General features: G+C 42.0%; 58 protein-coding genes, 2 pseudogenes and 1 riboswitch (1 of these 61 cut by a window edge). Of the genes and pseudogenes, 50 read left to right on the top strand and 10 right to left on the bottom strand.

Features of this window, described 5'->3' with window-relative positions; all coding sequences use genetic code 11:
* From D8877_RS12465 to D8877_RS09550, 21 genes are all read left to right on the top strand, one after another.
* Positions 1-824: the 3' portion of a DEAD/DEAH box helicase gene (locus tag D8877_RS12465; RefSeq protein WP_260468726.1), read on the top strand. Its footprint begins 268 nt before the window's first position; only the last 824 of its 1,092 coding nucleotides appear in the window; its start codon lies off the left edge, out of view; the stop codon is at positions 822-824.
* On the top strand, positions 794-2,230 hold the full coding sequence (locus D8877_RS12460) for a helicase-related protein (RefSeq protein ID WP_260468725.1): 1,437 nt from the start codon (positions 794-796) through the stop codon (positions 2,228-2,230). The genes D8877_RS12465 and D8877_RS12460 overlap by 31 nt, the downstream gene beginning before the upstream one ends.
* A 445-nt stretch (positions 2,231-2,675) precedes the next feature.
* Positions 2,676-4,100: an NADP-dependent phosphogluconate dehydrogenase gene (gnd, locus tag D8877_RS09640; protein ID WP_002896998.1), complete on the top strand. Its 1,425-nt coding sequence runs from the start codon at positions 2,676-2,678 to the stop codon at positions 4,098-4,100.
* Positions 4,101-4,109: 9 nt separating this feature from the next.
* Positions 4,110-4,799, top strand: a complete 690-nt coding sequence (locus D8877_RS09635; RefSeq protein WP_002903255.1) for a response regulator transcription factor — start codon at positions 4,110-4,112, stop codon at positions 4,797-4,799.
* A 287-nt stretch (positions 4,800-5,086) separates the two neighbouring features.
* Complete coding sequence (locus tag D8877_RS09630) at positions 5,087-7,279, top strand: PTS transporter subunit IIBC (RefSeq protein WP_011837379.1); 2,193 nt, start codon at positions 5,087-5,089, stop codon at positions 7,277-7,279.
* A 17-nt stretch (positions 7,280-7,296) separates the two neighbouring features.
* On the top strand, positions 7,297-8,112 hold the full coding sequence (locus D8877_RS09625) for an endonuclease/exonuclease/phosphatase family protein (RefSeq protein ID WP_125353176.1): 816 nt from the start codon (positions 7,297-7,299) through the stop codon (positions 8,110-8,112).
* 170 nt (positions 8,113-8,282) lie between these two features.
* Positions 8,283-8,756 (top strand): transcriptional regulator NrdR, encoded by a 474-nt coding sequence (gene nrdR, locus D8877_RS09620; RefSeq protein WP_002894570.1) that lies wholly within the window; start codon positions 8,283-8,285, stop codon positions 8,754-8,756.
* Positions 8,757-9,911 (top strand): DnaD domain protein, encoded by a 1,155-nt coding sequence (locus D8877_RS09615; protein ID WP_125341044.1) that lies wholly within the window; start codon positions 8,757-8,759, stop codon positions 9,909-9,911.
* Positions 9,912-10,811, top strand: coding sequence for a primosomal protein DnaI (dnaI, locus tag D8877_RS09610; protein ID WP_048772927.1), 900 nt, complete (start codon positions 9,912-9,914; stop codon positions 10,809-10,811). It begins immediately after the preceding gene.
* Positions 10,808-11,524 (top strand): NADPH-dependent oxidoreductase, encoded by a 717-nt coding sequence (locus tag D8877_RS09605; protein ID WP_125341043.1) that lies wholly within the window; start codon positions 10,808-10,810, stop codon positions 11,522-11,524. The genes dnaI and D8877_RS09605 overlap by 4 nt, the downstream gene beginning before the upstream one ends.
* A 42-nt stretch (positions 11,525-11,566) precedes the next feature.
* The gene (der, locus tag D8877_RS09600; protein WP_048772932.1) at positions 11,567-12,877 is read left to right on the top strand and encodes a ribosome biogenesis GTPase Der; all 1,311 of its coding nucleotides are present in this window, start codon (positions 11,567-11,569) and stop codon (positions 12,875-12,877) included.
* 127 nt (positions 12,878-13,004) lie between these two features.
* On the top strand, positions 13,005-16,106 hold the full coding sequence (locus tag D8877_RS09595; RefSeq protein WP_125353173.1) for a pilus expression-regulating Snf2 family helicase: 3,102 nt from the start codon (positions 13,005-13,007) through the stop codon (positions 16,104-16,106).
* Between the two features lie 54 nt (positions 16,107-16,160).
* Complete coding sequence (zapJ, locus tag D8877_RS09590; RefSeq protein ID WP_125331114.1) at positions 16,161-16,820, top strand: divisome accessory protein ZapJ; 660 nt, start codon at positions 16,161-16,163, stop codon at positions 16,818-16,820.
* A gap of 282 nt (positions 16,821-17,102) precedes the next feature.
* Positions 17,103-18,437, top strand: coding sequence for a UDP-N-acetylmuramate--L-alanine ligase (murC, locus tag D8877_RS09585; protein WP_125331115.1), 1,335 nt, complete (start codon positions 17,103-17,105; stop codon positions 18,435-18,437).
* A gap of 11 nt (positions 18,438-18,448) precedes the next feature.
* Complete coding sequence (locus tag D8877_RS09580; protein ID WP_125331116.1) at positions 18,449-18,961, top strand: GNAT family N-acetyltransferase; 513 nt, start codon at positions 18,449-18,451, stop codon at positions 18,959-18,961.
* Complete coding sequence (locus D8877_RS09575; protein WP_125341041.1) at positions 18,961-19,476, top strand: GNAT family N-acetyltransferase; 516 nt, start codon at positions 18,961-18,963, stop codon at positions 19,474-19,476. Before D8877_RS09580 ends, D8877_RS09575 begins: the two co-directional genes overlap by 1 nt.
* 50 nt (positions 19,477-19,526) lie before the next feature.
* Positions 19,527-21,026, top strand: coding sequence for an endolytic transglycosylase MltG (gene mltG / locus D8877_RS09570; protein ID WP_002909073.1), 1,500 nt, complete (start codon positions 19,527-19,529; stop codon positions 21,024-21,026).
* Between the two features lie 145 nt (positions 21,027-21,171).
* Positions 21,172-21,654, top strand: a complete 483-nt coding sequence (greA, locus tag D8877_RS09565; RefSeq protein WP_002894584.1) for a transcription elongation factor GreA — start codon at positions 21,172-21,174, stop codon at positions 21,652-21,654.
* A gap of 153 nt (positions 21,655-21,807) precedes the next feature.
* A complete protein-coding gene (locus tag D8877_RS09560; RefSeq protein WP_002909074.1) occupies positions 21,808-22,428 on the top strand; it encodes a GTP pyrophosphokinase in 621 nt (206 codons plus the stop codon).
* Positions 22,429-22,432: 4 nt separating this feature from the next.
* The gene (locus D8877_RS09555; RefSeq protein ID WP_032905350.1) at positions 22,433-23,134 is read left to right on the top strand and encodes a response regulator transcription factor; all 702 of its coding nucleotides are present in this window, start codon (positions 22,433-22,435) and stop codon (positions 23,132-23,134) included.
* Positions 23,118-24,353: a sensor histidine kinase gene (locus D8877_RS09550; RefSeq protein ID WP_011837366.1), complete on the top strand. Its 1,236-nt coding sequence runs from the start codon at positions 23,118-23,120 to the stop codon at positions 24,351-24,353. The genes D8877_RS09555 and D8877_RS09550 overlap by 17 nt, the downstream gene beginning before the upstream one ends.
* Positions 24,354-24,469: 116 nt before the next feature.
* Here D8877_RS09550 and yidC read toward each other — a convergent pair whose 3' ends face one another.
* Entirely contained in the window at positions 24,470-25,393 is a 924-nt protein-coding gene (yidC, locus tag D8877_RS09545) for a membrane protein insertase YidC (protein WP_011837365.1), read from the bottom strand.
* An 81-nt stretch (positions 25,394-25,474) separates the two neighbouring features.
* Positions 25,475-25,753: an acylphosphatase gene (locus tag D8877_RS09540; protein WP_049553182.1), complete on the bottom strand. Its 279-nt coding sequence runs from the start codon at positions 25,751-25,753 to the stop codon at positions 25,475-25,477.
* 83 nt (positions 25,754-25,836) lie between these two features.
* Between D8877_RS09540 and D8877_RS09535 the strand changes: the two genes are divergently transcribed.
* From D8877_RS09535 to yidD, 14 genes are all read left to right on the top strand, one after another.
* Positions 25,837-26,577: a TrmH family RNA methyltransferase gene (locus D8877_RS09535; protein ID WP_125341040.1), complete on the top strand. Its 741-nt coding sequence runs from the start codon at positions 25,837-25,839 to the stop codon at positions 26,575-26,577.
* Positions 26,578-26,621: 44 nt separating this feature from the next.
* Positions 26,622-27,113, top strand: a complete 492-nt coding sequence (locus D8877_RS09530; protein ID WP_049553184.1) for an HD domain-containing protein — start codon at positions 26,622-26,624, stop codon at positions 27,111-27,113.
* A 25-nt stretch (positions 27,114-27,138) separates the two neighbouring features.
* Positions 27,139-27,822, top strand: coding sequence for a Bax inhibitor-1/YccA family protein (locus D8877_RS09525; protein ID WP_002913238.1), 684 nt, complete (start codon positions 27,139-27,141; stop codon positions 27,820-27,822).
* A gap of 103 nt (positions 27,823-27,925) precedes the next feature.
* Complete coding sequence (locus tag D8877_RS09520; protein WP_125341039.1) at positions 27,926-29,176, top strand: diaminopimelate decarboxylase; 1,251 nt, start codon at positions 27,926-27,928, stop codon at positions 29,174-29,176.
* Between the two features lie 56 nt (positions 29,177-29,232).
* Complete coding sequence (locus tag D8877_RS09515; RefSeq protein ID WP_002894600.1) at positions 29,233-29,481, top strand: YneF family protein; 249 nt, start codon at positions 29,233-29,235, stop codon at positions 29,479-29,481.
* Positions 29,482-29,579: 98 nt separating this feature from the next.
* The gene (gene racE, locus D8877_RS09510) at positions 29,580-30,374 is read left to right on the top strand and encodes a glutamate racemase (protein ID WP_002899734.1); all 795 of its coding nucleotides are present in this window, start codon (positions 29,580-29,582) and stop codon (positions 30,372-30,374) included.
* Positions 30,371-31,375, top strand: coding sequence for a nucleoside-triphosphate diphosphatase (locus tag D8877_RS09505; RefSeq protein WP_125353171.1), 1,005 nt, complete (start codon positions 30,371-30,373; stop codon positions 31,373-31,375). The genes racE and D8877_RS09505 overlap by 4 nt, the downstream gene beginning before the upstream one ends.
* Positions 31,354-31,875, top strand: coding sequence for a metallophosphoesterase (locus tag D8877_RS09500; protein WP_002923538.1), 522 nt, complete (start codon positions 31,354-31,356; stop codon positions 31,873-31,875). The genes D8877_RS09505 and D8877_RS09500 overlap by 22 nt, the downstream gene beginning before the upstream one ends.
* Positions 31,872-32,333, top strand: coding sequence for a cyclic-di-AMP-binding protein CbpB (cbpB, locus tag D8877_RS09495; protein ID WP_002897025.1), 462 nt, complete (start codon positions 31,872-31,874; stop codon positions 32,331-32,333). Before D8877_RS09500 ends, cbpB begins: the two co-directional genes overlap by 4 nt.
* Positions 32,330-33,061, top strand: a complete 732-nt coding sequence (gene xerD, locus D8877_RS09490; protein ID WP_125353169.1) for a site-specific tyrosine recombinase XerD — start codon at positions 32,330-32,332, stop codon at positions 33,059-33,061. Before cbpB ends, xerD begins: the two co-directional genes overlap by 4 nt.
* Positions 33,062-33,063: 2 nt before the next feature.
* The gene (locus D8877_RS09485; RefSeq protein ID WP_002905143.1) at positions 33,064-33,774 is read left to right on the top strand and encodes a segregation/condensation protein A; all 711 of its coding nucleotides are present in this window, start codon (positions 33,064-33,066) and stop codon (positions 33,772-33,774) included.
* On the top strand, positions 33,767-34,336 hold the full coding sequence (scpB, locus tag D8877_RS09480) for an SMC-Scp complex subunit ScpB (protein ID WP_002894610.1): 570 nt from the start codon (positions 33,767-33,769) through the stop codon (positions 34,334-34,336). The genes D8877_RS09485 and scpB overlap by 8 nt, the downstream gene beginning before the upstream one ends.
* The gene (locus D8877_RS09475; protein WP_125353167.1) at positions 34,323-35,051 is read left to right on the top strand and encodes a pseudouridine synthase; all 729 of its coding nucleotides are present in this window, start codon (positions 34,323-34,325) and stop codon (positions 35,049-35,051) included. The genes scpB and D8877_RS09475 overlap by 14 nt, the downstream gene beginning before the upstream one ends.
* The gene (yidD, locus tag D8877_RS09470; protein WP_072074428.1) at positions 35,048-35,302 is read left to right on the top strand and encodes a membrane protein insertion efficiency factor YidD; all 255 of its coding nucleotides are present in this window, start codon (positions 35,048-35,050) and stop codon (positions 35,300-35,302) included. The genes D8877_RS09475 and yidD overlap by 4 nt, the downstream gene beginning before the upstream one ends.
* A 50-nt stretch (positions 35,303-35,352) precedes the next feature.
* Here the strand turns inward: yidD and D8877_RS09465 are convergent, their stop codons facing one another.
* Complete coding sequence (locus D8877_RS09465) at positions 35,353-36,792, bottom strand: TrkH family potassium uptake protein (RefSeq protein WP_125353164.1); 1,440 nt, start codon at positions 36,790-36,792, stop codon at positions 35,353-35,355.
* 5 nt (positions 36,793-36,797) lie between these two features.
* Complete coding sequence (gene trkA / locus D8877_RS09460; protein WP_125353162.1) at positions 36,798-38,147, bottom strand: Trk system potassium transporter TrkA; 1,350 nt, start codon at positions 38,145-38,147, stop codon at positions 36,798-36,800.
* A 341-nt stretch (positions 38,148-38,488) separates the two neighbouring features.
* Here trkA and D8877_RS09455 point away from each other — a divergent pair, with 341 nt between their 5' ends.
* From D8877_RS09455 to D8877_RS09445, 3 genes are all read left to right on the top strand, one after another.
* Positions 38,489-38,992 (top strand): tRNA (cytidine(34)-2'-O)-methyltransferase, encoded by a 504-nt coding sequence (locus D8877_RS09455; RefSeq protein WP_185760213.1) that lies wholly within the window; start codon positions 38,489-38,491, stop codon positions 38,990-38,992.
* A 116-nt stretch (positions 38,993-39,108) separates the two neighbouring features.
* Positions 39,109-39,256: riboswitch (FMN riboswitch) on the top strand.
* A 131-nt stretch (positions 39,257-39,387) separates the two neighbouring features.
* Positions 39,388-39,945 (top strand): ECF transporter S component, encoded by a 558-nt coding sequence (locus D8877_RS09450; protein WP_125353193.1) that lies wholly within the window; start codon positions 39,388-39,390, stop codon positions 39,943-39,945.
* On the top strand, positions 39,935-40,585 hold the full coding sequence (locus D8877_RS09445) for a phosphatase PAP2 family protein (RefSeq protein WP_125353157.1): 651 nt from the start codon (positions 39,935-39,937) through the stop codon (positions 40,583-40,585). The genes D8877_RS09450 and D8877_RS09445 overlap by 11 nt, the downstream gene beginning before the upstream one ends.
* Positions 40,586-40,791: 206 nt before the next feature.
* On the opposite strand, the gene D8877_RS09440 is transcribed toward D8877_RS09445, so the two are convergent.
* Positions 40,792-41,364: a TetR/AcrR family transcriptional regulator gene (locus tag D8877_RS09440; protein WP_125353155.1), complete on the bottom strand. Its 573-nt coding sequence runs from the start codon at positions 41,362-41,364 to the stop codon at positions 40,792-40,794.
* Positions 41,365-41,705: 341 nt separating this feature from the next.
* Here D8877_RS09440 and D8877_RS09435 point away from each other — a divergent pair, with 341 nt between their 5' ends.
* The 7 genes from D8877_RS09435 to D8877_RS09400 all read left to right on the top strand — a co-directional run bounded on the left by D8877_RS09435 (position 41,706) and on the right by D8877_RS09400 (position 48,052).
* On the top strand, positions 41,706-43,049 hold the full coding sequence (locus D8877_RS09435; RefSeq protein WP_125353153.1) for an MATE family efflux transporter: 1,344 nt from the start codon (positions 41,706-41,708) through the stop codon (positions 43,047-43,049).
* A gap of 599 nt (positions 43,050-43,648) precedes the next feature.
* Entirely contained in the window at positions 43,649-43,948 is a 300-nt protein-coding gene (locus D8877_RS09425; protein WP_185760212.1) for an MGMT family protein, read from the top strand.
* 59 nt (positions 43,949-44,007) lie between these two features.
* On the top strand, positions 44,008-44,955 hold the full coding sequence (gene mnmL / locus D8877_RS09420) for a tRNA modification radical SAM protein MnmL/YtqA (RefSeq protein WP_125353151.1): 948 nt from the start codon (positions 44,008-44,010) through the stop codon (positions 44,953-44,955).
* Positions 44,949-45,500: a tRNA 5-(aminomethyl)-2-thiouridylate-methyltransferase MnmM gene (mnmM, locus tag D8877_RS09415; RefSeq protein WP_002905895.1), complete on the top strand. Its 552-nt coding sequence runs from the start codon at positions 44,949-44,951 to the stop codon at positions 45,498-45,500. The genes mnmL and mnmM overlap by 7 nt, the downstream gene beginning before the upstream one ends.
* A 239-nt stretch (positions 45,501-45,739) precedes the next feature.
* Complete coding sequence (locus tag D8877_RS09410; RefSeq protein WP_002909111.1) at positions 45,740-46,336, top strand: TetR/AcrR family transcriptional regulator; 597 nt, start codon at positions 45,740-45,742, stop codon at positions 46,334-46,336.
* Positions 46,336-47,289 carry an ABC transporter ATP-binding protein gene (locus D8877_RS09405; RefSeq protein ID WP_002909117.1) on the top strand — a complete coding sequence of 318 codons (954 nt, stop codon included), beginning with the start codon at positions 46,336-46,338 and terminating at the stop codon, positions 47,287-47,289. Before D8877_RS09410 ends, D8877_RS09405 begins: the two co-directional genes overlap by 1 nt.
* A complete protein-coding gene (locus tag D8877_RS09400; RefSeq protein WP_002909118.1) occupies positions 47,276-48,052 on the top strand; it encodes an ABC transporter permease in 777 nt (258 codons plus the stop codon). Before D8877_RS09405 ends, D8877_RS09400 begins: the two co-directional genes overlap by 14 nt.
* Positions 48,053-48,591: 539 nt before the next feature.
* Here D8877_RS09400 and D8877_RS09395 read toward each other — a convergent pair.
* The 5 genes from D8877_RS09395 to D8877_RS09375 all read right to left on the bottom strand — a co-directional run bounded on the left by D8877_RS09395 (position 48,592) and on the right by D8877_RS09375 (position 53,508).
* Positions 48,592-49,356 carry a class I SAM-dependent methyltransferase gene (locus D8877_RS09395; protein ID WP_002909119.1) on the bottom strand — a complete coding sequence of 255 codons (765 nt, stop codon included), beginning with the start codon at positions 49,354-49,356 and terminating at the stop codon, positions 48,592-48,594.
* Positions 49,357-49,536: 180 nt separating this feature from the next.
* Complete coding sequence (locus tag D8877_RS09390; protein WP_002909120.1) at positions 49,537-50,598, bottom strand: DMT family transporter; 1,062 nt, start codon at positions 50,596-50,598, stop codon at positions 49,537-49,539.
* A 70-nt stretch (positions 50,599-50,668) separates the two neighbouring features.
* Entirely contained in the window at positions 50,669-51,043 is a 375-nt protein-coding gene (locus D8877_RS09385; protein ID WP_125353149.1) for a hypothetical protein, read from the bottom strand.
* A gap of 111 nt (positions 51,044-51,154) precedes the next feature.
* On the bottom strand, positions 51,155-52,717 hold the full coding sequence (locus D8877_RS09380) for a glycosyltransferase family protein (RefSeq protein ID WP_125353146.1): 1,563 nt from the start codon (positions 52,715-52,717) through the stop codon (positions 51,155-51,157).
* Positions 52,714-53,508, bottom strand: coding sequence for an ABC transporter ATP-binding protein (locus D8877_RS09375; RefSeq protein WP_125353144.1), 795 nt, complete (start codon positions 53,506-53,508; stop codon positions 52,714-52,716). Before D8877_RS09375 ends, D8877_RS09380 begins: the two co-directional genes overlap by 4 nt.
* A gap of 74 nt (positions 53,509-53,582) precedes the next feature.
* Between D8877_RS09375 and D8877_RS09370 the strand changes: the two genes are divergently transcribed.
* The 5 genes and pseudogenes from D8877_RS09370 to D8877_RS09355 form a co-directional block, all read left to right on the top strand.
* A complete protein-coding gene (locus tag D8877_RS09370; protein WP_125353142.1) occupies positions 53,583-54,707 on the top strand; it encodes an AI-2E family transporter in 1,125 nt (374 codons plus the stop codon).
* 151 nt (positions 54,708-54,858) lie between these two features.
* Positions 54,859-56,199 carry a hemolysin family protein gene (locus D8877_RS09365; RefSeq protein ID WP_125353140.1) on the top strand — a complete coding sequence of 447 codons (1,341 nt, stop codon included), beginning with the start codon at positions 54,859-54,861 and terminating at the stop codon, positions 56,197-56,199.
* 382 nt (positions 56,200-56,581) lie between these two features.
* Positions 56,582-56,677: pseudogene (locus D8877_RS12340) on the top strand (transposase); the annotation flags it as partial.
* Positions 56,644-57,102 (top strand): annotated as a pseudogene (locus D8877_RS09360) (alpha-amylase family glycosyl hydrolase); the annotation flags it as partial. The pseudogenes D8877_RS12340 and D8877_RS09360, both read left to right, overlap by 34 nt.
* 230 nt (positions 57,103-57,332) lie before the next feature.
* A partial coding sequence (locus D8877_RS09355) for a helix-turn-helix domain-containing protein (RefSeq protein ID WP_142998690.1) occupies positions 57,333-57,487 on the top strand: 155 nt, incomplete at its 3' end.

Genomic DNA, 57,487 nt, shown 5'->3' with positions numbered 1-57,487 from the left:
ATTATCCAATTGCGCGAAAACTTTTAAAAAGTGGTTTGGTAGATGAAGGAATATTGAATTATTTTCTTTCGGATTTAAAACTTGCTCAATTCTCAAACGGTGATAAAATAAACACGTTTGAACAGGATAAAGTATCTAAGGAAATCATTGCTTCAGAACATAAAACTTTTGCTTTTGTTGCTCCAACATCATATGGAAAAAGCGAAATAATTTATCAACATATTTTAGAAAATAATGAATTGGACAATATTGGAATTATAGTACCTACTAAAGCGTTGATTGACCAAGTATTCCGAGAAGCAAAAAAGCTAAGAGAAGTAAATAGAAAAATTATAACTCATGAACAGAATTATAATGATTCGGATCGACGAGTACTTGCGATTGTTACACAGGAGAGAGCGTTGCGGTTAATTGAACAACACTTAATATTCGATTCTCTCTATATCGACGAAGCGCATGAACTGTTTAACTTTGATTTCGGTTTGAAACATGCAAATAGAAGCCTGTTGTTAGCAAGATTACTTAAACTCAACAAGAAACTAAATCCCGAACTAAATATATACTATTTTTCACCTCTAATTCAAAATGTTAATAATTTATTGTTAAAGAATGAAGAAGGGAATGTAGAGCAATNTAAAATTAGCAATAATTTAAAGGTTTTAGATATAAGATATGTTAGTAATGCCAATGAAGAGTTTGTCTTCGAGCAATATTTGGGTTCCTTTTTTAAATTATCTAATACGGAAAATAATTTAAAATATATTGTTAACTGTAGTAAAAATTATAAAAAAATTTGCATTATTTATACAGGCCTATTTATATAGAACATTATGCTGAAGAATTATGTGACCAATTACCTGAGTATGATGAATTACCAAAATCACTCGTTAATTTAATTGAAGAATTGAAGGATATAGTTCATCCTAAATTTAAGCTAATTGAATTTCTATCAAAAGGAATTCTATATCTACATGGTAGACTACCAAATAATATAAGGAATTATCTTCTGAAATGTTTTAGAGATGATACTTCAATTAAACATTTAATTGCCAATTCAGTTATTCTCGCTGGTATGAATATGCCCATTGACTCTTTATTCTTTATTTCAGGTTTTTCGGCTACTAATGAACTAATAAACTTAGTTGGTAGAGTCAATAGATTGAATGAGATTTTTTCAAATAATGGTGAACTAAAAAAAATCTTAGTTCCTGTACACTTTGTGGAACTTGATAGCTATCCTCAAAATAGGAATGGTCAATTAAAGAAAACAGTTGAATCTTTACGAAGTAATATTAAGGATTCTGTAAAAAATCCACTATTAGAGAATTCTGTAGTAAATAAATCTAATTTAGAAAATTCCGAGAAAATTTTAGCTTTAGAAAGTAATATAGTTAATGATTTTGATAATCCTAGTTTTATTTCTCGTCTCACGAGATCTGGAGCTCAGCAACTATTAAATTATACGGAGTTAGGTTTAATAAAATTAGAGAATATTATAAATGAGACAGAAATTATCCATAATGCTGATAATGTTTACAAAGAAATATTGCTTAAAGTTAAGGAAGTGTTTTTTGATAATTTTGTTAATGAAGGTGCCGATAGAGCTATAGACTATAGGTATTTTCATCCGAATAACAATGTCAAACGTTTACGATTTGAACCTACAATTAATTACTATGCAGGTTTTATTCCAAGTTCATACTCCCCTCTAAAGGCTAGAGTCAATAATTTAGTATCATATTGGAAAAAAATTTTAAGTTCTCCTTCGGATTATGCTGAAAATTTCATGCAATATGTTGGTAGCCAATTTGGGGAAAAAGCGTATCAGTCGGATGATTATAATGATTCCAGATCAAAAGTTTATATAGATTTAAATGACTATAGAACTAGAGAATATGATATGTATAATATTGCCATTATTAAACTCCAAACAGATGATGAATTTGTAGATTATGAAGTTGGTTTATTAGTAAACTCATTAAGAGAATTTAATATTATCTCAGATGATTTGTATAATTTGTTTATGTTTGGAACAAATGACATAAAAGAGTTACAAATTTCGCAATTAGGATTAAGTAAAAATTTATATAACACACTAAAAAATGATAACCAAATTCAAAACATAGAATTTGATGATTTTCATAATCCAAGAGCGAATCATCATTTAAGAGAGTACATACTCTCTAAGCAAGGAATTGAAAAATTTGAATTAGAACAATATTTTTTATAAACTATATAGGGCTATATATCTTTTATTTTAGAAAGCAGGTTACTACATGACAAATTTTGTAAGTTCGAACCGTCCTGAGAAGTACAACATTGCAGCTTTCTTCTTAGGTGTTGGGGAATTGAGTTGAAATTTGAATAGCCTAACTAGTTCCTAATGGTGTAAATCAATTAGCTTATTAGTATGCACGTCAGTCTTATAAGTTAAATCACCTATATACTCATCTGAATGATTGGGATATTCATGTTGTTCAGCCAGAGAACATTCCAACTATGCATTTGGAGATTATTATGAAAGTCTCTACTTTACTGTAAATTCCCTCAACCAAGTTCAGTTTCATCTGAGCTTGGTTTTTCTATCCCTTCCTCTTTCATCCCTCACCGACTTAATACTTTCTTTTAAGCCTTAAAAATGATAAAATAAGACAAACAAACTATAGGAGAACATAATGACTAAAGCAAATTTTGGTGTTGTTGGTATGGCTGTTATGGGTCGTAACCTTGCTCTAAATATCGAATCTCGTGGCTATACGGTTGCCATCTATAATCGCTCAGCAAATAAGACAGAGGACGTCGTTGCTTCTCATCCTGAGAAAAACTTTGTGCCAAGCTATGATGTGGAGTCTTTTGTAAACTCTATTGAAAAACCACGTCGGATTATGCTGATGGTTCAAGCTGGTCCTGGTACAGATGCGACTATTCAGGCGCTGCTTCCTCACTTGGATAAGGGTGATATCCTGATTGACGGTGGGAATACTTTCTACAAAGATACCATTCGCCGTAATGAAGAGTTGGCTAACTCTGGTATCAACTTCATCGGTACAGGTGTTTCTGGTGGCGAAAAGGGCGCATTGGAAGGGCCATCTATCATGCCGGGCGGTCAAAAAGAAGCTTATGAGCTGGTAGCGGATGTCTTGGAAGAAATCTCTGCCAAAGCTCCTGAAGACGGTGCACCATGTGTGACCTATATCGGTCCTGATGGCGCTGGACACTATGTAAAAATGGTCCATAACGGGATTGAATATGGAGATATGCAGCTTATCGCTGAAAGTTATGACCTTATGCAGCACTTGCTGGGGCTTTCAGCTAGTGAAATGGCTGACATCTTCACAGAGTGGAACAAAGGCGAGCTGGACAGCTATCTGATTGAGATTACAGCGGATATCTTGACACGCAAGGACGATGAAGGTCAAGATGGCCCAATCGTTGACTACATTCTGGATGCGGCTGGTAATAAAGGAACCGGTAAGTGGACCAGTCAATCTTCTTTGGATTTAGGTGTGCCGCTGCCATTGATTACTGAGTCAGTCTTTGCGCGTTACATTTCTACCTACAAAGATGAGCGTGTGGCTGCCAGCAAGGTATTGCCAAAACCAGCTGCATTCACCTTTGAGGGAGACAAGGCAGAGTTGATTGAAAAGATCCGTCAGGCTCTGTACTTCTCAAAAATTATGTCTTATGCTCAAGGTTTTGCTCAATTGCGTGTAGCGTCTAAGGAAAACAACTGGAATCTGCCGTTCGGTGAGATTGCTTCTATCTGGCGTGCTGGCTGTATCATCCGTGCCCGCTTCTTGCAAAAGATTACAGACGCATACGGCCGTGATGCTGACCTTGCAAACCTGCTCTTAGATGAATACTTCATGGATATTACGGCTAAATATCAGCAGGCAGTCCGTGATGTTGTCAGCTTGGCTGTGCAAGCAGGAGTACCAGTGCCAACCTTCTCTAGTGCCATTGCTTACTTTGATAGCTATCGTGCGGAAAATCTGCCAGCTAATCTGATTCAGGCGCAGCGTGATTACTTTGGTGCTCATACATATAACCGTAAAGACAAAGAAGGTACCTACCACTATTCTTGGTACGACGAAAAATAGGATAGGCCTATGGCAAAGCGAATTTTACTAGTAGAAAATGAAAAAAATCTTGCCCGATTTGTGAGTTTGGAACTGCAAAAGGAAAGCTTTCTTGTAGATTTAGCTGAGACTGGTCAAGAGGGGCTAGCTCTGGCTAAAGATGCCGATTATGACTTGCTTCTGCTCAACTATAATCTTCAGGATATGACTGCCAGCGACTTTGCTCAGCAGCTGAGTTTGATTAAGCCAGCGTCCGTCATTATCGTCCTGGCTAGTCGCGAAGAGATTGCAGAGCAGCAGGAAGCAATCCAGCATTTTGCCGTTTCATACGTAGTCAAGCCTTTCATTATCAGTGACTTAGTGGAGCGTGTCTCTGTCATTTTCCGCGGGCGTGACTTTATCGACCAGCACTGCAGCCTCTTGAAAATTCCGACCTCTTATAGGAATCTGCGAGTGGATATTAAAAATCACACGGTTTACCGTGGTGAGGAAGTTATCGCACTGACGCGGCGGGAGTACGATCTGTTGGTGACCCTTATGGGCAGCAATAAGGTCATGAGCCGTGAGCAGCTGCTGGAGCGTGTCTGGAAGTACGAGAGTGCAACGGAGACCAACGTTGTAGATGTTTATATTCGTTATCTGCGCAGTAAAATTGATGTGGAAGGGCAGCCAAGCTATATCAGAACCGTTCGCGGTGTTGGTTATGCCATGCAAGAATAAAAATTCAAAACTCTGTTCTCCTTAGGGAGACGGAGTTTTTTGCGCTTGTTACAGTATTGATAGGAGAAATAATGCGGACTTTCTGATTATTCTATGCAATCGTTTTCGTTGAAATATAGCAAAAATATGTCTCGTAAAAAGGGATTTTAGCCTTTGGAATGCAAAAAAAGAGAAAATATTTTTATAAAAGCCTTTACAAAATAAAAAATCGTGCTATAATAGAAGTATCGACATGCAAACGATTTCACAAAAACGGACTTGTTTGCAAAAAATATAAGGAGGTCTGAATGATGAAAGATTCATTCAAGAACATTTTTAGCTTTGAATTTTGGCAAAAATTCGGTAAAGCTTTGATGGTGGTCGTTGCTGTTATGCCGGCAGCAGGACTGATGATTAGTATCGGTAAATCGATCCCGATGATTAATCCAAATCTAGGTGTTTTAGTCACTATCGGCGGTGTCTTAGAGCAGATTGGTTGGGGGGTTATCGGTAACCTGCATATCCTCTTTGCTTTGGCTATTGGTGGAAGCTGGGCAAAAGAACGCGCAGGCGGTGCCTTCGCAGCAGGTCTGTCCTTTATCCTGATTAACCGTATCACTGGTGTTATGTTTGGTGTTACCAGCGATATGCTCTCAGATAAGGCTGCTGTAGTTAAAACAATGTTTGGCGCATCTATTAAGGTTTCTGATTATTTCATCAGCGTTCTGGAGTCACCAGCTCTGAACATGGGTGTCTTTGTCGGAATTATCGCTGGTTTTGTTGGAGCGACAGCTTATAACAAATACTATAATTTCCGTAAATTACCGGATGCCTTGTCATTCTTCAATGGTAAGCGTTTTGTACCTTTCGTTGTTATCTTGCGCTCAGTAATCGTGGCAATTGTTTTGTCATTCGTATGGCCAGTTGTTCAATCAGGTATCAACAGCTTTGGTATTTGGATTGCTAACTCACAAGATACTGCACCAGTTTTAGCACCATTCATCTATGGTACTTTGGAACGTCTCTTGCTTCCATTTGGTTTGCACCACATGTTGACCATTCCGATGAACTACACAGAATTAGGTGGTGTTTATCACGTTATTACTGGTTCTGGTGCGGGAACAACTGTAGCTGGTCAAGATCCACTATGGTTGGCTTGGGTAACTGACTTGGTTGGTACGAAATCAGCTGATCCTTCTACTTACCAACACTTGCTTGATACAGTTCATCCAGCTCGATTCAAGGTTGGTCAGATGATTGGTTCATTCGGTATCCTTATGGGGGTAGCGGCAGCTATCTATCACAATGTAGATGCTGATAAGAAGCACAAATACAAAGGTATGATGATTGCGACTGCTTTGGCGACCTTCTTAACAGGGGTTACTGAACCAATCGAGTACATGTTCATGTTCGTTGCAACACCGCTGTATATCATCTATGCATTTGTACAAGGTGCTGCGTTTGCAATGGCTGACATCGTAAACCTTCGTGTGCACTCATTTGGTTCTATCGAATTCTTGACCCGTACTCCTATGGCCATCAATGCTGGCTTGGGAATGGATATCATCAACTTCATTTGGGTAACTATCCTCTTTGGTGTTGTGATGTACCTTATTTCTAACTTTATGATCAAGAAGTTCAACTATGCAACTCCAGGACGTAACGGTAACTATGAAACAGCAGATGGTTCAGACGAAGCATCTTCATCAGAGTCAACTGGTGGTAAAGTTGCTGAAGCATCTCAAGCAGTAAATGTTATCAACCTTCTGGGTGGTCGCGCTAATATCGTAGATGTAGATGCATGTATGACTCGTCTGCGTGTGACTGTCAAAGATGCTGAAAAAGTTGGAACAGAAGAACAGTGGAAAGCTGAAGGCGCTATGGGCTTGGTTATGAAAGGTCAAGGCGTTCAAGCTATCTACGGACCAAAAGCTGACGTTCTCAAATCTGATATTCAAGACTTGTTGGATTCTGGTGAAGTGATTCCTGAAACACTTCCTAGCCAAAAAGCAGAATCAGCAGCTGCCGAAGTTACTTACAAAGGTGTGACTGAGGAAGTTGAAACTGTTGCGGACGGTCAAGTCATTGACTTGGCAGATGTTAAAGATCCAGTCTTCTCACAAAAGATGATGGGTGATGGATTTGCAGTTGAGCCTGAAAATGGTAAGATTTATTCACCAGTTGCTGGTACAGTAACTAGCGTCTTCCCTAGCAAGCATGCTATCGGTCTTGTGACAGATAATGGCCTGGAAGTCTTGGTACACATTGGCTTGGAAACTGTTAGCCTTGAAGGTAAACCATTCGAAGTTCATGTTTCAGAAGGTCAAAAAGTTGCAGCTGGAGATCTTCTTGTAACGGCTGACTTGGAAGCAATCAAGGAAGCAGGACGTGAAACTTCAACAATCGTAGTCTTCACCAATGCAGCAGCCATCAAGTCTGTGACAGTAGAAAAACTTGGTCAAGCATCTGCTAAGACAGTTGTTGCTAAGGTTGAATTGTAATATAGAAAAGAGAAATCATGGCAAAATTCCTGACATTAAATACTCATAGTTGGATGGAAGAAGAGCAAGAAACCAAGCTTAATGAGCTTGCAGAACGCATTCTTCAAGAAAAATATGATGTCATTTGCCTGCAGGAAGTCAATCAATTAACGGAGTCTGAACAGGTTGTTCAGGCTCCTTTCTATCAGGCGGTTGAGGGCGCAATTGAGATCCATCAAGACCATTTTGCTCTATGTCTGGTAGAAAAATTGGCTGAAGCAGGACTGGACTATCATTGGTCCTGGGCCTATAATCATATTGGGTTTGATATTTATAACGAAGGAGTGGCAATTCTGTCCAGAAAGCCGCTGACTCCTAGAGAAGTTCTGGTATCAGAGGTTAATGATCCTAGGGATTACCATACCCGCAAGGTCTTGCTAGCCGAGACTGAGGTGGAAGGTCAATTGCTAACAATTGCCTCCTGCCATCTGTCTTGGTGGGACAAAGGCTTCCAGGGGGAATGGGCTAAGCTTGAAGCAGAGCTGCTAAAAGCAGAAACTCCTCTGGTCCTCATGGGCGATTTCAACAATCCAGTCGGTCAACAAGGCTACCAGACTATCTTAGCCAGTCCACTGAAGCTGCAGGATAGCCATACTGCTGCAAAAGAAGCTATCGGAGAGGCGACAGTAGAAGGGACTATTGCAGGCTGGGATGATAATAAACATGCTCTGAAGATAGACTATGTTTTCACTAGTCAAGGGATGAGCATTGAGCGCTCCGCTGTCGTTTTTGACGGGAAAGAAACCCCTGTTGTCAGTGACCACTTTGGTTTAGAAGTGCAAGTGACTTTATAATAGTAAAAAGATGAGGTAAGACTGAGAATGAGACAGGTTTGCCTCTCTTTTTCTTTTTGATAAAGATATATTTAGGGTAAAATCGCGAAATTTTACACCCCAAACGGCTGTCTTTTGTTATTCTTGAAAACGTGTTATAATGAAGTATTAGGATTCTAGGAGGAAATGGTATGCGTTGTCCGAAATGTGGTGGGAATAAATCAAGTGTGGTTGATAGCAGACAGGCAGAAGATGGGAATACAATCCGTCGCCGCCGTGAGTGTGAGGAATGTCAACACCGCTTTACGACCTACGAGCGCGTCGAAGAGAGAACCCTAGTGGTTGTCAAAAAGGACGGGACGCGTGAGCAATTTTCTCGGGATAAGATTTTTAACGGTATTATTCGCTCCGCTCAAAAGCGGCCAGTATCTAGTGACGAAATAGAGGAGATTGTCAACCGAATCGAGCAAAAGGTCCGCAGTCAGAGCGACAATGAAATCAATAGTGAGTATATTGGATCCTTAGTCATGGATGAACTGGCAGAGCTGGATGAAATCACCTACGTTCGTTTCGCCAGTGTTTACCGGAGTTTCAAGGATGTGGGCGAGCTGGAAAGCCTGCTCAAGCAGATTACCAAGGGGTCCAAGAAGAAAAAGGACAAATAAATGAAACCAAACCATCAGTTTTCTTTCTTGCGCAATAATGCAGTCAGCCCAGATATTGCTGTCTTGACCAAGCTCTATTTGCCGATTTTAGGGAGAGAAGCGATAGCACTTTATCTTTATCTGCTGTCTTTTGGGGATAATGAGCAAAAGCAGCATCTCTTCAGTCAGATTCTCAATCATTTAGATTTTGGACTTAATATTTTAGAAGAAAGTTTTGAGCGTTTGGCGGCGATTAAGCTAGTAGATCTTTATCAAACAGATGACCACTATCTGGTTCAACTCCACCCAACCTTAACGACGGAGGAATTTTTCAGCCATAATGTGTACAGTCGGCTCTTAGAAAAGAAAATCGGCGAGGCTGCTGCAGAAGCCCTGCGACCAGAAAATCCTAGCGGAGAGAAATTGGTCAAACCTTTTATGCAGGTGTTTGGTATGGAAGCTGAGCAAGCAAGGGCAGTGCGAAAGGCCAATGATTTTGACTTGGAGTATTTCAAGCAACGGATGGCTCAGGACAATCTTCGCTTTGCCAATGAAAAGGAAGATGTGCTAGAATTGTTTGCAATTGCTGAGCAGAAGAAGTGGACTTGGTATGAGACCTATGTCTTGGCTAGAGAAACAGCCGTTTCTCAGGTCATTTCTACCAAGCGGATGAAGCAAAAGCTAGTTCAGAAGCCAGCAGAAGGTCAGTTTTCTAAGCAGGAGCAGTCTATTATCCAAGAAGCGAAACGAACATCGCCAATGGTTTTCCTGGCAGAAATTAAAAAAACCCGTCAGGCTGCTATTACGAGGACGGAGAGAAAGCTTTTGCTAGATTTAGCTGAATTAGGCCTTTTGGACGAGGTTATCAACGTAGTCTTACTCTTGACCTTTAATAAGGTGGATTCAGCCAATCTCAATGAAAAGTACGCCCTCAAGGTAGCCAATGATTTTTCTTATCAAAAGGTGACGACAGCTGAGGAAGCTGTCTTGAAAATTCGTGAGCGCAACCAGCAGCCCCAGAACCGTCCAGCTAAATCTGGACAAGGCTCTACCAAGAGCAACGTACCTGACTGGAGTCAGCCGGATTATAAAAATAAAACGAGCGCAGAGAGGCAGGCCGAGCTAGAAGAGCAGAAACGTCGGCTCTTAGCCAAACTTGAAGGAGGAGGCGAATAAATGGAGAAAATAGGACAGAATATGCCTCATATGAATAGGGTGTGGCAGTTTGACTATCAGGAGCTGGTCAAGCAGATTATGGCGGATTCAGATGTGGCAGCCTTTATCCAGCAGGAAAAGCTGACCCAAGCTGAGATTCAGCGTAGTGTCTCCAAGTTTAACCAGTATATTACGGAGCGCAACCGCTTTTTGCTGGGGGATGAGACCTATATTGCCAAGGGCTATAAGCCAATCTTGGTGAAAAATGAAGGCTATGCGGATGTTGCCTATGAAGAGACGCCTGAGTTGATTGAGCAGGAGAGACAGGAGGCCATTAGAAACCGTCTCAATCTTATCAGCCTACCAGCCAGTCTCAAGGAGGCTAGTCTGGCTCAGGTGGATCTGGACGATGATGGCCGCTACAAAGCTTTTGAACTTTTGACCAACTTCGTTGCTGAGTTCCCGAATTATCAGAAGGCTGTTTATCTCTACGGCGATTTTGGGGTCGGTAAGAGTTATATGATGGCTGCTCTGGCGCATGATTTGTCAGAAAAACGCAGTGTTTCAACGACACTGCTCCATTATCCAAGCTTTGTTTTAGATGTTAAGAATGCGATTAGCTCTGGCTTGGTCAAGGAGAAGATTGATCAGGTCAAGACAGCTCAAGTGCTGATTTTGGATGATATCGGTGCAGAGCAGTCTAGCCCTTGGATGCGCGATGAGATTTTGCAGGTCATTCTCCAGCACCGTATGCAGGAAAATCTGCCAACTTTCTTTACTTCTAACTTTAAGTTTGCAGATTTGGAGCGTCACTTTGCCAGCTCTAAGAATGGCGATGAGACTTGGCAGGCCAAGCGGGTTATGGAGCGAATTAAGTTTCTGGCTCAGGAGGTGCGCCTAGAAGGAGAGAACCGCCGATGAATGAAACAATTAACTTGATGAATGCTCACACGTCTGTTCGCCGCTTTACGGAGGAGCAGATTTCGGATAAGGAATTACGTGCCATCATTGATGCTGGGCGGGCTGCGTCCAGCTGGAAGAATTTCCAGTCCTATTCGATCATTGTGGTGCGAAGCAAAGAGAAAAAAGAAGCCCTCTTTGACTTGGTGCCTCAAGAAGCCATTCGGCAGTCTTCGGCCTTCCTGCTTTTTGTCGGTGACCTCAATCGAGCTCAAAAGGGCGTTCACATGCATACGGAAGACTTTTATCCTGAGGGAACAGAAAATCTCCTGATTAGCTCAGTAGATGCTGCTTTAGCGGGGCAAAATACCCTGTTAGCAGCTGAAAGTTTAGGCTACGGCGGGGTAATCATTGGGCTGGTTCGATATGCTGCCAGTCAAATAGCAGAGCTTTTTAAGCTACCGGACTACACTTATCCAGTCTTTGGGATTGCTCTGGGAACTCCCAACCAGAATCATGCAGTCAAGCCACGCCTGCCTTATGAAGCAGTGGTCTTTGAGGCAGAATATCATGAACAGGATCGTTCAACTATCCAAGCTTATGACCGCGTACAGACTGAATATGCAGGTGAGCGAGCTAAGGGGACCTGGAGTCAGCGCCTAGCTGCTCAATTTGGTCAGGAGCCAAATCAGGCTATTGACCAATTGTTCAAAGAAAAGAAATTAGAAAAATAGGACGGAGTTTGGCTCTGTCCTAAAGAATGAAAGAGGAAAAACATGGCCTTACCAACTATTGCCATTGTCGGCCGGCCTAATGTCGGCAAATCAACGCTTTTCAATCGGATTGCCGGTGAGCGGATTTCCATTGTGGAAGATGTCGAAGGGGTGACCCGCGACCGAATCTATGCGACAGCAAGCTGGCTCAACCGTAAGTTTAGTATTATTGACACGGGCGGAATTGACGATGTTGACGCGCCTTTTATGGAGCAAATCAAACACCAGGCTGAGATCGCTATGGACGAAGCAGATGTTATCGTTTTTGTCGTGTCTGGCAAGGAAGGTATTACAGATGCGGACGAGTATGTAGCTCGCATGCTTTACAAGACCCATAAGCCGATTATTTTAGCGGTCAACAAGGTGGACAACCCCGAAATGCGCAATGAGATTTTTGATTTCTATGCGTTGGGCTTGGGCGATCCATTCCCAGTTTCTTCAGTCCACGGGATTGGTACAGGGGATGTTCTTGACGCCATCGTTGAAAATCTGCCAAATGAAGAAGTCGCTGAAAATCCTGATATGATTAAGTTTAGTCTGATTGGCCGTCCTAATGTCGGTAAGTCTAGCTTGATCAATGCTATCTTGGGTGAGGAGCGTGTTATTGCCAGTCCTGTTGCTGGTACGACGCGTGACGCTATTGATACGGTCTTTACAGACAGTGAAGGTCAGGAGTTTACCATGATCGATACGGCTGGTATGCGCAAGTCAGGCAAGGTCTATGAAAACACAGAGAAGTACTCTGTCATGCGGGCTATGCGGGCCATTGATCGCTCAGATGTCGTTCTGATGGTGCTGAATGCCGAAGAAGGAATTCGTGAGTACGACAAGCGAATCGCTGGCTTTGCCCATGAAGCTGGAAAAGGAATGATCATCGTCGTCAATAAGTGGGATACGCTAGAAAAAGATAACCATACCATGAAAGACTGGGAAGCAGATATTCGTGACCAGTTCCAGTATCTGTCTTATGCACCGATTATCTTTGTCTCTGCCCTAACCAAGCAGCGTCTCCATAAGCTGCCGGACATGATTAAGAAAATCAGTCAGAGTCAGAATACTCGTATTCCGTCAGCGGTGCTCAATGATGTTATCATGGATGCCATCGCCATTAATCCGACACCGACTGACAAGGGCAAGCGTCTCAAGATTTTTTATGCGACTCAGGTAGCGACCAAACCGCCAACCTTTGTCATCTTTGTCAACGAAGAAGAACTCATGCATTTCTCTTACCTGCGTTTCTTGGAAAATCAAATCCGCAAGGCCTTTATTTTTGAAGGAACCCCGATTCACTTGATTGCAAGGAAGCGGAAATAGAGTTGTAAAACAGCAATTTGACAAACATACGTTTATATGTAAAAATGAAAGTAAGCATAAGAGCTTGCTTTTCTTTTTTTATGTCGAAAGTATGGTATAATGGTGAGATAAATGTAAGGTGGTAATTATGGCAAAATTAATTCCTGGTAAGATTCGGACAGAAGGAATTGCCCTGGTTGAAAACAATAAGGTAGTAATCCTTGAGGTCAGTGATTCTCTTTTATATGCTCGTGTAGATGAGTGTAATTTGCGCTATAGCTTGGATGATGATGTCATCTTTTGTTATTGCGACTTTTTCCAGAAGAAAAAATACTGTGCCCATCTGGCAGCCTTGGAGTATTATCTGAAAAATGCTCCATCTGGAAAAGATGTGCTAAAGAGTATGGAAGAAGAGGAGTTGACCAGTCAGGAGACCCAAGAGCTGGTTTCTTTTGGAAGCTTGTTCTTGGATAAAGTCTTGCCGGATAAATCCAATCAACAGGTTCGTTATGAGCTTTCGGCTACTGGTCAGGAGGATTCTTATACAGGGCAGTTTCTCTGGAGTCTCCGAATCAGTCGCTTGCCGGACGAGCGCTCTTATGTTGTCCGAGACGTTCTTTCCTTCCTTCGGACCTTGGAAAAGGGCGGACATTATCAGATTGGTAAGAGTTACTATGAGGCTATTCATTTGGAGGATTTTGATGAAGCCAGTCAAGATTTGCTCGTTTTCCTGCAAGGACTAGTGCTCGACTATCAGGGGCAAGATTCCTCTTTGATTTTCCCAAATGCTGGGCGCAATCTTTTCTTCCCGGCTAGCATCTTTGAAGAGGGAGTTATCTTCTTGATGAATCTGTCTTCTTTCCGCTTAGAATACAGCCTTTATGACTACAGTGAAGTCTTTTTCCAAGATTTACATGAAGAGTCAGAAGTTTATACTTTCCAAGTGGAAGAGTATGAAGAGCATTTTGAGCTAGTCATTGCTGAGAAGAATTATAAGATGCTTTATGATGGTCAGTTTATTTTTTATGGAGATACCTTCTACCAGCTAAATCCTCAGCAGATAAGACTAATTAAGGCTTTACGGGAGTTGCCTATAGAGCATGATCGGTTGAAGCGCCTGCAATTCGACTTGTCAGAGAGAACGAAGCTGGCTTCCAGTTTGTCTGAGTTTAAAAAGGTTGGTCGGGTAGAAGCACCTGAAAGTATGATGATTCATGACTTTACAGCCAAGTTTGACTTTGACATCGGTCCTGACAAGCGTCTGATTTTGGACACTGTCTTTGACTATGGAGACAGGAAAGTGACGACTCGCAAAGATTTGGAACGTCTGCCTTTTGCAGGTAATTTTGAGCATGAGCAGCAGGTATTTAAGCAAATGCTGCAGGCAGGTTTTGTGGCAGACTTTTACAGTCAGAGACCGCCTCTGAAGCCGGAAGAAATTTATCATTTCTTCTCAGAAGTCATTCCCAATTTTGAGGCTTTGGGCCGTGTCAGCATGACAGAAGAGTTAGAGGCACTGGCACAGACAGAAAGTCCAAGGATCTCTGTCAAGATGAAGGGTGGCCTTTTAGATATTAGTTTTGATTTTGCCGGTATTGCGCAGTCAGAGGTCGATGCGGTGCTTGATTCGCTCTTCAAGGAGCAGGACTTCTTTATCAGTAAGTCTGGGCAAGTTTTGATTTTCGATGAAGAGACCAAGGAAATGAGTAGGACTTTGCAGCAGCTGCGGAGTAAGCAGACTAAAAATGGCTTCATTCAGACTAGCAGTCTAGCAGCTTACCAACTGGCAGAGTTTTTCAAGGGCAAGGATAGGGTACAGTTTTCAAAAGATGTGCAGCAACTGGCCTTTGACCTGACTCACCCTGAGGAATTTCCTCTTCCCAAGCTGCAAGTCAAGGCTGACCTTCGGGATTACCAAGAGACGGGTGTCAAGTGGTTATCTATGTTGGATAAGTATGGATTTGGTGGAATTCTGGCTGACGATATGGGACTAGGGAAGACCCTGCAGACGATTTCTTTTCTGAGTTCGCGTATAGATGACTCTAAGAAAGTCTTAATCTTGGCGCCATCCAGCCTGATTTACAACTGGAGCGATGAGTTTGCTAAATTTGCTCCGCATCTGGATGTAGCGGTGGTGTATGGTCTGAAAAATGTTCGTGATGAGCTGATTGCGGAGAAGCATCAGATTACGATTACTAGCTATGCTTCTTTCAGGCAGGATGTGGAAGAATACCGGGACAATCACTTCCAGTATTTGATTTTGGATGAGGCTCAGGTCATGAAAAATGACCAGACCAAGATTGCCCAGTATTTGCGGGATTTTGAAGTGGAGCATACCTATGCCCTTTCTGGGACGCCGATTGAGAATAATCTGGGAGAACTTTGGTCTATTTTCCAAATTGTCATGCCAGGACTTTTGCCAAGTAAAAAGGAATTTTTAAAACTACCGGCTGAGAAAGTCGCCCGTTATATCAAACCATTTGTCATGCGGCGCAAGAAAGAAGATGTGCTGCAGGAATTGCCTGATTTGATTGAAGTTGCCTATCGCAATGAATTGGCAGATAGCCAGAAGACCATTTATCTGGCTCTGCTCAAGCAGATGCAGGACAGAATCATCCATGCGACAGAAGATGAAATCAATCGCAGTAAGATAGAGATTTTGTCAGGTCTTATGCGCCTCCGCCAGATCTGTGACACTCCGAAGCTGTTTATGGAAGATTACGAGGGCGAGAGCGGTAAGCTGGAAAGTTTGCGGGAATTACTTGAACAGATACAAGATGGTAATCGTCGTGTCCTCATATTTTCACAATTTCGTGGTATGCTGGATATTATCGAGAGCGAGCTGGACAAGCTTGGAATGGAGTCCTTTAAGATTACAGGCTCTACTCCGGCCAAGGAGCGTCAGGACATGACAACAGCATTCAATGACGGCCAGCGTTCAGCCTTTCTGATCTCCCTCAAGGCCGGAGGTGTCGGTCTCAATCTGACCGGTGCTGACACAGTCATCTTGGTTGACCTCTGGTGGAATCCAGCGGTTGAGGCCCAGGCCATCGGCCGTGCCCACCGTATCGGTCAGGAGCGCAATGTCGAAGTCTATCGGATGATTACACGGGGTACGATTGAGGAGAAGATACAGGAGCTTCAGGAGAGCAAGCGCAATCTGGTTTCGACTATTCTGGACGGAGCAGAAGCTAAATCCAGTCTCTCTGTGGAGGAAATTCGAGAAATTCTGGGAATTTCGGCAGAATAGCTTGAAAAATAGCCTGAATAGTTTATAATAATGAAGGGTTGAAAGGAAAAAGATATGACTGATAAACAATTTCCTCTGGTGTCAGATGATGAAATCATGCTGACGGAAATGCCGCATATGAATCTTTATGACGAACTGGATCTCATTAGCAACATTACCGGAGACTATACTGACCGTAATTATTTGGAATGGATGCCGATTGTGGACTCCAGCAGGCATGCTCCCATCGCTGCCAGTCAGGCTATCAGAAGACCGCTGCAAAAGCAGTCTGCTTTCAAGGATTTTAAAAAGCCGATTGATAAGAAAGATCCGGCCATTCGTTATGCTGAGCAGGCACGCGAGGAAGCTCGGGCTGATTTGAAAAAGAAGCGTTCAGCGCCTTATCTGACCAGCGACCTTCCGACTAAGGTCCGCAGCAGAAAGCTTCCGACAGCTTCTAATGCGGAAAGACCGAAGCCAACTGCCCCTTTTCAGAAGAAAACATCAGGGGAATTTACGAAGTTTGGCGATAGGCTTCAGCAGGATAACTATATTTTGGCGGATATTCAGCCTGAGTATAGCCCTCAGCCACAGGAGCCGGAAGAAAAGCCTAAGAAGAACAATTATGATTTTTTAAAAACCAGTCAGATCTATAATCAGGATAGAGCTAAGGAGGAGCAGTTGAAGCATTCTAAGGCTCAAGAGCTGAACTTGACAGGCTTGGACAGTGATTAAAGCTGGCTTGCTCAAGTCTTTTCTGCCTGCAATTTTCTGATGTTTATAAGGAAAATTGCTAGTTGATTATGTAAATGTAAAATTTATCTGCATATAACATCCATCATCGGTTGAAGAAAATCGATGCTAGAAGCTGGGACTTACTGATTGGTCCGGCTTCTTTGGTGTTTTGGTGGTGCCTAAAAGCTTGTAAAGAAAGAAAATCCCTGCGGGCTAATTAGGGTCTGCGGAGATTTTCCTCTTTGGACTTGCTTTTATGGCCTTGTATCTTAAGGAGTAATCATGACGAAAACCTATCATTTTATCGGGATTAAGGGCTCTGGTATGAGCGCTTTGGCTTTGATGCTGCACCAGATGGGCCATAAGGTTCAGGGCAGTGACGTTGATAAATATTATTTCACTCAGCGAGGTCTGGAGCAAGCTGGCATTTCCATCCTGCCTTTTGATGAAAAGAACATCCAGCCAGACTATGAAATCATTGCCGGCAATGCCTTTCGTCCAGATAACAATGTAGAAATTGCCTATGCAGACGCAAACGGGATTGGCTATAAACGCTACCATGAGTTTTTAGGTAGCTTCATGCGTGACTTTGTTAGCTTGGGAGTGGCTGGTGCCCACGGGAAGACCTCTACAACTGGTATTCTTTCCCACGTTCTCTCCAATATCACGGATACTAGCTATTTAATTGGGGATGGTACTGGTCGAGGTTCTGCCAATGCCAAGTATTTTGTCTTTGAGTCAGACGAGTACGAGCGTCATTTCATGCCTTATCATCCGGAATATTCGATCATTACCAATATCGACTTTGACCATCCGGATTATTTCACGAGCTTGGAAGATGTCTTTAACGCTTTCAATGACTATGCCAAGCAGATTACCAAAGGACTCTTCATTTATGGAGAGGATGAGCAGCTGCGCCGGATTACGTCCAATGCCCCGATTTACTACTATGGCTTCAAGGAAGAGGGCAATGACTTTGTTGCTCACGACCTCTTGCGCTCTACCAGCGGTTCAGGCTTTAAAGTTTCTTTCCGCGGGCAAGAGCTGGGTGAGTTCCAAATTCCAAGCTTTGGCCGCCACAACATTATGAATGCGACAGCAGTAATTGGCCTCTTGTACACTGCAGGTCTTGATTTGAATCTAGTTCGGGAACACCTCAAGACTTTTGGCGGAGTTAAGCGCCGCTTTACAGAGAAAATTGTTAACGAAACAGTTATTATTGATGACTTTGCTCACCATCCAACGGAAATTATCGCAACTCTGGATGCAGCCCGTCAGAAATATCCAAGCAAGGAAATCGTCGCGATCTTTCAGCCGCATACCTTCACTCGGACCATTGCTCTATTGGACGAATTTGCGGAAGCCCTCAATCAGGCTGACTCAGTCTATCTAGCTCAGATTTACGGATCTGCGCGTGAGGTGGACAATGGCGATGTTAAGGTCGAAGATCTGGCTGAAAAGATTGTGAAGCGGGCTAAGGTTATTGATGTGGATAATGTTTCTCCGCTTCTTGACCACGATAATGCCGTTTATGTCTTTATGGGAGCTGGTGACATCCAGACCTATGAATATTCCTTTGAACGTCTCCTGTCCAATCTGACCAGCAATGTTCAGTAGAAGGAGACTTGATGGAAGCACCGATTCGAATTAGGCAGGCCGACTTGAGCGACTGGGAGGAAATTCTTGCAATTGAACAGCTGAATTTTCCAGCAGCAGAGGCAGCCAGTTCAGAAGTTCTCAAAGAGCGGATTGAGCAGATTCCAGATACTTTTTTGCTAGCAGAGCTGCATGGTCAGCTGGCGGGCTATATTGTTGGATCAGCTATTCAGACGCGATATCTGACAGATGATCTCTTTAGCAAGGTGGGTGCTAATCCTCCAGAAGGTGGCTTCATTGCCGTCCAAAGTCTGTCCGTCCATCCGGATTTTCAGAGGCAGGGGGTCGGAACCTTGTTGCTTGCAGCTCTCAAGGAGACAGCTGTTCAGCAAAATCGACAGGGCATTAGCCTAACCTGTCATGATGAGCTGATACCTTATTATGAGATGAATGGTTTCGTCCATGAAGGGATTTCTGACTCAACTCATGGTGGAGCTGTCTGGTCTGATATGGTGTGGGAAAATCCCAATTTTAAGGAGAAGTGATGATTGTCCGTCAAGCTCAAATGGCTGACTTAGATGCCATTTATGCTATCGAATTGGAAAATTTCAGTCCAGAAGAGGCTGTTAGCCGCGAAAGTCTAGCAGCACATATCCAAACCCTATCTTCAACTTTTTTGGTGGCAGAAAAGAACGGTAAGATTTTGGGCTATCTGGAGGGACCTGTCCGTCCAGAACGTTATTTAAAGGATATTTCCTTTACAGAGGAGATTGAAGATTATGGTCATCTGGACGGTGGCTTTATCTCTCTGACCAGCCTTTCTATCTCGAAAGATGCTCAGGGGATGGGGATCGGCCGCAAGCTATTGGAAGCCATGAAAGAAATTGCTATAGCAGATGAACGCCACGGCATCAATCTGACCTGCCACGACTATCTCACCGCTTACTACGAGAAGCATGCCTTTGTAAATGAAGGTTTGTCACAATCAACTTACGCAGGCGCTACTTGGTTTGATATGGTCTGGGAAAATCCTAGTCTCAAACTGCAAAAAAAACAATAATAAGCTAGAAAATCCTACTCTTATTGCATTTATCTGACTTTTAAGATATAATGTTAGGGATTATGATGAAGGAGGTCAAATTTTTGACTGAAAAATCACAAGACAAAGAGAAGAATCTGAGCTTTAAAGAGCAGATTTTGAAAGATTTAGCTGGAGAAAAGGAAGAACAAACTCCCTCTTCAACTAGCCAGTCAGAAGCGGACTCTGCTTCTGCAAAAGAAACAGCAGCTGCGGACGACTTTGAAGCTAGACCGGCTTCGGTAGATGTTTCCTACAAGGTTGCAGAGAATGAAAAGGCTCATCCTCAGGTCTATGGCCGATTGGATGAGGAAGATAAGAAGCCCAATGAGGTCCTATCTCGGGCTAATCGGGCCAACAACACGGTCAAGAAAAAACGTCAAAACACCTTAGCCCGCAGGATTATGACAACGGTTCTGCTGATTGTCCTACTGGGACTTGTGGTTACAGGAGTTGTCGGCTATACTTATGTATCTTCAGCTCTTAAACCTGTTGATGCAAACGCAACAGAATATGTGACGGTTGAAGTACCAGAAGGTTCAAGCTCTAAGCAGATTGGAGAAATCCTTGAGAAAAAGGGGCTGATTAAAAATGCCCAAGTTTTTAGTCTGTATTCCAAGATTAAAAGCTTTAACAATTACCAGTCTGGCTATTACAATCTCCAGAAGAGTATGGATCTAGATACCATTGCTCGGCAGCTTCAGGAAGGTGGAACGGATACGCCACAACCACCAGTTGTTGGTAAGGTTACTATTCCTGAAGGCTATACGCTGGAGCAGATTGCAGAGGCTGTGACGGTTAATGCAGCTGCAACTTCTAAGAAGACTAGTAAGACACCTTTTAGTAAGGACGATTTCCTAGCTAAGGCGCAGGATGAAGCTTTCATTTCCAAGATGGCGGCTAAATATCCACAGCTGCTGGGCACATTGCCAAGCAAGGACAGCGGAGTCAAGTATCGCTTAGAAGGTTACCTCTTCCCTGCCACTTATAACTATGGTGAGGATGCGGATCTGGAAAGCTTGATTGATCAAATGTTGGGCGCAATGAATACCAATCTGTCTTCTTATTACTCTACTATCGAAGCGAAGAACCTAACGGTTAATGAAGTTCTGACTCTTGCTTCTCTAGTGGAAAAAGAAGGTTCAACAGACCAGGACCGCAAAGATATTGCCAGCGTATTTTACAACCGTCTCAATCAAGCGATGCCGCTTCAGAGTAATATCGCTATCCTTTATGCTCAAGGCAAGCTAGGAAAGAAAACGACTCTGAAAGAGGACGCTGAAATTGATACCAATATCGATTCGCCTTTCAATGTCTATAAAAAAGAAGGGCTTATGCCTGGACCAGTTGATAGTCCGAGCCTATCTGCTCTGGATGCTACCATTAATCCAAGTAAGACGGACTACCTCTACTTTGTGGCAAATGTTGAAACAGGCGCTGTTTACTTCGCCAATACTTATGAGGAACACGCCAAAAATGTTGAGGAGCATGTCAACAGCAAGCTCACTCAATCCAGCAGCAGTTCTAATTAGACTGCTATCATTGCAGACGAGAGAAAGCTAGTGCATTTAGTTCTAGCTTTCTCGGTCCTGCTATATAAAAAAGGGACTGATACAGACTTGTCTCAGCCTCTTGTTTTAGTTTAAAAATAAAAGAAAATAAAAGAAAAGAGAAAAAATGGCTGAAAAAACTTATCCTATGACCCTAGAGGAAAAGGAAAAACTAGAAAAAGAATTAGAAGAATTGAAATTGGTGCGTCGTCCAGAAGTGGTAGAACGTATTAAGATTGCCCGCTCATACGGCGATTTGTCAGAAAACAGTGAATACGAAGCTGCTAAGGACGAGCAGGCTTTTGTGGAAGGACAGATTTCTAGTCTGGAAACCAAGATCCGCTACGCTGAGATTGTAAACAGTGACGCTGTAGCCAAGGACGAGGTAGCTATCGGCAAAACAGTTACCATCCAAGAAGTAGGCGAAAGCGAAGAGGAAGTTTACATTATCGTTGGTTCTGCTGGTGCAGATGCTTTCGCAGGCAAGGTATCCAATGAAAGCCCGATTGGACAAGCTTTGATTGGCAAGAAAACAGGTGATACTGCAACAGTCGAAACACCAGTTGGCAGCTACGACGTTAAAATTCTCAAGGTTGAAAAAACCGTTTAATCGATACCAAAAGGAACTGGCTAGAAGACTGGTTCTTTTTTCGTTTCTTTTAAGACAGAGAGTGTAGGCTAGATAAGAAGAGCAGGGGAAAAATAGAGAAAAGACAGATGGTTATGCTATAATGAGAATAAGCTAGAAAAGTAGGAGAACTGTATGCAAGAGCAAGATATTTATGGGAAATACGGCGTCTATCTGCCCAAGATTTTAGATGATCTTAGTCAGCGTATTCAAGAGGCTAATGATCGAGTCAAGCAGGAAACAGGGCAGAAGCTTTTTGAGCATTTTAATGCACGGGTCAAGCAGGCAGCCAGTATGGAAGAGAAATGTCAACGCAAGAATCTGCCTAGGACGCCAGAGTCAGCCCTAAAAGAAATTCGTGATGCGATTGGGATTCGGATTGTTTGCGGTTTTATCGAGGACATCTATCAGACTATTGAGGTGCTTCGTCAGCTGGAGGGCTGTGAGATTGTTCTGGAAAAGGACTATATCCGAGCTGCCAAGCCCAATGGGTATCGCTCCTACCACTTGATATTAGAGGTGGAGACTCCTTATGAGGATTGTCATGGTCAAAATCCCGGCCGCTATTTTGTAGAAATCCAACTTCGGACCATTGCCATGGACTCTTGGGCCAGCTTAGAGCATCAGATGAAGTACAAGCACGAGATAAAAGACAGCAAGCGGATTGTTCGTGAGCTGAAACGCTGTGCAGATGAGCTGGCGTCCTGTGATGTGACCATGCAGACCATCCGCAATTTGATTCGAGAAAGTGAGTGAGATGATGAAGATTTTATTAGCAGAAGATGAGCAGCAGCTGTCCCGTGTCTTGGAAACGGCGATGACCCATGAAGGCTATCAGGTTGATACAGCCTTTGATGGGCAAGAAGCTGTGGACTTAGCCAAGGAAAATGCTTATGATTTGATGATTCTGGATATCATGATGCCGGTTAAGACAGGCATTGAAGCATTGAAAGAAATCCGCCAAACCGGCAATACTACCCATGTCATCATGCTGACAGCTATGTCAGAGGTGGATGACAAGGTCACAGGGCTGGATGCCGGTGCAGATGATTATCTGACTAAGCCCTTCTCTCTGAAAGAGCTTCTAGCTCGCCTGCGGTCTATGTCCAGACGGGTAGCGACGTTCACTCCCAATTTGCTGCAGATTGGCCAAACCAGCCTCAATGTCGGAGAGCATGAACTCATTAGCTCCAACTCAATCCGCCTAGCCGGCAAGGAATCTAAAATGATGGAATTTCTTATGCTCAATGCCCAGAAGAGTCTTTCCACTCAGGAAATCTTCCGCCATGTTTGGTCTAAAGACGAGGATGAGGATTTGGACGAAGGCTTCGTCTGGATTTATATTTCTTATTTGCGTCAGAAGCTGAAGGCTATTCATGCTGATCTTGCTATCTTGGGTGAGGAAGGCGGCAGTTTCACTCTGGTGCCGTTGGAAGGAGATGGCCATGTTTCGGAAGCTTAAAATTCGGTTCATTCTGCTGGCTTCGGCGGCTATTGTCTGTATTTTGCTGACCATGATTGCTGTCTTAAACTCCGTTCGCTTTCTGCAGACCAACGGAGAAATCCAAGCCGTTCTCAATATTCTATCTGCCAATAATGGAGATTTTCCCAGCGTAGAAGAAACGGCAGAGAGCTTGCAAAACGACCGTATTACCATTGATACCATCTACCAATACCGCTATTTCAGTGTGGTTTATAAGGAAGACAAAACACTTTACTCCACCAACTTGGATCATCTTTCCAATCTATCTAAGGAGCAGGCGCTTAGCTATGCTAACAAAGTGATTAAGGACAGTCGCAGCAGTGGGGTTTTTAAGGTAGGCAGTCAATTTTATTCCTACCAGATAACGCAGGATTCCAAGACCAAGCGCTATTTACTGGTAGTCTTAGATTCGACTAATTATCTCGAAAGCCGCAATGACTTTTTCTGGCTATCTATCCAGTTGTGTTTCTATAGCTTTATTTTCTTTGTTTTAGTCGTGTCTGGATTTTCCAACTTTGCCATCCGTCCCTATATCAAAAACTATGAAAACCAAAAACGTTTCATCACTAATGCTGGACATGAACTGAAGACGCCATTGGCAATCATCTCAGCCAATACGGAGCTGCAAGAGCTGATGACTGGCGAAAATGAATGGACAGAAAGCACCAAGGACCAGGTCAAGCGCCTCAGCAATCTAATTAATCAAATGGTCGTTCTGGCCCGTCTGGAAGAGCAGCCAGATGTTACTTTGGTGGATGTGAATTTCTCAGAAGTTGTCAAAAAAGTAGCAGGAAACTTCAAGTCTGTTATTGAGAAGGTAGGCAAGAAGTACGAGATCAAGCTGCAGGAAGACATTCATGTCAAGGCAACTGAAGATGAACTTTATGAATTGGTTAGTATCCTGATTGACAATGCCTGCAAGTATTGTGACGAAGATGGACAAATTTTTGTCACCCTGACCAAGGCTAAGCGGGGGAAACGAGCTCGTCTGACGGTAGCCAATAGTTACGCTGATGGTAAGAATGTTGATTATAGCCGTTTCTTTGACCGTTTCTATCGCGAAGACGAATCGCATAATCAGAAGCAGCCTGGCTACGGGATTGGCCTATCCATGGCAGAAAGTCTGGTTCGGATTTTCAAGGGCAGGATTTGGGTTTCATATAAGAAAGGATTGATTGGCTTTACCGTTTTACTGTGATAGAGTCACCTCATTCATCAGTTATTGCTTTCTTTGCTGAGCTTTTTGTATCGGCGATGCTGATTTTTACTTGAGATTAAAAAAATTCTTCTAGCTAATACTAGAAGAATTTTTCTTTATCTTGACCGTTGCTTACCAGCATTGCGGTTCTTTTTCTTTTTGTTCTTTTGCTCAATAGCCGGCTGAGTTTTTGGAGTAACATCTTTAGCCCGACTCGCTTTTTTCAAGCCTTTAGGAGGATTTTTTTCAAATTCCTCTGCTACCTGTTTTCTCAAGCGAGGTCGAATGATGTAGTTGATGATAAATTGCTGGATGATTTGGATAAATCCACCGACTACCCAGTAGAGAGTGACTGCGGCAGGGGAGAAGAAAGAGAAACCAACAATCATGATAGGGCTCATATAAGAAGCCTGTTTCATGCTGTTTCTTTGAGTTTCATCTTCAATACCATGCAGAGAGAGCACCGACTGGATATAGTAGAGGATACCGACAATGGCAGTCAAAGCCAAGTCGCTTTTGGCCAGGTCTTTAATCCAGAGGAAGGAACTGCCTGCAACTCCTTGAGTATACTGAGCGGCAAAGAAGAGGGCTGAGAAGAAAGGCATTTGGATAAGCAGAGGCAGACAGCCTATACCGCCAAACATGCTGAGTCCATTCTCTTTTTGAGCAGCCATCAGTTCTTGCTGAGCCTGCATTTTCTCTTCCTGAGTTTCGGCATTTTTGATTCGCTCTTGGATTGGGGCAAAAATCGGCTTAAAGTAGTTCATCTTTTCAGACTGAAGCGTTGCCTTCCAAGACTGATAGATTCCTAGCGGCAGAATGATAATCCGCACGATGAGCGTAACGATAATAATCGCCAGACCATAACCCAAGCCTGAATTCTTGGCGAAAAATTGGATACCATCCGCCATAGGCTGACCAATCACATCCCAGATCAGACCAGAAGGATTACCGGCCTTGTCGCGGCCTACACAGCCAGACAGGAAAAGAAGCGCAGCCAGTCCCATACCGGAGAATAAAAAGCGTTTGAAATGTTTCACGAGTTCATATCCTTTGTTTCTAAAAAATAATACCTATCTATTCTACTGTTTTTTTGCAAAATATACAATAGTTCTGTAGACCTAATTTGAAATTTTAAAGTCAGGATAGGAGTCAAAATTAGCCATGGTCACATCCAAATAACTGACCTTAGAAAAAGGTGTCGGTCCTTTGCGGATTTCTTGGATAAATTTGGCCATCAGAGCTGGGTCATCAGCCTGAGCCAGAATGCCAACAGTACCGTCATCATTGTTCCAGACCCGGCCGGTAATACCTCCGATTTCCAGCGCTAGAGAATAAACTCCCCAGCGGAATCCGACCCCTTGTACTCGTCCTTGAGCTGTCATTTTAACTTTCTGCATGGCGTCCTCCTTTAGTGAGCAAACCGAGGGATTTAAGCCCTCAGTATGAGTGCAAGTCTGCTAAATTGTGGTATAATGTTCTTATGAATATTATAACCTCAAAAGCCAATAATGTGGTAAAAAAAGCTAAAAAACTTCATCACAAAAAATACCGCAAGGATTCTTATTTGATCGAGGGCTGGCATTTATTTGAGGAAGCTGTCAGCAACGGGGCAGAGCTGATTCGGATTTTTGCTTTAGCGGAATACGCAGAGCGATTAGCTGATTTTTCTCAGGTAATCTTTGTCAGTCCAGAGATTTTAGCAGATTTAGCTGATAGTAAGACGCCACAGGGGATTGTCGCGGAAGTGGCTTTTGAAAGGAAAGAAATACCATCGGAGTTAAGTGGACGCTATCTTTTCTTGGAGGACGTTCAGGATCCAGGTAATGTCGGTACCATCATTCGGACCGCGGATGCAGCTGGCTTTGACGGGGTTTTCATCTCTAGCTCGTCGGCAGACATCTATAACCTAAAAACGCTGCGCTCTATGCAGGGGAGCCATTTCCATTTGCCAGTTTATCGGATGGATACAGCTGATTTTATTAGGCTGACTCAGTCTTCCCGTTTGCCGATTCTAGCGTCGACCTTGTCGTCAATATCTATCGATTACAGAGAGGTAGACAGCAAAGAGAGCTTTGCCCTAGTTATGGGCAATGAAGGGCAGGGGATTAGTCCAGAAATGACGGCAGCAGCTGATATTCTGGTCCATATTTCCATGAAGGGGCAGGCAGAAAGTCTCAATGTTGCTGTCGCTGCTGGTATTTTAATCTTTCATTTAAGCTAAAAATCAGAAAAAGAGATATAATAGTTGGCAAGGGAGGTGATTCTATGCCTTACAAAAAGGACGAGGAATTTATGGCTTATGTTGGGCACCTGATTGAAAAGCCCAGTGTGCAGCGCCTGAAAGAAATTCCCCATCATATTCATTCCAATAGACTTGAACATTCCATCAATGTAAGTTATACTAGTTACAGAATTGCCAAAAAATTTGGTTGGAATGCTCGCAGTACGGCACGCGGTGCCCTGCTTCATGACTTATTCTACTATGACTGGCGTGTGACCAAGTTTAAGAAGAGTCATGCTTGGGTTCATCCGAGGCTGGCAGTTCGCAATGCTCGTAAGATTACCAAACTCAATAAGGTCGAAGAGGACATTATCGTCAAGCACATGTGGGGCCTGACTTTGGCACCGCCTCGTTACAAAGAATCATTCGTTGTGACAATGGTAGACAAGTATTGGGCCGTCAAAGAAGCGACGGCACCTTGGAGACGCAAGGGCGGTAATCGCAAGCTCTTTCATCGAAAGATGCTGAAACCGTAAATGTTTAATTATAAAAGGAGTAACTATGAATCATTCTATTATTCAAGATCAATCAGATATTAATTCTTTCTATGCCAAGATTTATTCTATCGTTGGTGTCGGTATCGGAATCTCAGCAATCGTATCCCTCTTGATGCTGAACTTCTTTCAGGACATTATTATCTCTGTTCTGACAGGCTCCACTTGGATTTTCTATGCGGCTATTGCAGTTGAGTTTATCCTTGTGTTGGTAGCATCTGGAACTGCTCGGAGCAATAGTCCGGCGGCGTTGCCTATGTTTTTAGCTTATTCAGCCATCAATGGTTTTACCTTAAGTATTATCATGGCGCTGTATCTTCAGTCAACTGTTCTCTTAGCCTTTCTGACAACGACTGTTATGTTCTTTGCTATGGGCTTCATCGGCAAGGTGACCAAGAAGGATCTTTCTGGAATGGGCAGAGCTTGTATGGCCGGTTTGATTGGTATTATCGCTGCTAGCTTCCTTAATATCTTCTTGAGAAGCAGTGGCTTGGACTTTATCATCAGTATCGTTGGTGTCCTTATTTTCTCAGGACTCATCGCTTGGGACAATCAGAAGATCCGCTATGTTTATGAGCAGACCAATGGCAATCCAGGGAATGGCTGGGCAATTTCGCTGGCTCTGCATCTGTACCTGGACTTCATTAATCTCTTCCTCAGCTTGCTGCGTATTTTTGGAAGAAACAAATAACTCAGCTAAATAAGACTAAAGCATTGGGCGCTTGCCCAGTGCTTTTTGTTTCTCCTATGGATTTATGGTATAATAAAGCCAGCAAATAGAAAGCGAGAATAGTATGAAAACTCCTTTTGTCAGTCGTGAAAAGCTAGCTGAGATTACGGATCAGTTTCCAACCCCTTTCCATCTTTATGATGAGAAGGGAATTCGGGAAAGAGCGCGTGCCCTGCATGAAGCATTTTCTTGGAATCCAGGCTTTAAAGAGTATTTTGCCGTCAAGGCTACTCCCAATCCTGCTATTTTAAAAATCCTCAAAGAAGAAGGCTGTGGAGTGGACTGTGCCAGCTATGTTGAGCTGCTCATGAGCCAAAAGCTAGGCTTTGCTGGACAGGATATCATGTTTTCGTCCAATAACACACCAGCTGAGGAATTTCAGTTTGCACGTGACCTTGGAGCGACTATCAATCTGGATGCCTATGAAGATGTGGCTTTTTTGAAGGATTCTGCGGGTATTCCAAAGATTATTTCCTGCCGTTACAACCCTGGTGGTGTCTTTGAGCTGGGAACCAGCATTATGGATAATCCAGAAGAAGCCAAGTTTGGTATGACCAAGGACCAGCTGATTCAAGCTTTCAAAGAGCTCAAGGAGTTTGGGGCTGAGAAGTTTGGCATTCATGCTCTCTTGGCCTCAAATACTGTCAGCAATGACTACTATCCTGAACTGGCCCGTCAGCTTTTTAAGCTGGCTGTGGAAGTAGTGGCTGAGACAGGAGTTGAGCTGGACTTTATCAACCTATCTGGCGGAGTCGGCATTAATTATCAGCCTGAAGGTGAGGAAAATGACATTGCGGTCATCGGTCAAGGAGTTCGTCAGGCCTATGAAGCTATTCTAACTCCAGCTGGCCTAGGACAGGTCAAGATTTATACGGAGCTGGGCCGCTTTATGCTGGCGCCTTATGGCCTGCTGGTCACCAAGGTTACCCATAAGAAGCAGACCTACCGAACCTATCTGGGGGTGGATGCCTCTGCGGTCAATCTGTTGCGTCCAGCTATGTATGGTTCTTATCACCACATTACAAATATGGATCGACCTAAGGGTGAGACAGAGATTGTGGATGTTGTCGGCAGCCTCTGCGAGAATAACGACAAATTTGCTATTAATCGCCCGCTGCCTGTCAGCCAAATTGGCGATACACTAGTGATTCACGATACGGGTGCTCATGGTTTTTCTATGGGTTATCAGTACAATGCCAAGCTCCGCTCCAGCGAAATTCTCTTGGAACAAGATGGCAATATTCGCATGATTCGTCGGGCTGAAAAACCAGAAGATTATTTTGCGACACTGTATGGCTTTGATTTTGAAAAATAGAGAAAATTTGATATAATGAAGAGCAATGTAAAAATGGAAATAGAGGAGTTCTCGATATGAATTTAGTTTTAGCAATTTTCTTGATTATGGCAGCATTTGCTGGAGGCGTGATCTTGGGTATGTATCTGCTTCGTCGTCAAGTGGAGAAGGAATTTGCAGAAAATCCGCGTCTGAATGTAGAAGCAGTTCGGACCTTGCTTAGCGCTAGCGGTCAACGGCCAAATGAAGCGAAAGTACAGCAAGTTTATCGTCAAATTATCAGCCAGCAGAAAGCTGCGCTTGCTAAGAGCAAAAAGAAAAAATAATTTTCTAGAGGCTGGCTTTTAATACCAGCAGAGAAAATCTATAAAAAAATGGGGATTTGGAATCGGCTTCCAGTCCCTTGTTTTAGAAAGAAGACCTTATGGATAATCGACCAATCGGTTTTTTAGACTCAGGAGTGGGCGGTTTGACTGTAGTCCGTGAGCTCATGCGGCAGCTCCCCCACGAAGAGGTCATTTATATCGGAGATTCAGCGCGGGCTCCTTACGGCCCTAGGCCTGCTGAGCAGATTCGCGCTTATACCTGGCAATTGGTCAACTTCCTCCTGACCAAGGATGTTAAGATGATAGTCATTGCCTGCAATACAGCGACTGCTGTTGTCTGGGAAGAAGTGAAGGAAAAACTGGATATTCCAGTACTGGGCGTGATTCTGCCGGGGGCTAGTGCGGCTATTAAGTCAACTGCCAGCGGCCGTATCGGTGTTATTGGAACACCAATGACTGTTTCCTCTGATATCTATCGTCAGAAGATTGAAGCGCTCTCGCCGGAGATGCAGGTGGAAAGTTTGGCCTGCCCTAAGTTTGTACCTTTGGTAGAGTCCAATGAACTTCATTCCAGTCTTACTAAAAAAGTTGTCTATGAAACCCTGCAGCCTTTAGCTGGTCGGGTAGATACCCTTGTCTTGGGCTGTACCCACTATCCCTTGCTCCGGCCTATTATTCAAAATAGGATGGGACCAAATGTGAAGCTGATTGACAGCGGGGCAGAGTGCGTGCGGGATATTTCTGTCCTACTCAATTACTTTGAAATCAACCGCAGTCGGGAAAAACAGGAGCTCAATCACCAATTTTACACAACTGCCAATGCCAAGAGCTTTTCGGAGATTGCAGAAAGCTGGCTGGGCCTGAAAGTGAATGTGGAGCATGTAAGCTTATGACAAATAAAATTTATGAATACATTGACGAGAACAATTGGTATATCGGAGAATGGACCCGCTTTCGCAAGGCCGGCTATCATTTCAACGACATCCCATACAGGCTCTTGGAGCATATAGATGCAGAGTTGAGTGAGCTGATTGAGCGGGATTTGGATGAAGAGTACAACGCTTTTACCACAGTTGTGGTCAAATACGGCTCTCCCATGTCCTATATCCAGTTTGTCCTCAATATGATTAACGACCGCCAGAAGCGGGATTTTAAGGCGACCAGTCATAAGGGGGCTATTCTGATTACAGAAAAGGACTTGCTGCGCAAGGTCTTCTTCCTGTCTAAGGATGGAGTTAAGATGACTGACTTTTTTGGTCAGGGGCAGGAGACCGCGATGGCTGTCGGAGATACCATCTTGATTGCGACTCGTAACGAAGGAAAGACAGCAGAGTTTCGCAAACTCTTTGATAAGCTGGGCTACAAGGTTGAAAATCTCAATGATTATCCTGATTTGCCAGAAGTCGAAGAGACAGGAACTACCTTTGAGGAAAATGCGCGGCTCAAGGCAGAGACCATCAGTAAACTGACCGGTAAAATGGTGCTAGCTGACGACTCAGGTCTGCAGGTCGATGTTTTAGGCGGCTTACCTGGAGTCTGGTCGGCTCGCTTCGCTGGAGTAGGCGCGACAGACGATGAAAACAACATCAAGCTCCTGCATGAGTTGGCTATGGTTTTTGATGTCAAGGACCGCTCGGCCCATTTTCATACGACCCTTGTGGTGGCTAGTCCTGATAGGGAGTCTCTGGTAGTCGAAGCGGATTGGCCGGGCTACATTGCCCATGAGCCAAAAGGGGAAAATGGCTTTGGCTATGATCCCTTGTTCTTAGTGGGAGAAACAGGAAAAACGTCTGCTGAGCTGACGATGGAAGAAAAAAATGCGCAATCCCATCGGGCTCAGGCAGTTAAGAAATTAGTGGAGGTATTTCCAGCATGGCAAAGCAAACCATTATAGTCATGAGTGATTCTCATGGCGACCGTGCTATTGTAGAAGAAATTAGGAATCATTATATTGGAAAGGTAGATGCGATTTTCCATAACGGAGACTCTGAGCTTCCTTCTGATGATGAGGTATGGCAAGGGATTCAGGTTGTGGCAGGCAATATGGACTTTTATGACGGCTATCCAGAACGCTTGGTGACGGATTTGGCGGGGACCATTATTGCCCAGACCCACGGACATCTCTTCCATATCAACTTTTCTTTTCAAAAGCTGGATTTGTGGGCACAAGAGGTTAATGCAGACATCTGCCTCTATGGTCACCTGCATATCCCAGATGCTCGAATGGAGGGCAAAACGCTCTTTCTGAATCCGGGCTCCATCAGCCAGCCACGCGGCCTGATTAACGAACGTCTCTACGCTAAGGTAGAGATTGATGATGACCGCTTTAAAGTTGATTTCTATACACGAAATCATGAACTTTATCCAAGCTTGTCTAAGGAGTTTAGCCGATGATTGCTAAGGAATTTGAAGACTATCTGCTGCAACATGAAGAAACTTTTTTGACGCCTGGGGAAAATCTGGCGGTTATGATTGACACCCACAATGTGGATCATGCAATCCTACTGCTGAGCCAGATGACTTACTCACGTGTACCAGTCGTGACAGCAGATAAAAAGTTTGTTGGCACGATTTCCCTGACAGACATCATGTCCTATCGCATGCGCCATGATTTACCAGAAGAGGAATTCATGATGACAGACATCGTCCATATGACTAAAATGGACGACTTGACAGTTGGGCCAGATTATACTGTATCAGATGTACTTCATAAGCTGGTCGACGAGTCATTCCTGCCGGTTGTGGGCGAGGATCAGCATTTTTACGGAATTATTACTAGAAAGTCCATTTTGAAAGCTGTCAATTCTTTGTTGCACGGCTTTAGCAAGAAGTACGAAATTCGCAAAAAATGAAAGAATACATTAGACCGTTTTTAAATCAAAAAGATATCTCAGAAAATTCTAAAATTGCCTATTCTTATGATTTGGAGCAGTTTATCGAGGAAGTACATGGCCGGATTAGCGAGACAAATCTGCGGATTTATCAGGCCTCTATCAAGGATTTTAAGGCAGCTGTTCAGAAGCGGAAGCTCTCAGCAGTCAATCAATTTCTCTACTTCCTTTATCAGCAGCAGCTTATTGAGGAGTTCCACCGTTTGGTCCTGCCCAAGGTTTCCGTATCGAAGGAGCAGGAAAATGAACTGCTGGATCTGTCTGCTTTTTGGCAGGAATCAAGAGTTCCCAGGGGGCGGCTGATGGCTCTTCTTATCTTGGAAATGGGCTTGCTGCCCAGTGAGATTCTGCAGGTCAGAGTGGCAGATGTCAATCTTGACTTTCAGGTTTTGAAGATTGAAAAGGCCGGTCAGAAGCGGGTCATCAAGATTCCTGAGAGCTTGACGGGTGAGCTGGAAGACTATCTGACAGGGACATATTTATTTGAGAAAAACGGCAAATCCTATTCTCGTCAATGGGGCTTCCGTCAGCTAGAGGCCTTCTTGATTGAGCAGGGACAAGCCAGTCTATCTGCCCAAAGCCTGCGTGAGCAGTTTATTTTGCGCCAGAGGGAGAAGGGGATTGGCCTTTATGATATTGCCCAAGATTTGGGCTTGAAAACCATGATTACACTAGAAAAATACAGATAAAAATGGATATCAAACTAAAAGATTTTGAAGGCCCGCTGGACCTGCTGCTCCACCTCGTATCTAAGTACCAGGTGGATATTTATGATGTGCCCATTACAGAGGTCATCGAGCAGTATCTGGCTTATGTGGCTACTTTGCAGGCCATGAAGCTGGAAGTGACGGGCGAGTATATGGTCATGGCCAGCCAGCTCATGCTGATTAAGAGCCGCAAGCTTCTGCCTAAGGTGGCGGATAATGCTGAGCTGGAAGATGATTTAGAGCAAGACCTCTTGAGCCAGATCGAGGAATACCGCAGGTTCAAGCTCTTGGGTGAGAAAATGTCGCTCCAGCATGATGACCGGGCTCTTTATTACTCTAAGCCTAAGCTGGAGCTGGTTTATGAAGATGCTGAGCTCCTGCATGACAAGTCAACGATAGATCTTTTCTTGGCTTTTTCCAAGGTTATCGCCAAGAAGCAAGAGGAGTTTTCTAAGAGCCACACAACCATTGTGCGAGACGAGTATAAGATTGAGGACATGATGGATGTGGTGCGCCAACGCTGTGCTGGTAAGAGCCGTCTGGCTCTGCAGGAGATTTTTGCAGAGACCAAGGACATGAATGAAGTTATTACTCTCTTTCTGGCGACTTTGGAATTGGTCAAGGTGCAGGAAGTGCAAGTCATTCAGGAAGAAAACTTTGGAAATATTTATTTAGTAGGAAGAGGAAATGAGTAAGTTAGCAGAGATTGAAGCCCTGCTTTTTGTGGCGGGAGAAGATGGACTCAAGGTTCATCAATTGGCAGAAATCCTATCTTTGCCGCCGACCGGGGTTATTCAGAGTTTGGAGAAGTTGGCTGAGCAATATGAAGCCAATCCAGACTCCAGTCTGACCCTGCTGGAGACCTCAAAGACATACAAGCTGGTCACAAAGCCTGAGTTTGCTGAGATTCTGCGGGCCTATTCACGGGCACCAATCAATCAAAGTCTGTCGCGGGCAGCGCTGGAGACCTTGTCTATCATTGCCTATAAGCAGCCGATTACAAGGGTGGAAATAGACGACATTCGCGGGGTTAATTCCAGCGGTGCTTTAGCCAAGCTCTTGGCTTTTGAACTGGTTCGAGAGGATGGCAAAAAAGAGGTCATTGGCCGGCCGAATCTCTATGTGACAACGGATTATTTCTTAGACTATATGGGGATCAATCACCTAGATGAACTGCCGATTGTCGAAGAAACAGAGCTAGTTGCTGAAGAAAGCCAGCTCTTTATTGAAAGGACAGATATCGATGAGAATCAATAAATACATCGCTCATGCTGGGATAGCCAGCCGCCGTAAGGCAGAAGAGCTAATCAGGCAGGGGAAGGTCAGTATAAACGGCCAAGTGGTACGAGAACTGGCGACGAACGTCAAGTCTGGCGACCGTGTGGAAGTAGAAGGCCAACCTATCTATAACGAAGAGAAGGTTTATTACCTCCTCAATAAGCCGCGCGGGGTCATTTCCTCTGTCAGTGATGACAAGGGACGTAAGACGGTCGTAGAGCTCTTGCCTCAGGTCAAGGAGCGGATTTATCCGGTTGGTCGTTTGGACTGGGATACTTCTGGCATTCTCATTCTGACCAATGACGGGGACTTTACCGACGAGATGATTCATCCCCGCAATGAGATTGACAAGGTCTATGTGGCGCGTGTCAAAGGATTGGCCAATAAAGAAGTTCTTCGTCCTCTAACTCGTGGTATTGAGATCGAGGGGCGCAAAACTAAGCCAGCGGTTTATGAGATTATCAAGGTTGATCCAGCGAAAAATCGCTCGGTCGTTCAGCTGACCATCCACGAAGGCCGTAACCATCAGGTCAAGAAGATGTTCCAGGCGGTCGGATTGCAAGTAGATAAGCTTTCACGGACTCGATTTGGTCATTTGGACTTAACTGGCCTCAAGCCTGGTGAGTATCGTAAGCTCAATAAAAAAGAAGTCAGCCAGCTGCATACACTGGCTGTAACCAAGACCAAGAAATGATAAAGAAACTGCTTATTGCTCCTGTCCGCTTTTATCAACGCTTCATATCGCCTGCTTTCCCTCCATCTTGCCGCTTTCGGCCCACCTGCTCTAACTATATGATAGAGGCTATCCAGAAGCATGGTGCTAAAGGAGTTTTGATGGGCTTGGCGCGCATTCTCCGCTGTCATCCCTGGTCTCAGCCGGGAGAGGATCCTGTACCAGACCATTTCAGTCTGAGAAGAAATAATTCAAGAAAAAAGTCACACTAGATAAGTATCTAGTGTGACTTTTATATATACCTATATTCTCTGAATATTTCCTATCTTCTAGACCAAGTCTTAGGCAGGAAGAGCAGGAGAATCGGGTATATTTCCAAGCGACCGCCAATCATAGCAAAGGCTAGTAGCAGTTTGGAAAAAGGACTAAAGATAGAAAAATTATCTGTCGTCCCAATCATGGGACCGATATTGTTGAAGCAAGAGAGAACTCCGCTGACAACCGTCATGAGATTGTTGTTATCCAGGCTGACAATGAAAATGAGAGCTAGAATAATCAAGATATAAACGGCTAAGTATTTCAGTACCTTATGTTGAGTATCCTTGTCGATGACCGAACCATTGATATGCAAGGTCAGGACGCGATTAGGTGACAGGGTAGATAGAATCTGATTTTTAGCAATGCGGGAAATGATAATCCCTCGAATGACCTTGAATCCTCCAGCTGTTGATCCAGCCGAGCCCCCGATACACATGAGCAGGAGCAGGATAACCTGAGAAAAGAGTGGCCATTTGACTGTATCGCCATAGCCAAATCCAGTTGTTGTGATGACATTGGCTACCTGGAAGAAGGAAATCTCCATGCTCTTGGCAAAGCCTTGATAGAGGTGGAAGACATTAAAGGCAATCAAGGCTGTGGAAAGAAAGACAATCCAAAGATAGCCTCTAAGCTCTTCATCACCAAAGCAGGCCTTAAACTTGCGAATCAGCAAGTAATAGTAGAGATTAAAGTTGACCCCGAAAGCCAAGACCCCAAAGCTGACCAGATAAGTAATCAGTGAGCTGTTGTAATGGGCAATACCGTCATTGTAAACGGTGAATCCTCCTGTACCAGCTGTTCCCATGGCAATCACAAGGCTGTCAAAGAGCGGCATACCCGCTAGGAAATAAAGCAGGGCAAAGATAGCAAAGAGAGCTAGATAAATGATATAAAGGATCTGGGCCGTACTCTTGAGCTTGGACACAACCTTGCCAAAGACTGGGCCCGGAACTTCTGCTTTCATGACCTCCAAGTGGCCATTTTTAGCATTGTCCATAATAGCTAGGGCAAAGACCAGCACTCCCATTCCTCCGATTAAGTGAGTAAAACTGCGCCAGAAGAGCAGCGAATGAGAGAGAACGCCGACATCGTTGAGAATAGTCGCTCCCGTGGTTGTAAAGCCGGAGCTGACCTCAAAGAAGGCATCGATGATGTCCGGTATCTGACCAGAGAAGACAAAGGGCAGGGCTCCGAAGAAGGACCAGAGAATCCAGCAAAGGGCTACAATCAGTACACCTTCCTTGGCGTAGATATGCAGGTCCTTGGGCTTTAAATAAGAGCCTATGCCACCTAAAACTAGCAGGATAGCCATGGTCGCCCCAATAGAGAGAAAGACCTTTAAAGGTTCACCGTAGATTAGAGCGACGATGATGGGCACGATTAGCAGTGCCGCCTCAATCAGCAGTAATTTTGCCAGCAGGTAGCGAATCATAGATCTATTCATGGGGCCTACCTCGCTAACAGATCGTAAATCTGCGTGATATTTTGCAGCAGAGTGGTTACGACAATTTTATCTCCAACTTGCAGATTGTCATCGCCTGTGGGGAAGATAGCTTTACCTTGGCGGATAATGGCCGCAATCAGGACATCTTTCTTCAGATGAAGCTGAGATAGAGGAATACCAGTCATCTTGTTTTCTTCCTTGATTTGGAACTGCAGGGTCTCGATTTGGCCGTTGGCTACATGGTGCAGAGCTTCTAGGTTAGAGAACTGAGCATTGTAGCGACCGCGGATAAAGTGCATAACCGTATCAACGGCGATACCTTTAGGAGTCACGATGCTGGCAAAGTCTTGGTTATCAATGATTTCCAACAAACTGGTCCGGTTAATCTTGGTGATGTTTTTCTGTACACCTAGATTATTAAGGAACATGGAAGTGATGATATTTTCTTCATCTACACCAGTCAGGGTAGCGATGGCATCAAAGTTATTGGCGCGTTCCTCCAGCAGGATATCCTTGGCAGTACCATCGCCATGGACGACATAGAGATCAGGAAATTCCTGACTGAAAAAGTTTGCCCGCTTGCGGTTGGATTCAATGATTTTGAGCTCAATTTTACTGTTCTTGAGAATATTGAGCAAGTAATAGGCGATCTTGCCAGCCCCGATAATCATCAGGCTCTTAACCACTCTAGGGCGTACCATATTGTGGAATTGAACAATGTCTAGGCGGTTACCTGTTACATAGATCTTGTCCCCAGCCTCCAGAGTGAAGTCGCCGTCAGGGATCTCCAAGTGCCCTTTTCTCTCAATCGCACAGACAATGATATTTCCAAATTTCTTACGGAATTGGGAAATATTCATCTGGCAGAGATTGCTGTCTTCCTTGAGTTTGAACTCCATCAGTGCCACCCGACCATTGGCAAAGTGCTCTACTGACAGGGCGTTAGGGAAGTCAATGATATTAGCGATGTAGCGAGCAGTTAGGAGCTCAGGATTGACCACCAGCGAGAAGCCTAGGATGTTCTTCTCCTTAAAGTAAGGGTTGGAATATTCAGGATTACGCACCCGAACGACGGTTTCCTTAGCCCCCATCCGTTTGGCCAGAACAGCTGAAACCATGTTGACCTCATCATGCTCGGTCATAGAGATGAAGATGTCACAGTGCCCAACATCCGCCTGTTCTAGGATTTTGAAGTTGGCTCCATTGCCAGAAATACCGATAATATCATAGCGTTTGGTAATCTGGTTGAGAACAGCCTCATCCTGCTCAATTAGGATAACATCATGTTTTTCAGCCACTAAGGAGCGACAGAGGGCCGTTCCGACCTTCCCGCCGCCAACAACGATAATTTTCATAAGTTTAGATTCCTCCAAAGTATGTATCTATCATACTCTTTTTTCATTTAAATTTCATCTATAAAATACAGAATAGCTTGCTTATTTATAGAATTCCGAATATTTTTTTACCAAAATGGTATCTTCCTGTGATATTTTTAAAAAAAGTACAACTTTTTGAGCATTTTTTATTGACTTGTAGGCTGAAAGTGTTATACTAAATGAGTACCTTCATTGGTTTACCTCAAACCTGTTGTGATGTAAGTTAATGAAGCCTTAACCACGCTGTTTGCTGAGCTTGACTCCGGGCAGTGTGGCTATTTTTTTATCTAAAGAAAAATACTAGGAAAAATATTCTTATTATGAAAAATCATATCGTTCTTTTTGAGCCTCAGATTCCGCAGAATACCGGCAATATTGCCCGTACTTGCGCCGCGACTAATTCGCCGCTTCACATCATCAAGCCCATGGGCTTTCCCATTGATGACCGCAAGATGAAGCGGGCGGGGCTGGACTATTGGGATAAGCTGGACATCACCTATTATGATAGTTTAGAAGATTTTATGGAGCAGACGGACGGCCGACTTTATCTGATTTCTAAGTTTGCGGAGAAGGTCTATTCTGAGGAAAATTTTGCTGCAGAAAGCTCGCACTATTTTATGTTTGGTCGTGAGGACAAGGGACTACCAGAGGAATTTATGCGCTCTCATCCAGAAAAGGCCCTGCGTATTCCCATGAACGACCAGCATGTCCGCAGCCTCAACGTTTCAAATACAGTCTGTATGATTGTCTATGAAGCCCTGCGCCAGCAGAATTTTGCTGGCTTAGATTTGGTATATGAGTATGAAGCGGATAAGCTGAAGTAGCGGAATGAATGTATCTAAGCAGTAAATTTTCCTGATAGATAGAATACTATTGTTGAAACATTTTTAATTACATCAATCAAATCGCTTGCTCTGGCAGGCTTTTTTTGTTATGATAATGATGTCTTCAGGGCAGGGTGAGATTCCCGACCGGCGGTAATTTTTGGATTGGAATTTTTTTCTCAATGCCAAATCAAGTCCGCGAGCGCAAGCTGATGTGGTGAGATTCCACAACCGACAGTATAGTCTGGAGGGGAGAAGACGAGAGGCAGTGAAGCATTCTTGCCGTTTAATCTTTATTTAAGGGCTGAGCCTTATACTAAATAATCATTAGCTGACAAGCTTTTTTCAGTGGCCTTTCCGGCTTCTCTAATTTTTATAAATTGGAGGAACCTGTGATGACAAATACTCGTAAGTTGGCGATTGTAGCAGTTTTATCTGCTCTATCATTTCTACTCATGCTTTATGAGATTCCCTTGATAACCGAGTTTCTAAAGTTGGATTTTTCAATTATTCCGATTTTACTGGCTTTGGTAGTCTTGGATTTAAAAAGCTCTCTGGCAGTGCTCATGATTCGCTCTGTCTTAAAGCTGGCTTTGAATAATAATGGCGTAGGCACTCTAATCGGTCTACCCATGAATATACTGGCTGTAGCAGTCTTTGTTTGTGCTTTTTCCCTCTTGTGGAAAAAAAGAAAGAGCTTGTTTGACTATGTAAAGGCTTCTTTGGTAGCAACACTTGGTCTAACGATTACTATGATCATTCTAAATGTCATTTATGCTGTGCCTCTCTTTGCAAGGTTTGCAGGTTTTGATATTTATAAAACATACGGTCTTTCCAAGTATCTGCTGACCATGATTGTCCCCTTTAACCTATTAGAAGGAGTGATCTGGGCTCTCGTCTTTTGGCTAATATACAAACTCTTGCAGCCCGTCCTAAAACGCTATGAAAAATAAACAATCTTATCTAACAAAGGGCTCTTTTGCCCTTTTACTTTTCGTCATGCTAGGCTACATGGTCAAGTTTTATCCTGAGCAGCTGACCAGCTTTGACACCCCGATTCAGATCTGGTTGAGGGGAGACTTGCCTGCAGCTTTGACGACTTTTTTCAAACTTGTAACCAGTGTGATTGATCCAGTGGGAATTATCATCTGGGTTTCGGCTCTTGTCCTTTTTTTCCTTTACAAAAAATGGAAGCTGGAAGCTGCCTTGCTGGCGGGAAATCTGGTCTTACATGGGATTTTGATTAAGCTGATTAAACTCGTTTACCAAAGAAGTCGGCCCAGTATTTCGCATTTGGTCAAAGAGGGCGGTTACTCTTTCCCTAGCGGACATTCCATGGCGACAGCTATTGTTGTTGGGACCTTGATTATCATTGTCCAGCAACGGATTCAAAACCAAAAAATCAAGCGCTTGGTGCAAGCTTTGCTCTTGCTCTTTATCTTCACGATTATGGCATCCAGAGTCTATCTGGGCGTGCACTACCCGACAGATGTAATAGGAGGAGCCTTGATGGGCTTTGCCATTCTCAATATCGAATTTCCCTTTTATGACAAGCTGCGCTTTCAGTGGCGTTTCAAGGGAAAGCAGAAATAGCGTTTACTTTGATAAGAATAATCAATAAGAACAGAGTTACAGAGTCGAAAAATCATCTATGGCATAATTCTTGAGTTTTAGAATTCAAACTTAGTTTTGGATTTACAGTTATCATACACTGGCCGTTAAAAAATGAGTTATAATTGAATTGTTGAAAAACACCAAATAAACATGGTAAGTAGTTCATTTGGTGTTTTTTTTTAGTTTTAAGCATTTTGCATAATATCTTGAATAGATAGATTGCAAAGTGATTTGAATTTTTTAGAAAAGACTTCAGGAGATTCTGGAATTGCTTGTGTAATCCATGACTTTATAATTGATAGAGTATAATTAACAAGTAATTCTTCAGTAAACTCTTTAGATAAACCCATTTTACTAGACAGTTGAATGTTTTGGCTGATCCAAGTCTTATATTGTTTCTTTAAAAAAAGTTCCCAATTAGGATCAGCTGCAGTTGAATAAAGATATTTTAGCCAGATTCTATTCTCATAAATTAATGGTATTATTTCAGAAGCAAGGAAATCAATAAAAAGAGCATTATCGGATCCATTTGAACCTGGTACAAAATCTAGCATTTTTGACATTATTCGTTCGTCAATGTCATGATGAATAGCTTCAATTATTTCGTTAGGAGAGTTGAAATGATTTTTATAGATTGTTTGTCTCGCTATACCTGCTTCTTCTGCAATCTCAGAAAAAGAAAAGTTAGATTTATCAGGATATTTTTCAGAAAGTCGAAAGAAAGCAGTGATAATATTTTCTCGCGTATCTTTGGTCATTGCCGTTATTCTCCTTGTCAGTCAATATGTAGCCTAGTACTTCTATTTGTTATTATTAAAAAATTATTTTAGTCTAAGTATAATTAATTAGATTCAATACTAACAAAAAAATTACAGTTTGTAAAAAATTTTCTAAATTGTTTTTGATTATTCTGTAAAAGCGAGATATTTTGGCTACATTTTGTAAATTTTTGGTACTGGAAGCAGTATAATGAAAATGTTATTATGTAATTTATAGTGTGTCTATGCTCTTTATCAAATTGGGAAATGTTTTCTAAAAGAGTATATGACTGGAAGAATCTTTAGGAATAGAAAGAGCTTTGAACAAATGAGACATAGTCATGAATAAATTAGAAAATATATCTGTAAAAAAACTGTTAGTTCAACTAATTATTCCCTCATTAGTTACAGCAATAGTAAGTGGGTCTTATAATTTAGTTGATGGCATATTCATTGGACAGACCTTAGGGCTTGAGGGGAATTCCGCTAATACATATACATTTATGATATACGCTTTGGTCTATGCTTTTTCAGCTCTAGCAAGCGAAGGAACAGCATCCTTGTTGACAATCTCACTTGGCAAAAAGGATTACAAAAATGCCCGATTAATTTTAGATTCCTCTATCCAAGTTTCTTTAATTTTATCAATTCTACAGTCGATACTTTTGTGGTTTTCCTTAGAAGGCTTATTGATTATTTTTGGGGCACCACAAGAACTGTATCATTATGTTAAGGAATTTTGCCTTACATTTCTTATTGGGTCACCTATATATTTTGTCTCACACACTCTTTTGTACTGTTTGCGGGCTCAAGGTAAGATTAAAGAAGTTTTACATATCAATGCTATTTCATTTCTTGTGAATGCAGGGACTGGTGCAGTTCTAATTCTTGTATTTCATACTGGTTTTTTTGGATCAGCTTTATCTACAGTTCTGGCTAATCTTGCTGCACTTATCTTGACATTCAGAGAGTACACTGGAAAATCTAACGATTTAAAAATGGATTTGAAGAGCTTATTATTTATTGATAAAAAGCTTATCAATAAAATTATTGCAATGGGGTTGCCATTCTTTCTTACAACGGTCATATCTGTGATATTACTGATATTATATAATAGGGTTGCTTTTGATTATGCAGGTACTTATGGTATTGCTGCTTTATCTATAACTTCTTCAATCTATCGCTATATTATTTCTTTGATGAATGCTATTACAAATGGAGTTCAGCCTGTAATTAGTTTTAATTATGGTGCAAAAAATTATAGTAGAATAAAGCAATCACTTAGTCTTTCACTAATAATCAGCACAATTTTTTCTCTGTGCTTGTTCCTTGTAATTCAAATTTTTGCAGCGCAAATAGCTACACTGTTTAATTCAAGCGATCCGAAATTTATAAAGTTTTCTAGTACAGCCTTAAGACTTGTTATGATTTCGTTACCTGTACAAGGAATTATAAATATCGGAACTAACTATTTTCAATATATTTCTTTCTCGCGGATATCTACTTTTTTAGTTATTCTGAGACAGATCATTTTTCAAATACCTTTAGCGTTATTTTTACCAATTTTGTTTGGAATAACTGGTCTGTGGTCCTCTTATTTTATTTCAGATTTTTTGATACTTGTGATTATAATGTTTTGGCTAAAATTTATGATGACTAAATTAAGAAAAATTATGGAGGCATAAAATGACCTATATAGAGACGTGTAATTCTTTTAAACGATATAAATCAGGAGACAGCGAGATTGTCGCTAATAATAATATCAATTTCAAAATAGATAAGAGAGACGATGTATATCTATAAAGAGATAATTTAATTTTATCTATTCTAGGTTTTGTAGTAAATTTCCGTTTAAAAAATGTAAACATGTTAGAAGCATTAAAATCTGTAGATTGATTATATTTTGTTTTATATATTTTTTGAGTATAATTATATCCCTTTTTCTTTATGGAAGAAGGGATTTTTCGAGTTACTGCCGGATTTTGTGGTAGAATGGAATGTATAAAAACTTATAACTTCTTAAACCTTTATTATTGGAAGTTTTTTAGAGAGTTAGCTAATCAATAAAGCTGTAGAAGTAAGTTTCGATTGCTTCTATCTTAGGAACGATCTTGCCATGGACTGAAGGTTAAGGAGGCTTTATATCTATAAGTGGAATGGAAGTTGCTCGGAAATGATATGAGTACATCATCAATGAAAGAGGCTTTATAATATAGCTTCTAAATCGAAGGATAGTGTTCTGGCCTTTTTGATCCACTTTGTAAAAAGGAGGGCCATTTCCGTTTTGAATCAAGAAATCATACAGGCAGTTTTATCCCTTATTGATAGCATTCCCTCTGGGCGCGTGGCGACCTATGGTCAGATTGCTCGTTTGATTGGACGGCCAAAAAATGCCCGCTTGGTGGGAAAGATTCTCAGTCAGTCGGAGCTTTATGACGGCAAGCATCCTTGCCATCGGGTGGTCAATGCAGCAGGGCGTCTCACACCTGGTTGGGAAGACCAGAAACACTTGCTCTGGGCGGAGGGAGTGGACTTGAAGACTAATGGCTGTGTGGATTTGAAAGTCTATTTGTGGGAGCGGTGATTTCCTTCTTTCTTTGTGAAAGAGGGAATTTTTGTTTCTAAGCTATTTTTTGTGGTAGAATGAAAGGTATGAAATCTTACAATTCTTTGAATGATTATTATCGCAAACTTTTTGGTGAAAAAACTTTTAAGGTGCCCATTGATGCGGGCTTTGACTGTCCCAATCGGGATGGTACGGTAGCGCATGGAGGCTGTACTTTTTGTACCGTTTCGGGCTCTGGTGATGCTATTGTGGCACCAGATGCGCCCATCCGCGAGCAGTTTTACAAGGAAATTGATTTTATGCACCGCAAGTGGCCAGATGTTCGTAAGTATCTGGTCTATTTCCAGAACTTCACTAATACTCATGAGAAGCTTGAAGTGATCCGTGAGTGGTATGAGCAAGCCATAAACGAGCCAGGTGTCGTTGGACTCAATATCGGAACTCGGCCGGACTGTTTGCCTGATGAGACCATTGCCTACTTGGCTGATCTGTCTGAGCGTATGCATGTGACTATAGAGCTGGGCCTTCAGACTACCTATGAGGAGACCTCGGACCTCATCAATCGTGCCCATTCTTATGAGCTCTATGTGGAGACGGTCCAGCGAGTTCGTAAGCTGGCTCCCAAGGCGGAGATTGTCTCTCACTTGATCAATGGCCTGCCGGGCGAGACCCATGAGATGATGCTGGAGAATGTCCGTCGCTGTGTGACGGACAATGACATTCAGGGAATCAAGCTCCACTTGCTTCACTTGATGACCAATACCCGCATGCAGCGGGATTATCATGAGGGGCGACTGCAGCTGCTCAGTCAGGAGGAGTATGTCTCCGTCGTCTGCGACCAGCTGGAGATTATCCCCGAGCATATCGTCATCCACCGAATCACAGGCGATGCTCCGCGAGATATGTTGATTGGCCCTATGTGGAGCCTCAATAAATGGGAAGTTCTCAATGCCATCGAGGCAGAAATGCGTCGCCGTGGCAGCAGGCAAGGCTGTAAAGCAAAGGAGCAGAGATTCGTATGTTAAGACCCTTACAGATGGCCCATGCCTTTTTGGCAGAAGTGGTGACCAAGGAAGATATCGTGGTGGATGCTACTATGGGGAATGGGCACGACACCCTCTTTCTGGCTAAGTTGGCCAAGCAGGTCTATGCTTTTGACATTCAGGAGCAGGCTGTGGAAAAGACCCGCCAAGGCTTGGCGGAAGCGGATTTGGACAATGCTCAGCTAATCTTGGCTGGCCATGAGACCCTGGACCAATACACAGACCATTTCAAGGCTGCTATTTTTAATCTTGGCTACCTGCCTTCGGCGGACAAGTCTGTCATTACCCGACCAGATACGACGCTGGAAGCTTTGGAAAAGGTCTGTTGGGGCTTAGAAAAAGGCGGCCGCGCAGCTATCATGATTTACTACGGGCATGAAGGTGGCGAAGTTGAAAAAGATGCGGTCCTAGACTTTGTCAGTCAACTGCCTCAGCAGGATTTCACTGTTGCCCTCTACAAGACCATCAATCAGATTAATAATCCGCCTTTTTTGGTCATGATTGAAAAATTGAGAGAAGGAACTTGAGATACAATAAGGATACAGAGAGAAAAGCCAGATAATAGGAGCTTTCAGTACTGTATCCTTATTTTTTAAATCGTGAAAATCGAATAATCAGGTCTAAATGAAGATAATTAAGGTGTGTGTAAATTTAAAATCTTATATTTTCTTACATAGAAGATATAAGACTTTTGACATTTTTCAGTTTATATGATAATCTATGACTATAAAAACAAAAAACGTCACAATGTTTTTAGGAGGAAGTTATGGCTACTGCTTTTACTGCTGAAGAAAAAGAAGTAATTAGAAAGAAATTACATAAAGTTGCAAAGGAATGCCTTCAAAGATATGGGGTTAAGAAAACCACAGTTGACCAAATGGCAGCAATGGTGGATATCTCCAAAGGTTCTTTTTATAATTTTTATTCTTCAAAGGAAATGTTATTTTTTGCGGTCTTAGAAGAATATCAAATAGATGTTATGAATCACCTGACAGAACAATTAGGTATGGAAGTCAAGATAGATACAAATCGTCTTGTACAGTTACTTTATGATTTTTATCAAGATTTTCGCTATTCATTTATGTATACCATATTTAAAAATCATGAAATGGAATTACTCATAAGAAAATTGCCGAAAGAGGCGATAACAAATCATCATCTGATAGATGATAGGATGGTAAAAAAAATTGTATCCCGAATCAATATTAGAGAAAATGTATCGGTAGAAATCGTCTCTGCTTTATTTAGAACGATTGCTATGACTATATTACACATCGAGGAAATCGGTGAAGAACAATTTGATACTACATTGAAGTTAGTCATACAAGGAATTGTTGAGCAAATTACTAAGGAGGATAGGTAATGGTGAAAGAAGCAATTAGAACCGCAAACCTTTCTAAAAGATATGGAACAAAAAATGTTGTCAACAACTTGAATCTATCAATAAAACCTGGTGAAATAGTAGGGTTTTTAGGACTGAATGGTGCAGGGAAAACAACGACGATGAGAATGATGCTAGGATTGATAAAATCTACATCAGGAGAATGCTATATTCAAGGAAAAAAGTTAGATCTGAATAATTTAGAACTTCGAAACGAAATAGGTTATATTATTGAGACGCCTTATTCTTATCCGGATTTAACGGTGAGAGAAAATTTAGAAATCGTTGGTAAATTAAGAGGGGTTAATAAAGATAATATTGACTGGGTAATTGAAAAATTAAAACTAAAGCAATATGAACATAAACAGGAGAAGCATCTTTCTTTAGGAAATGTTGCGCGTTTAGGAATTGCAAAAGCGATTATTCATAAACCTAAAATTCTAATTCTTGATGAGCCGACAAATGGATTAGATCCTTTTGGAGTTATTGAAGTGAGAGAACTGTTAAAGGAATTGGCGAATCATCTAGGTACAACTGTTCTTATTTCAAGTCATAATCTAGAGGAAATATCTAAAATTGCTACTAGGATAGTCATTATACATGAGGGCAGACTTATAAGAGAAGTTGAAAGCAATGAATTAGAGCAGTACTTAGAAAAGAAGTTACTAGTAAGTGGTTCTAATAATAAGGCTATGAAAGAAGTATTATCTAACCAGGGCTATCATGTAAACATTCAATCAGACACAGAAAATAATATCAATTTCTTAGAACTAATTGATACAAAATCTGTGGAATGCCCGGAAGATGTTGCTACATTGCTAGTCAATGCAGGTTATCCACCTAAATCACTGATTGTTGAAAAAGAAGATTTAGAGCATTATTTCTTAAGAATACTGAATGACTATAATGGAGGAATCTCGAATGAAAAAGCTTAGTTCCTGTATTTTAATTGAATGGAGAAAGTTAATAAAATCAAAACTTTCCATCGTAACTGCTTGTTCTATCTGTTTAGTTCCTTTTATTGTTGGCTTGTTTGCAACTATGATGAAATATCCAGAGAATTTCAAAAATCTTGGTTTGATTTCTGCAAAAATGGAAATGATGAGGATAACAGATTGGTCGTCATACTTAATGACCATATCACAAGTCATTTCTGTTGGGGGATTGCTCATTTTTGGATTTACAGCATCTTGGGTTTTTGGTAGAGAATATTCTGATAAAACGATGATTGACCTATTAGCACTCCCGATAAGAAGAGATACAATCGTATTATCCAAGTTTATCGTTATCGCTCTATGGAGCTATATTCTATCAATTTTTGCACTTTTATTGGGATTATTAGCTGGCAATCTGATTGGACTTGAAGGCGGTAGCTTAACGGTGATTTTCAAAGGTGTACTTACTTTTGGTTTTTGTACTACTCTTACAATCATACTCTCTACTCCAGTAGCTCTTTTTGCTTGTTTAGGCCGGGGATATTTGTCACCATTGGCATTTATCATTTTTACTATTATTTTTTCTCAGCTTGGTTCTGCTCTTAACTTTGGGAAATACATTCCATGGGCAATTCCTGCACTCGCAAGTGGTATTGCAGGAAAAGCACTATTGAATTTTGGGAGCATTGTCAGTTTATTTGGGGTAAGTATTCTAGGTCTTATCGCAACAATAGCTTGGTGGAGGTATGCTGATTACGATTAAAATGAAGTGATGAAAATGCTAATAACACAAAACTAAGTCTTATTCATTTCCATTCAAAACAACCCCTCCTGTTCAGATTGAAAAACAAGAGGGGTTATATTATGACAATCGAAAGTTTTGGGGGAGAGGGGACTATGTGAATATCGTTGGCCTAAATGAAAAGATAGTTTCTAATATACGTGATTGGGAAAAAATGACCTTGTCTTTGATAAGTTAAGTGTCAAACCGTTCTCAGATGGCAGTTTTAGAATAAGATAAAAGCCTGTTTTTACGGGCATTAGTCAAACGAACATAGCATTGCCCCGAGCAATGTTCAGCGAACTTCTTTAGACGTCGCTGGAGGGAAATTGCATATAGCCGGTGTACAAGTTACCTGTTTTCACGGGTGGTTATGACTTCTCAAAATAAGCAAAAAAGCAGTAAACCTTTGTGATTTACTGTTTCTCAAATCGTTATATTCAATTATACAAACTGAGATTTAGATTTTAACCCTTAAGGAAAATAAAATGAGCTATTCTCCTGAAGCATGTTCTATAATATTATGGTTTAATGCAGAGTGTAGCTATATAGTCATTTCCATAACGTGATAATCTATGTCTTTTGTCACACGATTCATAAAAATCTATCATAGCGAGACCATTTTTAAGTTGTCCTCTAATCTGACTTTCTAAGGTATGGCTAAATTCATATCCATATTCTGGATTTATGATTATCTTGCCTTCCTCTTCAAGCTCTTTTGAATTAAAAGGTATTGAAAACTTTAAAAGTAATTCCTCATCAGGCTTGTCCCATACAATGTCAGCATCATACATGTATATCCAAGGGTTCATAAATCCGACCATTAACAGTCCTCCCTTTTTCAATACTCGAGAGGCTTCTTTATACATATTTTCTAAATCTTCTATATATACATTTGAAACTGGATTAAAAATAATATCAAAGGTTTCATTTTCAAATGGAAATGATTTTGTCATATCGCCTTGAATTGTATTGATTTTTAATCCTTCTCTTTTAGCAACCAACTCATCTCTTTCTAATTGTGATTTAGAAAAATCCATTATGGTGACATCATAACCTTTTGCAGCAAAAACGGGTCCCTGCTGTCCACCACCACAAGCTAAACCTAATATCCTTTTTCCGTTGGCTTTTTCAAACCATTCTGTTGGAACTTTTTTCCCAACAGTTAATGCAACAGAAATTGGATTATTTTTAACTTCTTCTAATTCTTCATGTGTCAATGGCTCAGTATAGTCATTTTTTACATTATTCCATCTATCTTCATTTAATTTTATATAATTGTTCATCTTATAATTTCCACGTAATTTTATATTATTTCGATTTAAGTTGAATAGGTTGCCATTACATTTTTCTCACCTCTACAAATTTCTAATTTCTTGAACTATTTTAATCTTGCTTTAATTTTTAATTTTTATTTTATTTGAAACTTTAATTTGTTATGTTTCAAATACAGCACTTTTATAAATTTACAATCTCTTTTCATGTATCAATTTATGTTCTTTGCTGTTCATATAATCTTTATGTTTATGATTATGATTATGCTTTTCCTCTAATATAAAATGACTATGCTCATGTTCATGCGTGATAATATGAGTATGTGTTTTCCCATCATGCGTGTGAACAATTATGTGAGAATGACTATGACTGTGACGTTTAACCATTGTATCATATGCAACAATTACGCTGCCGATTATCATAAAAACAAGACCAATGAAATATACCAAAGTAAGTTTTTCTCCATTTACTATAAATGCTAAAAAAGTTCCTACAAACGGAGCTACAGCATAATATGCACTAGTTTTTGTAGCACCTAAATCTCTTTGTGCTCTGATATACATAAAAATACTGAGCCCATATGCCACAAATCCAAGTAGCAAAGCAGCCATTATATATTTCATTTCAGGAATTCTTTCTCCCAAAATAAGGGCGACTATAAATGCACCGCTACCAGAGAAAAAACCTTTTAGTAAAACAATCTCATAAGTACTTTTATCTGAAATTTTTCTAGTGCAGTTATTTTCAAGTCCCCAACAGCAAGTTGCCAGTATAACAAACAATGAACCTAATGAAAACTTGAAACTTTCAGCCCCTTCAAATGAAAGAACTATACTTGATATTGTGATAAATCCAATAGCAATCCACAACTTTGATGTTACTTTCTCCTTAAATATCAAAAGAGCAATAATTGTTGTTGCTACAATTTCAAAGTTACCTAGCAGTGAAGCATTTGAGGCTGAACCAATATTTATACCAATCATAAGGGATATAGGTGCCGCAATATCAAGGACAATCATTCCAACAGTATAAGGTAAATCTGCCTTATTTAACTTTTCATACTTTTCTTCGACTTTCCTATGAAACAAGTACATAATACCTACACCTGTTCCAGCTCCCAAATATAGAAAAGATGCCATCAATGTCGGTGGAATCTTATTTAAAAGCACTTTAGAAAATGGTGTATTTATTGCATAAAAAATAGCCGCAAGCAATGCTAAAATTACCGCTATAAATTTTCTGCTTTTATCCATATTTAATAAATCAACTCCTTTTAGATAAATTCTCAATTTAACGCACTGTAGATGATCCTCATTTCACATGCTACATCTGAAATGCTGTTATCCAAAAACATATTCCGGCTATAAGTGAAATCGGAGTCATAACATATTTTTCTTTCTTACTTTTTGAAATCATGTTCATAATCGTATTCAAGGATAGGTAAGCGGCAAAGAAGAAACAAATATATTTAGTAACCTTGAAAGACAGCCACAGGGGAATAAAACCTCCGGATTGCAAAATAATGATCACGGCAAAAATTTGAATAGCTACCGAAATGACTGCCGCAAGTCTAAATTTCTTAGGTAAGATTTTATGTTGTCCACCCATTGTATATTCGCCCAAAGGCAGACCGCAAGCAACAAGAACTGTCATAATTGCTATAATTCCAAATAATACTGCACCTGATATTGAAAACATAAATCACTATCCTCCCTTCGCAAAATACAAAAAATTTTAATTACAAATTCAACTTTGTGTCACTTAACAATCCTATAAAATTATAAGGAATTCTTGTCAAGTGTTCAAGTTTTATAGTTTTTTCTCAAGCTGGTCTGTTGATTTCCCTTTTCCTTTGTTCTTCCACCAATCGCTCAGGTCGACTAAGGATTGAGCGGCGGAAGGGATGAGAAGGAGGACATAGATATAGACATACTGGCTCTTGGTTTCCCAGAAGAAGTGGAAGAGGCCGCCCCCCAAGAGAAAGATGAAGGGATAGAGGTCAAAAGGCGTTAGCTTTTCCTCGGCGACGAAAAATTTATGCAGGATAAAGAAACAGGAGAGCAGATAGATACTAGCTAGCAGGGTTAAGAGCAGGAAATTAACAATCTGATAACCTTTTCTTTCCTCATAAATGCTGCGCAGGACAGCCGGCTTCATATATTGCTGGCGCTCAATCTGAGGCCCAGTCCAAATAGACTGAAAAGTCGGCTCAGTCCAGGTCGACTTGACCTTTTCGTAGAAGAATTTGAGCGCATAAGCAGGATGCTTACTGAAGTGAATCAAAATATCCTTCAAATCCCGAGTGGCCATTTCTGTAGCCAAATTTTCATCATATTTGTTTCGCTTGAGAATCTTGGTATTGTAGGCATCGTACCAGCCTCCTAAGGTCTGCCGATTGGGATCATCCCGCAGGCCCATAGTGATGTAGGCGATTTTTGGGGTACCGACACCAATCTTGCCCCCAATCAGCTGCTCATAGTAGGCCGTCAGACCCTTATTTGAAAGAAGGATGCCAGCTAAAATCAGGATGATGGCTAAGGGTTTCTTCCAAGACCATTTGTAAAAGATGGACAGGAAGCAGACTCCAATCAGCATAATGGCAAAGATGATGTAGTTGTTGCGCAGGAGGCAGGCCAGACTGATGCTAGCGGCTCCCAGCAAGGCATAGAGCAGGTTTCCTTTCTGATCCAGCTTGATAAAAGCATAGAGACTGAGCAGACAGAAGAAGAGCCCGGGAATGGTACCGTAGACAAAGAGGATGAAAAAGAGCTGTGGTAAAAAGAGAAAGGTCAGTAGAATCGTGTATTTCTGAATCATTTCTCTGGCATTGAGCAGGGCAGTAATCTTGTAAATCAAGAAATGACTGAGTAAAGTCCAGACGACATTCATGCTAAAGGCAAATTGAGTCGTCGGAGAAATAAAAGCATAAAGTCGCTCCAGAGTCATCAGTCCTAACTGATGGGGATTACGATACATGTAGCTTCCGACGGTTGTCAGCGAGCTGTAATCTCCTCGGTTAAAGGCTAGGGCTGCATTGAAAACGTGCTTGGCGTCAGCTCGGATGCGGCCATCGTAGGCCGTTATCAGAAAAATCGCTGCTGCTATAAAGATGAGGGACAGAAACCAAAAAAGATGCTTGGTCTGAACCTTTTCCAACAGAGGCCGGATTAAAAAGAGGCTGAGGAGAAAGAGTAAGAGTATAGGGTAGAAATACCAAGGATTACTGACGAATTGGACTCCTTCTGCAATCCTCAAAGGGATGTAAGTGTGGGACAGCAGAATCTGCCCAGACAGGAAAAGCAAAGCAATCGCAGTCATGGTCAGAATAAGGAAGTAGCCCAGATTGAAGATGGTATTAGAAAATTGCTTCATGAGGACCTGACCTCCACCTTGACGAAATAGCGGTCTTCTCCCAGCTCAATCAGCTCGACTGGCTGAGGATAGAAGCGATCCATGACTTCTTTTTGAAGAATGTTTTCTTTAGGACCTTGAGCTATGATTTCACCTTCTTTTAGGAGCAGGACATGATCCATAGCAGCAGTGATTTCCTCTACATGGTGGGTGACATAGAGGATGGTTGGAGCCTGATTCATCTGTGTAATCTTACCAATCTGATCCAGCAGACGCTCGCGGGCAAAGAGATCCAGACCGCTGGTCGCTTCGTCTAAGATAAGCAGTTCTGGCTTTTCCATGAGACTGCGCGCAATCAGCAAGAGCTGTTTCTCCCCTTGAGACAGACTGGCGTAGCTTCGGCCAATCAAATCTTGTCCACCAATGGAGGCCAGCATTTCCCTAGCTTGGTTCAGCTCTTCTTGTCCGTAAGGAGCGTAGAGAATACTGCTTTTATACTTGCCTGTCAGGACGATTTCTTCGGCACTGAGATGGCTGGGTAGTCGTTCAGAAATGAAGGAGCCGACTACTCCAATCTTAGTTCGCAGCTGAGGAATGTCGCCGGCACCAAATTCAGTACCGAGAACTGTTACCTTGCCCTGGGTCTTCCAATGTTCAGCCATGAGCAGGCGCAGGAGAGTAGACTTTCCAGAACCGTTGAGGCCGAGGATGGCCCAATGCTCTCCCTTTTTCACCTGCCAGTTGAGATCTTTTAAGATGGTTCGGCCTTGTTTAGCCAAGCTTACATTTTCCAGTTTGATAATCTTTTCCATTTTTACTCTTTCTTTCGTTAAATCTCCTTTATTATAACAAAATTTATGGTAAAATAACTGATAGGAGGAGTCAAATGTTTCATAAAAGTAAGCTGATGTTTTGGACCAGCGAGGTCCTTTTGCTAACGATTATCTTCTTTATCTGGCGCCAGATGGGGGATATGATAACCCCGATTGTTAGCGTTGTGAATACAATCTTGATTCCCTTTCTTGTGGGAGGATTCCTTTACTATATCACCAATCCGCTGGTGAAATTTCTCCAGGAGAAGCTCAAAATCAACCGAATGATTGGGATTCTGATTACGCTCAGCCTTTTGTTTGGCTTAATTGCTTTGGGCGTTATTTATCTCTTGCCGATTTTGATTAATCAGCTGAGCAGCTTAATTAATTCCACACAAGGCCTTTATTGGGAAATTCAAAGTTTTGTCAATCAATTGTCTAAAAATCCGCTCTTTCGAAATCTGAATATCCAGTCCACTATCCAGCAGCTCAACCTGTCTTATGTGGATATTCTGCAGAATATTCTCAACAGTGTGACCAACAGTCTGGGCAGCGTTCTGTCGGCAGTTGTCAATACGCTGATGATTTTGATTATGACGCCGATTTTCTTGGTTTACTTCCTCATGGACGGCCATAAGCTTTTGCCCATGCTGGAGCGGACAGTCCTCAAGCGCGATAAGCTCAATATCTCTAGCTTGCTGACCAATCTCAATGCTACTGTTGCCCGCTATATCAGCGGAATTTCAATCGATGCCCTGATTATTGGTGCTCTGGCTTATATTGGCTATAGCGTGATTGGACTCAAGTACGCTTTGGTCTTTGCTATTTTCTCCAGTCTTGCTAATCTGATTCCTTATGTAGGACCGAGTATCGGCTTGATTCCCATGGTCATTACGTATGCCTTTACCGATCCTCAGAAGATGGTGGCGGCCTTGATTTACATGCTGATTATCCAGCAGGTAGATGGGAATATCCTCTATCCCCGTATCGTTGGTGGTGTGATGAAAGTCCATCCCATTACTATCATGGTGCTCTTGCTTCTATCCAGCAATATCTATGGCGTTCTAGGGATGATTGTGGCAATCCCGACCTATTCTATCCTCAAAGAAATCGCCAAGTTCTTGGCCAATCTCTATGACAATCACAAGGATGCCCAGCAGCAGAAGAAGAACGAAGAATTTGGGATTATTAATAAATAAGGATGAGTTTGGTAATCGATTGATTCCAGAGTCTCAAGATTAGAAAATAAGACGGAAGGAAGGCCTTCCGTCTTATTTTCATTTCCTGTGCACTAAATTTAAAAATATGATATAATCAGATTTACTTATACATTTCGAGGAGAAAGAATCAATGGAAGACCCTGGCAGTCAGAATATGTTATGGCAAGCCTTACTACTGTTTATATTGACTTTGTTAAATGCCTTTTTCTCAGCTGCTGAGATGGCAATGGTATCGCTCAATCGGGCGCGTGTGGAGCAAAAGGCTGAAGAGGGCGACCTCAAGTATATCCGGCTCTTAGCTGTCTTAGAGAGCCCCAATAACTTCTTATCAACTATTCAGGTTGGGATTACGGTTATCAATATCCTGTCTGGGGCCAGCTTTGCGGATAATCTGGGAAAACTTTTCTCTTCTTGGATGGGAAATTCCGAGACTGCACGTGCTATCGGAACTTTCTTGGCTCTGATTTTGCTGACATATATTTCAATTGTTTTGGGTGAGCTTTATCCTAAGCGTATTGCCATGAACCTGAAAGACAATCTAGCTGTGCGGGCTGCACCGGTCATTATCTTTCTTGGCAAGATTGTCAGCCCCTTCGTCTGGTTGCTGTCAGCATCAACCAACCTGCTGAGCCGGATAACGCCGATGAAGTTTGATGATGCAGACGAAAAGATGACCCGGGACGAGATTGAGTATATGCTGACTAAGAGCGAAGAGACCTTGGATGCGGACGAAATTGAGATGCTGCAGGGGATTTTCTCTCTGGATGAGCTGATGGCGCGTGAACTGATGGTGCCACGGACGGATGCCTTTATGGTAGACATTCAGGACGACACCAAGGAAATCATCGAAAGCATTCTCAAACAGAGCTTCTCGCGGATTCCCGTCTATGATGGAGACAAGGACAATGTCATCGGTCTGATTCATACCAAGCGACTGCTTAATGAAGGATTCGTCAATGGTTTTGACAATATCGTTCTGCGCAAGATTCTTCAGGAGCCGCTCTTTGTACCGGAAACTATGTTTGTCGATGATTTGCTCAAGGAGCTGCGCAATACGCAAAATCAAATGGCGATTCTCTTGGATGAGTATGGTGGTATGGCTGGTCTGGTCACACTGGAAGACCTCTTGGAGGAGATTGTCGGTGAGATTGACGATGAGACTGACAAGGCTGAAATCGAAGTCCATGAAATCGGTGAGAATACCTACATTGTTTTAGGAACCATGACCCTCAATGACTTTAATGAATACTTTGAAGTCGAAATCGAAAGCGACGATGTGGATACGATTGCTGGTTATTACTTGACTTGTGTAGGGACTATTCCAGATCCGAAAGAACGCATTAGCTACGAAGTCGAAAGCCAAAATAAGCAACTCATTTTAACCAATGACAAGGTAAAAAATGGCCGTGTTACGAAGGTTAAGGTTGAAATTTCAGAAATTGTTGAAGAAGCAGAAAAGGCTGAGAAATAAACTCAGCCTTTTAAGTTTCCTTCAAGTTTTTTATAAGTCTGTCTTAAGTTTTTGGGATTATACTAATAGCATCAAAATAGAAATGAGGACAGTCCAATGACATCTAAAGTTACCCTATATGATAAGCAAGTATTGACATTCTCACAGGCGCAAAAGTAGGAAAGGAAGTAATAAGAATCAGTAAATTTTAAAAAGCAGCAGAAACCCTTAACTAATTTTTTCATATAAATCTCCTAAAACAAGTATAAAGAAATTTTGAGGCTCTTTGTCGCTCCAAAACAAAGCAGCCTTAGACTACTCAGAAAAGAAACCACCTCAGCCAGCTGGTGACCTGCACCCCAAAAGTTAGACAGAAAAAATCTAACTTTTGGGGTGTTTTATTATGAAATTGAGTTATGAAGATAAAGTTCAGATCTATGAACTAAGAAAGCAAGGACAAAGCTTCAAGCAGCCTTCAGGATTATCAAGGCTAAATCTCGTGATAATTCTCGGACGCCTATGCAGTGGGATGATTCAGTCAATGCAGGTTTTACAACAGGAACTCCATGGCTGAAGGTGGGCAAATCCTATCCTCTTATCAATGTGGAAAATGAAATCAAGGGACCAATCTTTACCTTTTATCAGAAATTGATTGCCTTGCGTAAGGAACTGCCTATCATCGCAGAGGGCAGCTATCAGCCAGCCTATGAGGACAGTCCTCAGGTCTATGCCTTTGAGCGGGAGTGGCAAGGACAAAAGCTTTTAGTCCTTAACAACTTCTATGCTGATCCGATTACGGTGGACATCCTGCCAGATTATCAAAATGGTCAGGTTCTCCTATCCAATTACGGCAAGACTCAGATTGACCATGTGATGACCCTGCAGCCATACGAAACCTTGGCAATCTTAGTAGGGGAAAACTAAAGTCTCGAAAGAATCTGGAAAAAATTCCAGATTCTTTTTTATGTGTTGGGCCAGCCTAGACAAGTATTTTTCTGAAGAGAGAGAAAGTAATACAGAATTTTGAGAAAGCCTTTGCAAAATTTGATTCTTTTCTTTATGATAAATTGTAAAATATAGTGCAACAAAAAACCCATAGGTTCTCAAATCGTGTAAACTGTAAGTAACCACACAAACAGACACAAGGAGATCCTATGGGCTACTTACATATTACCATAATTGATCGGCTAAAGATAGAAGCATATCTTGAAGCAGGTTTTAATCTGTCCTATATTGCAACTAAGTTAGGTTTTCACCGTTCATCAATTAGCCGAGAAATCAAACGGTGTCCAAATAAATATTCTGCCGA

Origin of the sequence: Streptococcus sanguinis, assembly GCF_003943735.1 — a bacterium.
Taxonomy (GTDB): domain Bacteria; phylum Bacillota; class Bacilli; order Lactobacillales; family Streptococcaceae; genus Streptococcus; species Streptococcus sanguinis_E.
The sequence above is the reverse complement of the archived record's forward strand: the minus strand, read 5'-3'. Positions and strand labels throughout refer to the sequence as shown.

Bases quoted from the DNA above. Each gene is read 5' to 3' on its own strand.
- gnd (WP_002896998.1), top strand. From the start codon at position 2,676: ATGACTAAAGCAAATTTTGGTGTTGTTGGTATGGCTGTTATGGGTCGT.
- D8877_RS09635 (WP_002903255.1), top strand. From the start codon at position 4,110: ATGGCAAAGCGAATTTTACTAGTAGAAAATGAAAAAAATCTTGCCCGA.
- D8877_RS09630 (WP_011837379.1), top strand. From the start codon at position 5,087: ATGATGAAAGATTCATTCAAGAACATTTTTAGCTTTGAATTTTGGCAA.
- D8877_RS09625 (WP_125353176.1), top strand. From the start codon at position 7,297: ATGGCAAAATTCCTGACATTAAATACTCATAGTTGGATGGAAGAAGAG.
- nrdR (WP_002894570.1), top strand. From the start codon at position 8,283: ATGCGTTGTCCGAAATGTGGTGGGAATAAATCAAGTGTGGTTGATAGC.
- D8877_RS09615 (WP_125341044.1), top strand. From the start codon at position 8,757: ATGAAACCAAACCATCAGTTTTCTTTCTTGCGCAATAATGCAGTCAGC.
- dnaI (WP_048772927.1), top strand. From the start codon at position 9,912: ATGGAGAAAATAGGACAGAATATGCCTCATATGAATAGGGTGTGGCAG.
- D8877_RS09605 (WP_125341043.1), top strand. From the start codon at position 10,808: ATGAATGAAACAATTAACTTGATGAATGCTCACACGTCTGTTCGCCGC.
- der (WP_048772932.1), top strand. From the start codon at position 11,567: ATGGCCTTACCAACTATTGCCATTGTCGGCCGGCCTAATGTCGGCAAA.
- D8877_RS09595 (WP_125353173.1), top strand. From the start codon at position 13,005: ATGGCAAAATTAATTCCTGGTAAGATTCGGACAGAAGGAATTGCCCTG.
- zapJ (WP_125331114.1), top strand. From the start codon at position 16,161: ATGACTGATAAACAATTTCCTCTGGTGTCAGATGATGAAATCATGCTG.
- murC (WP_125331115.1), top strand. From the start codon at position 17,103: ATGACGAAAACCTATCATTTTATCGGGATTAAGGGCTCTGGTATGAGC.
- D8877_RS09580 (WP_125331116.1), top strand. From the start codon at position 18,449: ATGGAAGCACCGATTCGAATTAGGCAGGCCGACTTGAGCGACTGGGAG.
- D8877_RS09575 (WP_125341041.1), top strand. From the start codon at position 18,961: ATGATTGTCCGTCAAGCTCAAATGGCTGACTTAGATGCCATTTATGCT.
- mltG (WP_002909073.1), top strand. From the start codon at position 19,527: ATGTTAGGGATTATGATGAAGGAGGTCAAATTTTTGACTGAAAAATCA.
- greA (WP_002894584.1), top strand. From the start codon at position 21,172: ATGGCTGAAAAAACTTATCCTATGACCCTAGAGGAAAAGGAAAAACTA.
- D8877_RS09560 (WP_002909074.1), top strand. From the start codon at position 21,808: ATGCAAGAGCAAGATATTTATGGGAAATACGGCGTCTATCTGCCCAAG.
- D8877_RS09555 (WP_032905350.1), top strand. From the start codon at position 22,433: ATGAAGATTTTATTAGCAGAAGATGAGCAGCAGCTGTCCCGTGTCTTG.
- D8877_RS09550 (WP_011837366.1), top strand. From the start codon at position 23,118: ATGTTTCGGAAGCTTAAAATTCGGTTCATTCTGCTGGCTTCGGCGGCT.
- D8877_RS09540 (WP_049553182.1), bottom strand. From the start codon at position 25,753: ATGCAGAAAGTTAAAATGACAGCTCAAGGACGAGTACAAGGGGTCGGA.
- D8877_RS09535 (WP_125341040.1), top strand. From the start codon at position 25,837: ATGAATATTATAACCTCAAAAGCCAATAATGTGGTAAAAAAAGCTAAA.
- D8877_RS09530 (WP_049553184.1), top strand. From the start codon at position 26,622: ATGCCTTACAAAAAGGACGAGGAATTTATGGCTTATGTTGGGCACCTG.
- D8877_RS09525 (WP_002913238.1), top strand. From the start codon at position 27,139: ATGAATCATTCTATTATTCAAGATCAATCAGATATTAATTCTTTCTAT.
- D8877_RS09520 (WP_125341039.1), top strand. From the start codon at position 27,926: ATGAAAACTCCTTTTGTCAGTCGTGAAAAGCTAGCTGAGATTACGGAT.
- D8877_RS09515 (WP_002894600.1), top strand. From the start codon at position 29,233: ATGAATTTAGTTTTAGCAATTTTCTTGATTATGGCAGCATTTGCTGGA.
- racE (WP_002899734.1), top strand. From the start codon at position 29,580: ATGGATAATCGACCAATCGGTTTTTTAGACTCAGGAGTGGGCGGTTTG.
- D8877_RS09505 (WP_125353171.1), top strand. From the start codon at position 30,371: ATGACAAATAAAATTTATGAATACATTGACGAGAACAATTGGTATATC.
- D8877_RS09500 (WP_002923538.1), top strand. From the start codon at position 31,354: ATGGCAAAGCAAACCATTATAGTCATGAGTGATTCTCATGGCGACCGT.
- cbpB (WP_002897025.1), top strand. From the start codon at position 31,872: ATGATTGCTAAGGAATTTGAAGACTATCTGCTGCAACATGAAGAAACT.
- xerD (WP_125353169.1), top strand. From the start codon at position 32,330: ATGAAAGAATACATTAGACCGTTTTTAAATCAAAAAGATATCTCAGAA.
- D8877_RS09485 (WP_002905143.1), top strand. From the start codon at position 33,064: ATGGATATCAAACTAAAAGATTTTGAAGGCCCGCTGGACCTGCTGCTC.
- scpB (WP_002894610.1), top strand. From the start codon at position 33,767: ATGAGTAAGTTAGCAGAGATTGAAGCCCTGCTTTTTGTGGCGGGAGAA.
- D8877_RS09475 (WP_125353167.1), top strand. From the start codon at position 34,323: ATGAGAATCAATAAATACATCGCTCATGCTGGGATAGCCAGCCGCCGT.
- yidD (WP_072074428.1), top strand. From the start codon at position 35,048: ATGATAAAGAAACTGCTTATTGCTCCTGTCCGCTTTTATCAACGCTTC.
- D8877_RS09465 (WP_125353164.1), bottom strand. From the start codon at position 36,792: ATGAATAGATCTATGATTCGCTACCTGCTGGCAAAATTACTGCTGATT.
- trkA (WP_125353162.1), bottom strand. From the start codon at position 38,147: ATGAAAATTATCGTTGTTGGCGGCGGGAAGGTCGGAACGGCCCTCTGT.
- D8877_RS09455 (WP_185760213.1), top strand. From the start codon at position 38,489: ATGAAAAATCATATCGTTCTTTTTGAGCCTCAGATTCCGCAGAATACC.
- D8877_RS09450 (WP_125353193.1), top strand. From the start codon at position 39,388: ATGACAAATACTCGTAAGTTGGCGATTGTAGCAGTTTTATCTGCTCTA.
- D8877_RS09445 (WP_125353157.1), top strand. From the start codon at position 39,935: ATGAAAAATAAACAATCTTATCTAACAAAGGGCTCTTTTGCCCTTTTA.
- D8877_RS09440 (WP_125353155.1), bottom strand. From the start codon at position 41,364: ATGACCAAAGATACGCGAGAAAATATTATCACTGCTTTCTTTCGACTT.
- D8877_RS09435 (WP_125353153.1), top strand. From the start codon at position 41,706: ATGAATAAATTAGAAAATATATCTGTAAAAAAACTGTTAGTTCAACTA.
- mnmL (WP_125353151.1), top strand. From the start codon at position 44,008: ATGAAAGGTATGAAATCTTACAATTCTTTGAATGATTATTATCGCAAA.
- mnmM (WP_002905895.1), top strand. From the start codon at position 44,949: ATGTTAAGACCCTTACAGATGGCCCATGCCTTTTTGGCAGAAGTGGTG.
- D8877_RS09410 (WP_002909111.1), top strand. From the start codon at position 45,740: ATGGCTACTGCTTTTACTGCTGAAGAAAAAGAAGTAATTAGAAAGAAA.
- D8877_RS09405 (WP_002909117.1), top strand. From the start codon at position 46,336: ATGGTGAAAGAAGCAATTAGAACCGCAAACCTTTCTAAAAGATATGGA.
- D8877_RS09400 (WP_002909118.1), top strand. From the start codon at position 47,276: ATGAAAAAGCTTAGTTCCTGTATTTTAATTGAATGGAGAAAGTTAATA.
- D8877_RS09395 (WP_002909119.1), bottom strand. From the start codon at position 49,356: ATGAACAATTATATAAAATTAAATGAAGATAGATGGAATAATGTAAAA.
- D8877_RS09390 (WP_002909120.1), bottom strand. From the start codon at position 50,598: ATGGATAAAAGCAGAAAATTTATAGCGGTAATTTTAGCATTGCTTGCG.
- D8877_RS09385 (WP_125353149.1), bottom strand. From the start codon at position 51,043: ATGTTTTCAATATCAGGTGCAGTATTATTTGGAATTATAGCAATTATG.
- D8877_RS09380 (WP_125353146.1), bottom strand. From the start codon at position 52,717: ATGAAGCAATTTTCTAATACCATCTTCAATCTGGGCTACTTCCTTATT.
- D8877_RS09375 (WP_125353144.1), bottom strand. From the start codon at position 53,508: ATGGAAAAGATTATCAAACTGGAAAATGTAAGCTTGGCTAAACAAGGC.
- D8877_RS09370 (WP_125353142.1), top strand. From the start codon at position 53,583: ATGTTTCATAAAAGTAAGCTGATGTTTTGGACCAGCGAGGTCCTTTTG.
- D8877_RS09365 (WP_125353140.1), top strand. From the start codon at position 54,859: ATGGAAGACCCTGGCAGTCAGAATATGTTATGGCAAGCCTTACTACTG.